The following is a 57,671-nucleotide window of genomic DNA, read 5'->3' as shown; positions in this document are numbered from 1 at the left end:
ATAGTCTATAGCCTTATACAATATTGCCGATACTATTACAGTATATATTGTTTCAGGCAAAATTATCTTCATCATATAATAAGGCAGGTCTAATCTGTTCCTAAGCAAAAAGCCGGTTACAAAAATCAAAAAATTAAGCATAAAGTCTGACACCCCTACTAATCCCATAGGAATGATTATAGACTCACTATTGTAAAGCTTATTGCTAAATCCGACTAAATACCCAATAGTGAGATAAAGCAATGCATAATATCCGATATAGTCTGATTCTGTTAAATCTAAGAACAATCCCATAAAAAAACCCATGATCATTCCTTGAATTTTTCCATATCTATACCCTGTAAATACAACCAGAATCATCAAAATATTAGGCTTAATACCGGCTATTGCTATTTTATTAAATATTGTAGTCTGCAAAAGATACAATATTATCATCATTATAAAAGAACATATAATGCGTTTCATCAATACAATTCTTCCTTTTCACGTGTAATGATAAGCACCATATCAAGTTTTGAAAAGTCAACTGCCGGTGTAAGATAACCTGATTCCGTCATATTTGACGGATCTACCTTTATATTACTAACATAACCGATAAGTATTCCCGGATGAAATTTAGGGCTTACATATGATGTTACAACTTCATATCCATCCTTGACTCCTGAACCTTTTTTTATATCAGTAACTTCAATGTGCCCTTCATCAAGTAGTTTCAAATTACCTTTTACCGTACAAGTATCTGATGTGTCAAGAAACATTCCTCTTACATTACTGCTATCATCAATTATTGATCTCACTATAGAATTGTTATGGTCAGCCTTAATTATTATACCTACAAGTCCATTTCCTGCCATCACATTCATTCCGGGTTTTATACCGTCATTTGTCCCCTTATCTATCTTAAAATTACTGTACCAGTTATTAGTATCCTTCGAAATGACTCTTGCCGCTACCTTTGGATAATCAGCATAAGTCTGATCCAAATTATATAGTTTCCTAAAGTCATCTAATTCATACTTTCCTTGAATTAAAAGCTTATTTTCATAGTTAACTTTATCAAGCTTTTCAGTCAGTTCCTTATTTTTTGCAAGCAAATCATCAACATTTTTCAAATAATCAAGCTTTGCTGTAAAATAACTCCCCACTTCATTTATGCCTACTTGCATTGGTGTAATTAAATCTCCTGCAACCGTCTTAACAGGGCCAAGTTTATCAGAAAAACGATAAGATGCAACCAATAATACCATGCACAACACAGCTAAAATCATAAAGAGATATCTTGGAACAATTTTAATTTTTATTTTACTTTTTCTTTGAGATGCCATTATTTATATTCCTTAAATTAACCGAATATCCCGGCTGCCTATATATATAAGGCAGAGTTCTGTAATTATCGTCATCAATTAACTTTCCAAGACCATTGATAACACTATCTTGAGGATCTTCCAAAATATTGATTTTAAGATTCGTTTCTTTGTTTAAAAGCTTATCAAAATTTCCGATCAATGCAGAGCCACCAGTCACATAAATACCTGCATCTATAATATCAGAAGATACCTCAGGTGGAACATGCTCTAAGGTACTTTTAATATTTTCCGTAATATTCCTAAGATCTTCTTTGATAGCTTCATATACAAGATCGGACTCAATCTCCATTCTCTTAGGAAGACCTGTAACCACATCTCTTCCATTTACCTGCATCGTAAGTGCCTGACCTGCTATAGCTCCTGCAATCCCCATCTTAAGCTGTTCTGCATTGCTCTTTCCTATTACAAGGGCACACTTCTGCCTTATATGATTACATATTGACTCATCAAACTTATTACCTGCTGTAGGTAAGAGCCTGCTTCTTACTATACCTCCAAGAGCTATTATAGCTATTTCTGTAGTATCTGCTCCAACATCTACCGTCATCACTCCCCTAGCCTTCATTATATCAAGCCCTGCAGCCATAGCCACACATATAGGCTTATCTACTAACGACACACTTTTAGGTTTCAGAGCTGATTTATGTATAAGGTCAGCAAATGACCTCTTCTCCACTTCTGTAATGTCAGTTGGAAGTGCAATTACAAAACTGGTTCCTGATGCTTTTTTAGCTTTTCCATAAAGCCTGTCAAATGATGTATTAAAAAGAAACTCCATCGCACTTACATTGGCAATCACTCCACGGTTTACAGGATATATTACCTCTATAGTTTCCGGAGTCCTTCCTACCATTTCAGCTGCTTCATCGCCTATAGCCCTTATCTCATCCCTATTTTCCATAGCTATGCAATTCTCTTGGTCAAAAATAATTCCATCACCTTTTCTATAATATTTAATTCTTTTAGTACCAAGATCTATGCCAATACTCTTTCCAAGCATAATTAAGTCCTTTCCATAATCTATTTTTTTATTTTAAAATCAGCCAATCCTTTTTCCCTAAAACTTATATAACAACAGTCTCCAATAATTATATGGTCAACAAGCGGAATACCTATCAGCTCAGATACTTCAATAATTTTATCTGTAATCCATATATCTGCCTTACTTGGCGTTGGATCTCCACTTGGATGGTTATGAATAAGCACCAGATTAACCGCTTCATGCTTAAGTGCCTGTATAAATACTTCCCTCGGTCGCAAAAAAGACTGATTTATCGTTCCGATGCTAATAGTCAATTCCTTAATCAGCCTGCACTTTATATCTAAAAGAAGTAGTAGCACATGCTCTTCCTTAAAATGCCTCATCTCTTCCATATATCTCTCAGAAATTTTTGCTGCTGTATCTAATTGTTCATCATATGAACGGCGTGATTTTGAAATCCTTCTTGCCAGTTCACAAACAGCAATAATCTCAACTGCCTTTATAGGACCGATACCGGAGATCTTACAAAGTTCAGCCTCAGTTTTTCCATAAAGTCCTGCAAGAGTTCCTCCACTTGATTCCAGTACCTTTCTGCAAAGTTCCATACAGTTAAGATTTTTAGTTCCCGTCCTAAGAATTAGTGCCAAAATTTCAGCATCCGTAAGCAAATTAATCCCCTGTTTACGATACTTTTCAAAAGGCCTTACATCTTCAGGTAAATCTTCAATTCTTATAGTTTTCATAATTTTTTTAGTGTAAAAAGGAATAGTCACCCTATATTTTAACACAATTATACTTAAGAGTAAATATCTTTAAAATACAAAAAGCCACTTCACAATAATAAATGAAGTGGCTTATATTGTTTAATCAATTCTTATGCTTCAACTTTAACGATTTCTTTCTTATTGTAAGAACCGCAAGCCTTGCAAACTCTGTGAGGAACCATAAGCTCTCCGCAGTTGCTGCATTTAACAAGTGCCGGAGCACTCATCTTCCAGTTTGCTCTACGAGCGTCTCTGTGGCCCTTAGAACTCTTATTCTTTGGACAGATTGACATGTGAACACCTCCCTTATCAATACTTTATACATTGTATTCAAAAGGATTTATCACATAGATAATAATCCTCGAATAAACAATAAAATTTCATACCCAAGTATTTTACAAGCATTTAAACGATTTGTCAAGTATTATTTTACCAGTTCAAGAGTATCTTTTGCAATTGCAAGTTCTTCATTTGTAGGAATTACAAATACCTTAACCCTGCTGTCAGGTGTAGATATGAGCATATTTTTACCTCTCACACTGTTCGCTTCATCATCAATTTTTATTCCGAGGTATTCAAGATTTGCACAAATATCTTTTCTTGTATGCGATCCATTTTCACCTACACCTGCTGTAAATGCTATCGCATCCACGCCGTTCATCGCCGCTACATAAGCACCTATATATTTAATTACCCTGTATTTAAAAGCATCATTAGCAAGTTTTGCTCTTTCATTACCTTCAGCCTCAGCCTTATCAATATCCCTAAAATCACTTGATACACCTGAAAGACCTAATACTCCTGATTTTTTATTGAGAAGATTAAGAATTTCATCAATGCTCTTATTCTCATGATTTGCTATAAACTGGATAACAGCAGGATCTATATCTCCTGATCTTGTACCCATAATAAGTCCTTCAAGCGGAGTAAGTCCCATTGAGGTGTCTACACACTTTCCATCTATTGACGCTGAAATTGAAGAGCCATTTCCAAGATGGCAAACTATAACCTTTCTATGCCCCTCAGGAAGTTCTCCAAATCTTATTGTCTCAGCAGAAACAAACTTGTGGCTGGTTCCATGGAAACCATAACGGCGGATGGAATATTTCTCATAATATTCATAAGGAATAGCATACATATGAGCCTTAGGAGGCATAACCATACCGAAACCGGTATCAAATACTGCAACATTAGGTGTGCCCGGCATAGCTTCTTCGCAAGCTTCAATTCCCATAAGGTTAGCAGGATTGTGAAGAGGTCCAAGGTCAAAACAATCCCTGATAACCTTCTTAACATCCTCAGTTACGACAACAGGGTCGCTATAAACCGTTCCTGCATGAAGTACCCTATGTCCTACCGCTGCTATCTCAGAAACATCAGAAATTACTCCATGCTCTTTATCTATAAGAGCATCCATAACAAGTTTAACTGCTACAGTGTGGTTAGGCATATCGTGTTTAAGCACAAAATCTTCCTTACCTACAGCCTTATGTGTAAGCATAGAACCGTCAATACTTATTCTCTCACAAAGTCCCTTTGCTATTACCTCTTCTGTCTCCATATCAATGAACTGATACTTAAGAGAAGAACTTCCACAGTTAAGTACTAAAATTTTCATAAAAAATACCCCTTTATATTTATTTAATCATTCCAGATTTTGTTACATCTGAGCCTGTACAGCTGTTATTGCAACCACTCCTACTATGTCACTTGCTGAGCAACCTCTTGAAAGATCATTTACAGGACCTGCAATTCCCTGTGTAAGAGGTCCGTATGCTTCAGCCTTTGCAAGACGCTGAACTAATTTATATCCAATATTTCCGGCATCAAGATTTGGGAAAATAAGTGTATTCGCATGACCTGCAACCTTACTTCCTGGAGCTTTAAATTCTCCAACTGATGCTACAAGTGCGGCGTCAAGCTGAAGTTCTCCATCCAGAGCAAGTTCAGGATTTTCAGCCTTAGCAATCTTAGTAGCCTCCTGCACTTTAGTAACATCATCATGTTTAGCTGAACCCATAGTAGAATATGAAAGCATAGCTACCTTTGGTTCTGCCTGAACCAAAGCCTTGAATGATTCTGCTGATGACTTCGCAATTGCCGCAAGCTCTTCAGCATTAGGATTTTGGTTAAGTCCACAATCTGAGAATACAAAAGTACCATTCTCTCCCATATCGCAATTAGGGACTTCTACTATAAAAAATGATGAAACTAACTTTGTTCCGGGTTTAGTTTTAAGAATCTGAAGACTTGGCCTTAAAGTATCTGCAGTAGAATGGCATGCTCCTGAAACAAGACCGTCTGCATCCTTCATCTTAATCATCATTACACCGAAATATGTATTACTGGAAGTAAGTATTTTTCTAGCTTCATCTTCTGTCATACCTTTACTTTTTCTAAGTTCCACTAAACCTGCTACATAAGTATCCAATTTCTCACTCTTCTCCGGATCTATTATCTTAGCACCGGTTACATCAAATCCGCCCTTCTTAGCATCCTCTAATATTTTCTCCTCTTTTCCAAGAAGAACAAGTTCTGCAATCCCCTCTTTAAGGACAGCATCAGCAGCCTCTAAGGTTCTCATATCTTCACTTTCAGGAAGAACTATTACCTTTTTTGAAGATTTTGCTTTAGCCTTGATTTGATCAATAAATGACATGACTTTTACTCCTTTCAAACTATATTAAAAATTAAATTTTATAAAATATTTTGGGAAAAACAATTATAGTAAATTTATATAAATCAATTCGTTCTGTCCCACATTCTATTATAAACCTTTTACGAAAAACATACAATGGAATTTAAATATTTTTTTGATTAATAGGCAATTTCGAAGAAGTTTCAAATTTAAATAAAGATTAATCCCATAAACGAACACATATCAAAATGTCCATTTATGGGATTTTAATCATTAAATTAATAAGTATAAACTACATCCTTGTAATCACTAAAATTCTTATACATAGAATATTTCTGTTTTGCTCTATACATCTGTGCATCATAGGTAGTATCCATAACATTCCATTTAGAATTAGCATATACATTATTCCAAGCATGATATACTTCGGCATTAGGTGTATAACCTGTAACAACCTTAGTAGGCACTCCTACACTTCTAAGCATCGCTGCCATAAGTACTGAATAATCATAACAAATACCCTTTTTTGCATTATACACCTTAGTAACATCAGGAATATAAGCTGCTGTTTTAGCTATATCATTTATATTCTTAGCTTTTGCATTGTCATAAGAATAGTTTTTCACTACAAATTCATAAATGTACTTAATTTTATCATTATCACTTCCCTTACCTGCCAATGTCTGTGCTTTTTTAATTGCCACATTAGTTCTATCCCAGTCTATTATATAATTTGATGAAAGGTACGCTGCATTATCATTGGAAAGCGACTGTGTAACACTTACTGTCTGCATAACTGCATACTTCGTACCAGAAACATTTCTGCAAAGAATGAACTTATACTCTCCATTCCCCTGCGTCATAGGAATTTTTATGTCAACACTTCCCTTTGGAATATCGTACTTATATTGTGTTCCACCTGTAAGCTGCACAATTAATTTAACTTTCACATCATATTCATTATTATAAACTAATTTAACTGTACCATCATTTTCATTTTCAATTGTTGCACTATCAGCATAGGCCTTATCATATTGTGTACAACAAATGAAAAATAACATTATTATGACTAACATAAACTTATTTATTTTTTTCATAATAGCCTCCTTGGTTACATTTTCATTTCCTTTATATAATAATAACTCATTTTGAAACCATTTTCAAGCACTTTTCCACTTTATAATTAATTAAGCTAAAAAAAAGCCCAAAATGCCGGTTCCTGACTTTTGACTCCTAGCTTTTACTAGGTGGGCAACCGCACATACCATCTGCCTTCCACTATAAATTGAGGCTTGACATCAGAATATAAATATAGGAATCCCTTTTTCAGTCATGTAGGTTCAAAATGTCAGAAATTATCGAACATTCCAGGCTTTATAAGCTGTTTGTTCTTTCTACTAAAATATTATACTAAAAAAAAAATAATTTTTCAAGTTTTATTAATTACGATATTTTGCAAATATTTGATGATATCACCTTATCTACCCATTTTATCTTATTTAAAATGTGTATTTACTTTTAACTTTGTGCAATCTTCGCAATCACATTCTTTAGTCGGTAAATATTCTTTTCCTGACAGGTCTTTTGAATTATACTTTGCAGAAATTTTGCTCTTATTTAATGTTATCTCAACATATCCCATATGGTCTGTCCTAAGTATCTTTCCACCCTCTTCTACCATTCTTTCAAGTGTATCCTTATGAGGATGCCCGTATCTGTTCATAAGACCACAGCTTATCATATACATCTTAGGATCCACTATACGTAGAAACTCCGGTAAAGAGGAATTTTTACTTCCATGATGACAAACTTTCAAAATATCACAATTAAGTTCTTTTTCATCACTATATTTCATAACCTCTTCTTCAGTCCTGCTAGCAATGTCACCTGTAAATAAAACAGATATATTTTTATATTCCATACGCATAACTATAGATGCTTCATTCTGATCTTCAATAACTTCATCTCCCTTAGGATAAAGACATCTAAATTTTACTCCATTTTCTTTAATCTCATCATCTTTTTTCATATAAAGCAAGCTTATATTCCTATTTTTAGTTAACTTTTTTAATTTGTTAAGTTCTTCACAATTAAGCTTTTTTGATTTATAGCTAACTGATATAACCACTCTCTCTACATCTATTTCAGGACAATTAAGCAGATCGTTTACTCCATTGACATGATCCTTATCCATGTGTGAAACAAAAATAGTATTTACCTTACTCCAACCTTTTGATTTCAAAAACGGAAGTAGCCTCTTTTTCCCCACTTCATCCACTGTTGTACTACCACAATCTGATATATATACATTTTTAGATCCGTCATGTATTACAAAACAGTCTCCCTGACCAATATCTAACATATTAATTGAAAATTCTTCCAACCTATATGTAAGAATAGCAAAACTGAAAGCTAAGCTCACAAACGTAAACAATATATGTCTAAAATGATTGAATTTAATTTTAGAATTGTTTTTTAGTTTTTCTATTTGCTCTGTCCTTCTCCTTAAAGACAAGCTACTAAATAAAATAAATAAGAGTAAATAATAGATAAAAACCTGCCATTTCTCAGGTTTTCCTAAAATCAACCTAAGAAAAACAAAAGTATCACCAACTCTGCAAAGGGAAGTATAAAAATTCAAAATATAATATGATGCTCCTAAGATAAAGCCTCCTACAGTTTCAGAAATTAATGCTATAAAACCACCAAACAGCCCTGTTATTACCAACACCGACATAAGAGGTATAACTATTATATTTAAAAATATTCCCACAAGAGAAATTTCATAAAAATTCAATAAAATCACCGGTAAAGTTGCAATATTAACACTTAAAGAGCAAAAAACCAAGCTTAGAAAAAAATATCCTACCTTTTTAATTCCTTTTTGATTATAATTCTGCAAATTGCATATATACATAAGTTCCGGCATTATATAAAATATCCCTATTACAGCAAGAAAAGAAAGCTGAAATCCACTTTGATAAATAACTTTATGATTAAAAAACATAATGATAATAGCAGCAAGACTTAGAGAACTAGGCAAATCATAACTTTTTCCAATAATAAATGAAAAGAAAAAGATACACATCATAATTATAGCTCTAGCAGCTGAAACAGAAAAACCTGTAAAAATTCCATAAAGAACTAAGGTGGCACTAGCGAAAAATAGTGGAAAATAAAAACTAATCTTGAGTTTTTTTAAGAACAGATAGATGGCTCCTCCAACCAATGAAATATGTAAGCCGGATATTGCAAGAAGATGACTTATTGAATTGTCCTGATAAAGTTTTTTTATTTCTTCATCTAAATTACTCTTATCTCCTAAAATCATTGCAGATAAGCTACCTGCAGCTTGACTTCCTAATATTTTGTGATATTTTTCAGAAATAGATGAATTTATTTTATGAAAATAGCCATTTACAGAAAAACCTTCTCTTAATATAATTATTTCATCAGCCTCTAGATTACCTATAATCCCTAAATTGGCATAGTATGTTTTCGAATCAAACTCACCGGGATTAACTGGGGCATCAAATTTTTCAAATTTACCTTTACATCTTATATTCCTACCATAGATCAGATTGTCAAGTTTCTTATCACCTTCATTACATTCTCTACTGCTAATACCACAAGCTGTAAACAATCTATTCTCTTTTATCTTAACAAAAAATTTAGGAATTTCTTTAGGTCCATCTTCTACCCTAAGTCTAAAAGTTTTTTCTCCAAATTTCCTATCATAACCTTTAATTCCGGTCACCCTACCATATAATTTCATTACTTTTCCAACATATTCTACATTTAAAGATGGCATTATTCTATCATAGATTACAAATATTAATATAAGAATTAATGCCATCACTATCAAAGGTCTTTTAACTTTCAGCAATAATATCAAACTTCCTTTCAACCGGCAAATCTATAGGCACAATTTCCCTATAATATCCTATTGGCTTACCATTTATCCAAAATTGAACTTTAGTAACACTTCCTATATCCGTCAGTGAATTTACAATAGAATATACTACTACCTCATCTGCAACTCCATCACAACCTTCAAGAAACTCTTCACTAAAATCCACATAACAGATTCCATCCTTAAAGCTTACTTTGTTTATTTTAGTTCCAGCAGGCAAAACCGGTGACAATTTGTCATTTTCCAGTGGTCCTGCCAAAAGTTGTCTTATCACAAGTTCTTCTAGAGAAATAGTGCCATCAAATTCCACATTATGTCTTGTATTAAACAGTTTCTTACCTTTTAAATCTGTATAATATAAACTTACTTGCACCGTCTGGTAATATGTAGTCTCACCACCTGTATTATCTATGAAATCCTCTCCTGCCATAGCTCCTACAGGATTTGCTTCTGAGTACATCAAAGGCTGATTTTCAACAGTATACTCTACTTTACTTATACCATCTATCTGGCATAAAGTCTTAACTACACTTGCCCTTCTTAATATCTCTGAAATTCCGGAAAGCTGATTATAATTTTCAGAAAAATTAATGGATAAAACTTCTCCATTTCTCTTTATATCTTTCACTTGTATCTCATCAGGTATTGACTTTTTTAAATTTATACCTTCAGGTACATCAGTAAGTTTACCAACAAGCTCATAGACAAGCCTATCAATATTCGATTCTTTGGCAAAATAATCCTCAGTAACTAATTTATCTTCCAAATTATTGACGTAATAAATTTTATAATAATTTTTATCATCAGTCATTAAGTTATCCTGTGTAGACATCTTACAGCCTACCAGATCTAAAATAATCCACAACAAACATATACTGAAAAAAAACTTTGAAAATTTATAACCTGACAAGCTTTAATCCACCACCCTTCTTTTTGTCTTTGTATTTTTTGGGAGGAATATAACTTAACGGTATTCTTATAGTGAAAGTTGTACCATCATTTTCCTTACTATAAAGACGGATTTCTCCATGGTGCATCATAATTACGCTTTTAGTAATTGAAAGACCAAGACCTGTACCTCCTGTACCTCTACTTCTTGCCTTATCTACCCTATAAAATCTTTCAAATATCTGATCTTGAAATTCTGCCGGTATTCCTATTCCTGAATCAACTATTTTTATAAAGAAAAATTTATGATCTGCATTCAACGAAACCCTTACCCAACCATCTTCTTTATTATATTTTATAGCATTCTCAATAAGATTTGAAATTGCAGATGAAAGTTTTACTTCATCAACCTCTGCACTTACTGATCTAAAACTTTCAAAAACCAGTTCAACATGGTTTTTAACTGCAATCGGTCTCAACCTTTTTAAAATCTGTTCAAGCAATTCATTTAAATCAGTTGTTTTAATATTTATGCTCTCAGCCTTTTTCTCAAATTTTACAAGAGAAAGCAAATCATTTATTATGGTATTTTCACGCTCTATTTCATTATTGATATCCATCATAAATTCTTTATACATTTCAATACTTGCATCCGGTTGACTTAACAGTGCATCTGCTAATACCTTCATCGAAGTCATAGGCGTTTTTAATTCATGAGAAACATTTGATACAAATTCTTGCCTGCTTCCTTCTAATTTTTTAGCCTTGCTTAACATCTTATTAAATGAAACCGAAATATTTTCTAATTCTGTATATCCATATGCATAACTAATTTCATCAAGATTCCCATCAGTAATTTTATCTATTTCTAAAGAAAGTTTATTTAAGGCTTTTGAAATACCAAAAGCATACACAAAAGCTATAATAAGAGCTATAGTAGCAATAATTACAAGAATCGTAATTGCAGTATAAGAAAGTTTCTCTCCTATTGATGATGGTGCTTTTAACGAGAAACTAAATACTAACATTCCAATAACAGATTTATCATTTTGATTGTTTATTGGCAATATAAGCTCCACATAGTTTTTTATCCTATTTCTATATATGCTTTCCTTACCTCCAAGAGTTGCGATAGCATCTTCTGAAATAAGAGTCTTATCTTTTTCAAGTCCAAAAGTGTCAAAAAGTACTCTCAGATTTTTGTCAATGACAAGCGTTCTTCCATCGTACATATTAGAAAAATATTTTATTTCAGATTCAAAGTCAGTAATAGTATCTTTATTAATCACTCCCGGAACACTTAAATTATTAGCTATGGTAACACCATATTCCCTAATTATAGAAAGCCTTGTTTCGTAAGAATTTTTATCATATGATGCCATTAAAATATTTGAATACGCAATTAGAGATAATAATGTTACCAAAAATACAACCATAAATCCTTGGAATTTTAGACTTTTTATAAGCTGGATGAACGGATTAATTTTTAAAATAATAACCCACCCCCCATTTAGTATGGATATATCTTGGTTCTCCCGGAGTTTCTTCTATTTTTTCCCTAAGTCTTCTAATGTGGACATCTACAGTTCTTACATCCCCCGGATAATCAGAACCCCAAATTATGTTTAGGAGTTTTTCCCTTGAATATACTTTATTTTCATCTTTTATAAGCAATTCCAAAAGATCAAATTCTTTCGCAGTAAGATTAATCTCTTCTTCTTTTATATATACCCTGTGCCCCTCAAAATCAATTCCAAGCTCACCGTAAAGTGTCTTTCCTGAAGACTCCTTCACTACTTTATTTTTTTCATTTCTTCTAAGGATTGCTTTTATTCTAGCCTTTACTTCTAGGATATTGAAAGGCTTTGTCATATAGTCATCCGCCCCGTATTCAAGTCCCATTATCTTATCTATATCATCACCTTTTGCAGTCAACATAATTATAGGAACATCAGAAAATTCCCTAATATGCTGACATACCTCAAATCCATTCATTTTAGGGAGCATTAAATCTAAAAGTATAATATCATAACTCCCTGTTTTAACCATTTCAAGGGCTTCCTCTCCATCATAAGCAACGCTTACTTCCATGCCATCCTGCTCAAGTCCAAATCTAATTCCTTTAACAATGAGCTTCTCATCATCTACAACAAGAACTTTTCTTGCCATAATATGTCACCCTTTCTAACTATGTCTCAAATTATTTACTAGACACAGATATTGTCTTTTATCTTATCAAAAAACTTCTGTTTAATTCCCTTAATTTTCATTAAATCTGTTATATTTTTAAAACTTCCATTCGTTTCCCTATAATTGATTATAAGTACAGCTTTTGCCTCTCCTACCCCTTTAATTTTCATTAACTCTTCTTTCGATGCAAAATTTATATTTATAAGATCTCCCTGTACATTTTCAGAAGAACTGCGTTGTGAAGAAGAGATTGGCAAAGCCTGTCCATTCCTAACTGTTTTTTCTATCTCTTTTTTTATCTCTTTTTTTGATGGAACATAAATCTGCATGCCATCTTTTAGCTTTTCAGCTTGATTGATGCCATAGCTTGCAGCTTTATTGGTAAGCCCTCCAGCTGCATTTATTGCATCCACAATTCTTGCATCTGACTCAACTTGATACACACCTTCTTTCTTCACTTCTCCACAGATATGTACAAATATCTTAGATTGCAATTTTTCTACAATTTCTTCTTGTTGAAGTTCAGTTTTTTCATTAACAGATGAGTTTATATCTACTTTTGAAATCTCCTGTTCTTCTTCACTTTCTACAACCTCTAACTCTGATGGGTTTTCAACATTTTTACCTGAAAACACAAAAATTAATCCAGCTATCCCAACAAAAAGCAGAACCACAATTAATTGCAGCCTACTCTTCATCATACCTCCCTATTAGCCAAAAGTAGGCAGAAACAAAGCACTCCCCTGTTTCTGCCCAAAAAAAGTGTTTAAATTGTTCTCCCTAAGAACAATTATATAATCAACTAACAAACATCTATATTTTACCTCAATTATTACTTAAATACAAGTACTTCAGCTGTACTTTTAAAAATTTTCACTTATATTATTCACACTTTGTCTTAAACGCAAAAAATCTCTGTCCAAAGTAATTGCAACCGGTAAAAAATACCATTCCTACCAACATTGCCACATTAGTCTGAAACTTAAGGTCATAGCCTGATAATACTGATATTGTAAGCGGTTTAGCAATGCCGTACGCTATGCCATAGCAGACTGCAATATTAATTGCAAATTTTACAACCTGAATCAATGACTTTTCTTTATTCTTAAATGTAAAATGTTTGTTTAAATAATAGCTTAAGATACTTACCAATACATAGTTGCTTGCTGAGGAAATCCAATAATCAAAGCCGAATATATTGTACATCCCAAACATTATTGCCATTCCGATAATAGTGTTTATAATTCCTACAATTATAAACCTTATCATACTCGCATCAAATAATCCTTTTATTTTATTCATAGTCTAATATCCTCTATATTACTGTCAGAGCAGATAAAAATAGGGCGTTTCTTTACTTCTAAATATATTTTTGACAAATAAATTCCAAGTATTCCCAGACAAACAAGCTGTACACTTCCCATAAATAAAATTATCGCTACCATTGACGGCCAGCCTGCGACAGGATCTCCATAAAGTGCTGCTCTAATCACTACAAAAATTAACCCTATAAACGCAAAAAATGCAAACAACATTCCTAAAAATACCGAAATACTTAACGGTGCTGTTGAAAATGCAACTATTCCCTCTATACTATATAAGAGAAGTTTCCAAAAACTCCATTTAGTTTCGCCGGCTGCCCTCTCAACATTTTCATAAGCAACCCATTTAGTCTTATATCCTACCCATCCAAACAGTCCCTTTGAAAACCTGCTGTATTCACTCATTCTAAGAAGAGAATCTACAAAATCTCTACTCATCAAGCGATAATCCATAGCCCCGTCTACAATATCTGCATTAGATATTTTATTCATCAGCTTATAAAACTGTCTTGCAAAAAATGAACGGATTGGCGGTTCTCCTTTCCTTGTCATCCTCCTTGTAGCAACTGAATCATAGCCTTCTTCGGTCGCAATTCTAAGCATTTCTACCAAAGTTGCAGGTGGATGCTGTAAGTCTGCATCCATGAGTACTACATAATCTCCTTTGGCATTTTTTAAACCGGCATACATAGCCGACTCTTTACCAAAATTTCTTGAAAGTGAGATAAATTTTACTCTTTCATCCTCTTTAGCAAGCTGTTTCAATATGCTTAGAGTGCTGTCTTTTGAGCCGTCATTTACAAAAATCATCTCAAAATCATAGTTTGACAAAATTCCTGTAACCCTGTCCATTTCTTTGTAATAAAGATTAAGTACAGCCTCTTCGTTATAGCATGGTATTATTACTGATACCAACATCTTTTTTCCTCCTCAAATCCATCCCTATCATGGCTATAAGTACCATTAAACTAAGCCCCGATAACATAGCCGATGCTCTGCCTCCCTCAGTCTTGTATATAAGTTCTATTTTATGTTCACCTTTATCTAAGGCAAGGCAACAAAACATATAATTTCCTCTTAGGATAGGTGTTTCTTTTCCATCCACATAAGCCCTCCAGCCATGTTCATACGGTATACTCATTGTCAGTATTTTAGACCTTGTAAGTTTTATAGAACCTGATACCTTATTTGTTTCGAATTTTACATTCTCCAGCCTGTCCTCTTTTAGTTTATTTATCTTTTTTGCAAAATCACCTAAAGGAACTGATAAAATCTTAATATCCGAAATAGGATATAATAAGTTTAAATCAAAGTTTATCTTAGTCCATTTTTTCTTTTTATTTGCATTTCCAAGATTAAATAATAAGCTGTTTCTATCAAAATATGAAACAGATTTCTTACTCCGTACCAAGTCTTTTTTACTTACCTTGCTTGCCTGCAAACTTATTTTAGCAATAGAATAATTATCATCAAGTAATATTGAATCAAGGTATAAATATGCCTCATTTTTCTTATCTACTTCAAACAAAAATTTTAAGTATTTCTTAACCTCATCTTCAGCATTAATATCCTTGTTTTTATCACTTTTTTGTTCTTCATCCTTATTACTGTCAAAATCCAAATATTCTTTAGACCGGTACTGTATTCCTTCATCTGCCTTTATCTTATAAGGAACTTCTGTATAATAATTTTGTAGCCCAACCTTTTCTATATTAGGCACATCCTCCTCTAAATACACCATATCAAGCATATTAGCCTCTTTATCTAGAGAGAACTTATCTTTTACTTCATCATAGGTAGCATATTTATCATAAGTATAGCCAAAAGGAAGAAAATTTTTATTCTCATAAATACTATATTTTTTATCCACATTTTTCAAAAAATATCCATAAGGAACTTCACCCTTATCCTTATCTTTGGCAATAAAATACTTATTTGAAATAAGACTTCCTGTCACTGCTCTTCCATCAGTTCCAAGTAAATAAATCTTAGCCTTATTATTGGCAATCTGAAGTTCATTAAAAAATGTTATAATATACGGATTAATAATGCTAAAATACAGAGTCGAATTTGGAACTCCTGCTATAAATGCCTGATTCACACTAAAATTGTTTCCATCTACCCTAGAAAATTCTTTATTATTTTTGTTCTCAAAATTTTTTAAATAACTTTCCTGACTGTCCTCATATTTAGCATAATTTCCATACTTTTTATAATCTTCTGAATATTCAGCAACAAAATGTGTCATAGCCCCGACAAAACCTGCATTCACAATAATCAGCACTGTAAGGGCAACAACTCTGATTTTCAAATGATAAATCAAAAAATAAGAAATATCTACAAGTACTATTCCCAAAATCTGATATGGACTTAAATTAATAACAAATCTTACTAAATACAAGACATTTGCCACTACTAATATCTTGAATATAATCTTATCATGCTTTCTTTCTAAGATTTCATCTATAGTATCTACAAAAAGATAAGCAAGCAACAGTCCTGTTCCAAACATCCAGCGATTTGACGGATAAGAAAAACCATTCATCAATTTTCCAAAGAGTGGTACTCCCAAGCCTACAATAGAAAGTGCAGTCATACAAAGCAAAGCCTTTTCGGTCTTTCTATACTTAAAAAACACTATAATCAATGTAAAAAATATCAGAGAAGAGATACTGAAATTATAATCACCGCCTCTAGCATAAAACAATGAAAGCATATTTTTAAAATAAGCAAAATCTAAAATGCTGTAAAAACTTTCGATCTTGGCTATACGATTACTTTCTAAAAAGGCTATAAGATTAGGAAAAAATACTACTCCTGCAAGTCCAATTCCTAATAAATACCAAAGAATCGTTCTAAGTACAGCATTCACATATTCTTTTATCTTTTTTTCTGATTCCTTATATAATTTAAAAAATCTTATATTTGCATACAAAAAAAGCATAATTGACATCATATATAAGAAATAAAATCCGCTCAATGCTGAAAATGAAATTCCAAAGATAAATAAATAAGGCTTTTTTTTCTGTAAAATCTTATCTAAACCAACTATTAAAATCGGAAGATATATCATCGGATTTAAAAAGAACGGATGCTTAATTCCTATATAAAGCACATAGGTTGTACTTATATAAATTAATGCTCCTATAATAGAATAGGTTTTCTTTTTTCCAAAATAAATACACATCAATATAAATGTAAGACCTGATAAATATACTCTAAGCATAATCAGAAAGCTGTATAAATATTCTGTATATTTCAGCGGAACTAAAACAGATAAAATATTAATCGGATCAAAAAATCCATAATAAGTTAAAACTGTAAATATATTTCCTCCAAGCCCCAAATTAAAATCGTAACTTGGAAACTCACCTGATGTAAATGCACCCACATAATACTTGTGAATATACATCAGTGTCTTTAAGTGCTGTGTATATCCATCTTCCTGCCATATAAAACTTCTTCCTTTTATGATAAAAGTAATAAACATTATCGAAAAAGTTACAAGAAAAATCAATGTATAAATAAGTAGACAATATCTTTTTTTCGTTTCAATTTTTTCAAAAATTTTCTCAACCATCACACTAACCTTCTATCAAATATATTTTATTATAATAAAGCTACAAACTATTATATGTATTTATTAAGCAAAATACAATCAAAAATTTTTCCCTACCTTGCAAGCCACAGATTATTTTGGTATATTGGGAAACATAATCTAAAAAAAGGAGAGTTTATTTGATAACATATATTTTAATTGGACTGAATGTAGGTATTTACATAATCTTAAATATGTTTTTACTGCAAAATGGTATTGACATAATATCGAATTTTGATAATTCGTGGATGGCTATTAAATTTAATGGTGAATATTATCGCATTTTTACTTCAATGTTTCTTCATGCAGACTTAAATCACCTCTTAAACAATATGCTTATCCTTTTTATAATAGGACAGAGGTATGAAAGCGTTGAGGGACGGATTCGCTTTAATTTTGTTTATTTTCTTGGTGGAATCCTTGCAAGCATAACCTCTTTGTCTTATAATATGATAATTGGCAAGGAAATTGTTTCACTTGGGGCTTCGGGTGCAATTTTTGCTCTGATTGGAGCTTCTGTAGCTTCAGTTGTAAAATGCAAAAATAAACTTAAAACAATTTCTAAAAGACAGATTATATTGTTTGCTATTTTTAGTCTTTATGCAGGATTTATAAACTCAACTACTGATAATGTAGCACATCTTGGCGGACTTATAGCCGGTTTTCTAATCGGTCTTGCTATAACTGAACATTCATATAATCAGGAAGGTATTGGGCATGAATATTAACATTTATTATGGTGGGAGGGGACTAATAGAAGATCCCACAATCTATGTATGTGACAAAATAACGGAGGTTCTCACAGAACTTAGGGTACAGGTCAAACGTTATAACCTCTACGAAGAAAAAAACAGTATTAGTATGCTACCAAAAACGCTTAAGGAGGCTGACGGTATTATACTTGCATCAAGTCTTGAGTGGTACGGAATCGGGGGGTATATGCTCCAATTTTTAGATTCCTGTTGGCTCTATGGCGATAAATCTAAAATTTCAGGACTTTTTATGATGCCTGTTGTCACTTCAACCGCATTTGGTGAAGATGATTCTTATCTTAACCTTGTAAGGGCATGGAAAATTCTTGGCGGAAATATTTGTCAGGGAATAAGTGCCTATGTTGAAGATCATACAGAGTTTGAATTAAACGGACAATATGCAAGGCGAATAGAACGGCTTGCTGAAGATCTTTACAGGGCTATTAATCAAAATATTACCGTTTTTCCTTCAAGCGAATTTACTATCCGAAGTAATACCGTAGTCGGTAGCAATCTTCCGCTAACTCCTCAAGAAAGTGAACAGCTTTCTGTCTATGTTTCTAATGACAATTATGTCAAAAAACAAAAAGAAGACATTGAAGAACTTTCACAGATGTTTAGAGAAATGCTTGGAAATGACGGAAACGACCATAACGATTTGATTAAACAATTCAGAAATCATTTCACGCCACAGGAAGATTTTAAAGCTACCTACTCAATAGAATTGTCGGATCTGGCAAAAAACATCATCATAGAGGTAGACAAAGAAGAACTTAAATGCTACTATGGCACTCTTGCTGAAACGGATGTTGCATCAAGAACTAAGAGTGAAGTGCTTAATGATATAGTTTCCGGCAAAATTACCTTTCAAAAAGCCTTTATGTCCGGAGATTTAGCTGCAAAAGGCAACTTTAAAACTCTTAGGATGTTTGATACCATATTTCAGTTTCACAAGGAATAATTTAACAGAAAGGACGAATTATGAAAGACGAAAATTGCATATTTTGTAAACTGGCAGCCGGAGACATTCCTACCAACACTGTATATGAAGATGAATATTTAAGGGCAATTATGGATGCCGCTCCTGCTAATAAGGGGCATATTATAATCCTCCCTAAATCTCATGCTGCAAATATTTTTGAACTTGAAGACATCTATGTAGAAAAGGCTTTTATACTTGCTAGAAAAATTGCAATCGCTTTAAAAAAATTTCTGAACTGCGATGGTGTAAATATTTTGCAAAATAATGGTGAAGCCGCAGGACAGACTGTATTCCATTTTCATGTACATATAATACCTCGCTATGAGAATGATACCTGTAATATTGCTTGGACCCAGTGTGTTTATGAAGATGGTGAAGCTTGTGAGATAGCCAAAAACATCAATGCTCTTTTATAAAAATGTTAAACTGCTTAAGCTGTACTACAAGCCAAATTTCTCTGTCACAATCTGTACATTACTTAGTAAAATTTATTCTTTAAAATAATATATTAGGCTATTACCTCCATTTTATCTATGGGGTAATAGCCATTTTTATTATTTCTTATTTTCTGTTAATTTTCGAATTAAATCCATAATTATTTTAATTGAGTCCGTCTGGGAACTCATTTCCATATTATGTATATATTCCGACCTATTCTCGTAAGTCCTATAAATTAAATCTAACAATCCCTCTTCTGTTATATCCTCTTCACTAAGTACCTCTGAAAATCCCTGCTTTTTGAAAGAATCTGCATTTAAAATCTGATCACCACGACTTGCCTTAGCAGAAAGAGGTATAAGGATATTAGGAATTCTTAAAGCCAAAAGTTCACAGATTGCATTTGCTCCAGCTCTTGAAAGGGCTAAGTCTGTAATTTTAAATATGTCTTTCATCTCCTCACTTACATATTCAAACTGAACATACCCTTTCACCTCTCTCAAACTTTCATCAGACTTTCCCTTACCGCAAAGATGTACTACATCAAACTTCTCAGTGAGCCTTGCAAGTATTTTTCTTACAGCCTCATTTACAGCTAAAGCACCAAGACTTCCTCCTACTACCAAAAGAACAGGTTTTTCACCTGTAAAACCACAGAAACTAAGTCCCTTCTCTCTGTCCCCCTTAAAAAGCTCCCCTCTTATGGGAGTTCCTGAGAGAACTCCCTTATCTTTAGGCAATTTTGCCAGTGCCTCCGGAAAATTAGCTAAAACATAATCTGCTTTAGGTATACAAAGCCGGTTGGCAAGTCCCGGCGACATATCAGACTCATGAATAATTGCCGGAATTTTACATTTCTTAGCAGCAAATACTACCGGAACCGTCACAAATCCACCCTTAGAAAATACTACATCAGGCTTAATAAGTTTCAATATCTTCACAGCCTCATTAAAACCTTTCAATACCCTAAATGGATCCGTTAAATTCTTAACACTCAAATATCTTCTCAGTTTTCCGGAAGATATTCCCACATAGTTAATACCAAGATTTTCAATCATGGCTCTTTCCATACCATCGTAAGAACCTATATAATGAATCTCATAACCTTCCTTTTTCAATTCCGGAATAAGTGCAATATTGGGAGTAACATGACCTGCTGTTCCCCCACCAGTTAAAACTATCTTTTTCATTTTCAACCTCCAAAGTTCATACATACCTCTCCTAGTATAAAACTTTAGCCTGAAAAATACAATATAAGTTAACCCATATATCTAAGTTCATATCTTTTTCTCGATATAACTACTGAATCCCCTTTGCTAACCCTCACTCTATCATATGGTATCATTCTAATTCCATTTAAAAAAGTACCATTTGTAGAGTTGAGGTCTGTAAGCCAAAGTTCATCCTCTTCCTTATCAATTCTAGCATGAAATCTGCTTACCGTACTGTCTTCTATCCTATGATTAGTATTTTCTTCCGATTTTCCAATAAAAAATGGAAATTCGGTAAGCAGTATATTCTCATCATTTAACTCTTCAGATTTTAAACAATAAATACCATTTCCAATCATAGCTCCTGTAAGCAGGGTTGTAGGATTATACTCGACTTCTCGTTTTTCTACAGTTCTGCTTTTCACCTCTCTTACATTATAAGGCATTTCTTCCTCTACTGCTACCACCATATTTTCTTCCTTTATCGCCTTACTTCCAATATCTGCATTCAAATAATCCCATACTTGTTTAAACTTTGATTTTACATCAAATTTTTTATCTATAATCTTTCCTTTAACTATTTTATCCTTAACTATTTTGTCCTTGACTGCTTTCTCTTTAACTATCTTTTTATGATTAATTTTTTCTTTTTTTAATTCTTGTTTTTCTATATCTAACCTCACCTCTTTATTTTCTTCATGAATATCTTCCTTAGCATCTATTTCATATGCAAACTTTTCCTTCATTGTCTGCCTATTTTCCATCATAATTAGTTCTTTAGCTCTTGCATCAAGATTTTGATATGGTGCAGCTAGTATTTCCTCAGCTTTTTCCTTAATCTTAAAAAGACTGCTCCCACCAATATCTCTATTCATAATCTCTTCACTATCTTTTGCTGCTTGATACATTGAATACATCATCTTAACTGCCCTATCATCCTTATAATCCACTCTATCTAAAAGCCTTTCAAATAAAGTGGTAAAACTTCCTTCAGTAGCATCATTACCATAAATCCAATAAAATTCCTCTTTCTTGCTATAATTTTCATAAATATAAGTTTCATCTATTATAAGTCTGTTAAATGGTAACAGAAATTCTTCCATTCCTTTACATACCATTATTATTGAGCGAAGAAAACTCTCTGCCCTCTTTGATGTTAGCTTACTCATTTCAAAACTTTGTCTTATAGAGATAAGTCCATTCATATCATAACAGATATAATTTTCAGCATTCAAACTTTTAAATCTTGCAGGAGCAAGAGAAGGTATTTCATTTTTTATCAGCATTTCTGTAACATAATCCACTTTACTTATCCTATCTGACTTTAAATAATTTTTACCTCCGTCCTGAATATAATTAAATTTTTCCATATTGCAACCATCCTCCTCACTCCTCTATAGCTCCCATCCTTCTCACAAATTGCCAAGGCCGGTACTCCTTATATTCTTCTTCAAAACTTCCATCTGTTAAATCTTTATCAAGATATTCTGATACAAATGGAAAAATAGTAAATCTGGCATTTGCTGATACAAAATATTTCCCACCTGATTTATAACTTTTCATTTCATCGTATGACAAATAAAATAAATTTTCATTATTTTCTTTTGGAAACTTCCATTCAGTATCAATATTTTCTGCGACATTCTTTATAAGTTCAGTCCTTATATCACTTCTTAAGACAACTATATCATGCTCATAATATGCCAAAAATATAAGTGCAAATATAACTGTAATTATCATGGGAAAAATTATTGCCGCTTCAATTACCATACTACCTTTTAACTTCATAATCCCTCACTAAAAATAACCTTTATCATAATAAATGCTACAAATATAAAAGGAATAAAGGGAAATTCTCTATTCTTCTGCTTAAATCCAAACTTTATTACTGTAAATGAAAGAAATATAATATTAGCAACAAAGAAAATAATCAACATATCTAATACTCCCTCTGTCACAGCAATTAAAGACAAAACTATAGCATCTGCCATACCAAAAGCCTGTTTTACGATCAGACTAAAACCTATCAGTATACCTGCTGCAACTATCGAAGAAATACTTATAGAATCATTCCATATAGGCATTATAAGCCATATAATTGTAACTGGTAATAATACTAAAATATGTATTTCTTTTTTCATATAATCAATTACTGCCAGTAAGGCTAACAGACCTGCACTAATCATGTATTCTTCCACATCTTTCACAGGGACGATATCCACTTGCTTTAGCATCTATTTTTCTTATTTCCACCACAGTCCTTTTTATACCCATACAATTTTTATTTTTGTGTATTCTGTTCCCTTCTTTTGTGATGTAAACCATTCCATTTACCCCCCCTCTGGCACAATATTCACAGGGATAATACTTACCTCCCCCATTATTCCTAAGCTTGTCTACTAAACTAAATTCAACTTCTCTTATTGAAAGATTTATATGGCTGCATATATTACTTGTATGATACACCTCACCATTTTTTGTAACAAAAACTATCCTATTGTCTTCAGCATTGCCACCTTCTTTGCCATAATACAAATTCCCTGTAAATGGTCTTGCTACAGCCCATCTTTCAAAATATGTACCATTTAAAATCTCTCCTTTTGCAATTTCTATAGGTAATGGATTTTTACCTATATCATCTTCTGTAAGATAAGCTAATTTTGCCATCTCTCTTGCCTTATCAGTTGCTGCCAAATTTAACTCTGCCTGAGTTTGTAAAAATTTTGTCCAAAATATTAATAGGCTTATTGCCAATATAAATAATGGAAGGGCAACCGCAGCCTCAATAGTAAGACTTCCCTTTAACCTTTTCACTCTTTACTCCATTTATATAATGTTTATTTATTCAGCTGTTACAGACTGTCCATATACCTGAATGAAATTTGACATTGTTTGCTATTTGATTCTGTCTTTTGTGGGATTCAGACTGTTAATGACATAATATATCAGGGTAACATATTACTTATATAACCTTCTTTCATTTCATAATAGAAAAATTCTTTATTTATAGTAGATTATAAGATGACTATTTCTTTAAATACTAAACTCCTTTCTTTGATCGTATATGGACAGTCTGTAACAGCTGTTATTCCTTACAAAGGCTTTGTGAAACCTGTATTTTTGATTCCCAATGACTAAAGTTCTTCTGCACTATCCCATCTAACATAGCAAGCCTAAATATTCTAGGCTCTACTTGTATCATTACCTCCCCCGTTATACCTGCATATAAATTATCTGCCCTAAAACCATTATAATATCTTACCTTCATATTCTGCTCTATAAGCTTTACCATTCTCCTAGGCAAATTATTAATAGCTAAAACAATAAATGAATCCAGAAAATTTTCATACTTTAACTTCATTCCACCGCTATTTCCTGGAAACATCGGTATTTCTCCACCATTTAACAAGGTTCTTACTTCTTGTCTTGCCTCGTCTATTGCCCATCCCATAATTATACCTAATTTAATTATTTCTACTGCAGCCGGCAAAGCTAATACACCTGCTATGGCAATTGCTATGGCTTCAGCCTCGGCTACCTTATCCTGTCTTGTAAGAAGATAGCCATACCAAACTAATGTTCTTATACCAAATATTCTGTTGGCAACTGAGCTAAGATTGCCCTCATCACTATTTTTACCTGATATCAAATATTCAATCCCATATTTTAACGCATCTCTTTTATTATTTTCTTCACTCTTTGACAAAAAATTCTTAAAATGCTCTTTTGCATACAGTATCAAAAGCCCATCATCTAACAAAGTTTTATTCTCTCTTTCCATTGTTTCTATCTCATTCCAAACAGTATTATCTATATGTAATTTGGAAACCCTTTTCCCAGAAGATAAAAACATTCCTAAAAGACCTCCGGCTGTCCCCTCATTTGTGGCCATATCTAAATTTTTCTGATATTCTTTATATTTTTTCTTTGCTTCTGATTTTTTAATTGGTTTAACATCTACCTTTTCTATATTTGAAACTATATTCAAATTTTCATTAACACCCACTACCTTCCCATCAGATAAGCCTTTTACTTTATTTACATTCTGTTTAATCTTTGATGTCTTTTCTTCTAGTTTCTTTTTCTCTCTTTCAATTTCTATTATCTTTTTTTCAGTCTCGACCTTTGTTTTTAAAGCCTTTCTCATAGCATCAATTTCAGTAGTTTTTAATATATCTTTCTTGCCAAGCATTTTTTCTCCAATACTCGCCGCTGCCCTATACTTCATATAAGCTACTGCCTGCTTAACAAAATAATAACAGTTATTCTCCGTCATATTTTCATTAAAACCAACTTCTGTAAAAACTGCCCTTGCCCCCATATAATCATTATTTTTATTAGGCAACATCCTATCCAGATAAGAATTTCCATACTTTATAGCCCCACCTTCTCCATTTAATTCTGCAGCATCTACAAAAAACACATGATAATCATCCCAAACTTCTCTCTGGTATTCAGCTAAAATATTCTGGACTGCCAAATATGAATCATCTGTAGCAATTTCCCTTGCCACTGTAACTCTTGCAGACTCCAAAAGACTGCCTACAAGAGCTATGACAATAATGAGAGCCAAAGATAAAAATATTGTAACACTTCCTTTCGCTCTCATTTATTTCTCCTTCCTTCTTTAACTTAATGGAGCTACAATCTTTTTCTGATTTCCTTTTATCTTACTGAAAATTTCATCAATCATAGTTTTTAGATTATTCCTAAAAATTAATACCAAACCTAATACAATGACCAAAATCAAAATAATTTCAATTACAGCAATTCCTCTATTATCTTCTTTAATTTCTTTTATCCTGTCTTTTGCAAGCATTTTTTTTACTTCCAGTCCATAACAAAAATCATTTGCTCTTTGCTTAATTTCTCCTAAAACTTTCATAACCGGTCTCCTTTCAAACTGCCATTAGGGCAGGTACCATAATAACTAACATAATCAATACAAGCTGTATCATCATAGGTAGCAAAAGCTTTGTATCCGCTACCTCTCCCATAACTTTCGCATTATTCCTTCTTTCAAACATAGCTGCTTCAGACTCTGCTTCCAGTCTTTTAAGTAACTGCCCAGAGCCTAGTTTTAAACTCTGATTTATTACCGATACAAACTTAGCATACTGTGTTCCCCCTATCCTCCTACCAAAATTCTCATAAGCCTCCCTTTCTGTCTTTCCATTACCTATCTCCCAAAGTGTAAGTCTAATTTCTTCACTTAAACTTTTATTTGATGTAAAGCCTTTTTCAAGTTTTTTCCATACTGCCAAGATACCAAGTCCTGCACCTAAAAGAATCACAAAGCGTCCAACAAATTCTGTATAACCATTTTTCAGTTCCTCCTCTCTTTCTTTTATCCTCTTTTTGTTATTTTCATTAAATACTACAAAAATACAAATTATTAAAACAATCGCAAATCCTGCAATACTTCCTGTAATTTCTTTTTTTGGAAAAAAAGCTCTCACCATATGCCCTTCAACTTCATTAGGGATTTCAACAATCTCATTTTCACCACTTATTAATGCTAAATTTATCTTTTCTGTTACTGCATTTTTAAGTCTTTCTTCCTCTGTCAAAATCTTTGGAAAAACTATAATATCTATATATTTCGTCTTTTCCCTCTCTTCGTAGCTAGTTAATATTTTAACAATTACCTTCCTCTTTTCCTTAACCAGTTCAAAATTAATATCTCCATTTTCAAATAAAACTTCACTTTCATCTGTACTAAAACTTATATCTACAGGATTTTGTGGTAGTTTAGGCTCTATATTTATACCGGTAATAACTTTTTCCTTACTTTCCCCTTCTCTAAACATATTTTTTTCTGTTTCTTCTAAAGCCTTATTCAAATAATTATCAATCTCGTACTCTGAAAGTTTTTTAGATTCTATCTGTCCCATATAATTAAATTTTTTATCTGTGTCTATACCGTCAACTTCCAATTCAAAACTTATGTTCTTAGGATTTTCGTAAGAGTTAGGTCTTATAAATTTTTTTACTTCCTCATTTTTTAGGCGACTGTCATATATTAGCCCTACCACAATTCCTATTACTGTTAGAAATATCAATATTAATATTACTGTTTTCTGTTTTTTATCAAATGCTTTATATACTTCCATCTCACACCTTTATATCAGTTATTTTGTCAAACCACAAACAGCAAAAACCATAACCTACCAGCACTCCACTCATTATAAGTTTCCCTGCAAGCCCCTGATAAAGGCTTTTCATCATATCTGACATTGAAATATTCATATACAAAAGTATAGCCGGTAAAATTGCTGTCATAAACTTACTTTCAAGTTTTTTACCACTGATAAAAGCCTGTATTTCTCTCTCCATCTCATTTTTATCTATAATACATCTTATTGTATGTTCCATAACCTGTATGAGATTTCCTCCTGCCCTTTTTGATACCTTACAAACTTCCGCAAACTGATTTATATCATCTACATCACTTCTCTTTCCAAAATCATATAAAATATCTTCAATCGGGATATTCATTTTAAGACTACTTTCCATAGAAACAAGTTCACACATTATTAAAGAAGTATTATCATATAGACTGTAAAGCCTTTCCCTTGCGGAAAGTATAGCTCTCTCAAGTGAAGTTCCTGCCTTTAGCGATGACAAAATAACTTGTAAAAACTCTACAAATTCAGCTGACAATTCATTTTTTCGTTTTTCGATTAGATTTTTTTTATTTATTTTTTCAAATATTATTCCAAACGGAAGTATTATTAAAATTCCTATAACTGACTTATAAAATAGAATTCCAAGAATTGTAGATATAGCTGACCAGATTCCTATTAATTTAATCCATTCTAACTTAGTTCTCTTATACTTTGAATAATTCATTTTTGCTAAAACCTGCCATTTCAAACTTTGACATTCTCTTAGGATTACCACATCTAATAAGCCCTAAGTTAGGTTCGTATTCAAATATCTGATTTAATACAATGTTTCCGGTATCATCTTCGTATAATTCACTTATTTCCAAAACTTTTCTCCTTCCATCTTTAAGCCGTCCGAGATATATAATATAGTCAATTGCCGATATAATCTGCCTCTTCGCAGCATCTAAAGGTATATTAGCTCCTGTAAGCACAAGAGTTTCAAGCCTTGAAACTGTATCTGCTGCTGAGTTTGAATGAATGGTAGACTCTCCATAATGCCCTGTATTAAACGCATTAAGCAACATTATTGCTGCCTTCCCATCCCTAACTTCTCCCACCAGTATTCTGTCAGGTCTCATTCGTAGTGAAGACTTTATTAAATCCCCTATTCCTATTTCTCCCTTTCCTTCCACATTAGAATTTCTTGTTTCCATCCGAACAAGATTAGGTATACCAAATAACTGCAATTCTGCTGAATCTTCAATTATTATTACTCTTTCTTTTTTAGGTATGTAGTCAGCAAGAGCATTTAGAAATGAAGTTTTACCCGAAGATGTTCCTCCACTCACTATGATATTACAGCCTGTTTCCATAAGTATCTTTATAAAATCTGCTGCTTCCGAAGTTAATGTCTCAAATTCCAGTAGTCTTTTCATCGTCATTGGAATTTTAGGAAATTTTCTTATCGTAACTACTGCACCTCCAAGTGCAATAGGCGGAAGTACCACATTGACTCTTGAACCATCAGTAAGTCTAGCATCTACTATAGGTTCTGCCTCATTTACCGTACGATTTACCTTTGCTACTATCTGTTGAATTATGTCTTCAAGTTCTTCCTCAGAATTTATCCTGCCCTCAAACTTCTGTATTTTACCATTTCTTTCAATAAAAATATTTTCAGGTCCATTTACCATAATTTCAGAAATACTCTCATCATCTATAAGTTGCTGTAAAATCCCAAGCCTTCTTACAGAGTTAAATATCTCAATACAGAGATTTTTCTTTTCTGTAATACTTATGTATTCATCACTATTTAGACTTAAAACCCTTTCTTCGATTTCATTCATTACTTCTTCATCAGTAAGTTCTCTTGAAAAATCAAGTCTATCTAATAATTCCTCTTTTATTTTATATCCAAGTGTCTGTTCCAAATTCTATTATTTCCACCCTTCTTTCCACATCTGCCATACCTAACCTTTTAAAGTGAGATATTAAATTTTCGGCACTTTCCCTGTCGCCCTTCTTCCTTGTTACAACAATCTCAATATGACTTCCTGCTTTAATAAGCTCAAAGGTTGCAAGATTTAAAACCCCAAGATTAACTAAAATAAAGTCATACTCGCTAAGTCCCTTAAATAAATTCAATAAAGTTTTCACATCTTCTTTTGTAAGCTCATCCAAATCAAGTGGACAATTAACCGGCATTATCCTGCCTGATACATCTTCTCTTTCTATTAATGACTTAAATTTCCATTTAAGTTTCTCACCTCCCTGCTTTAGGTAGTAAATAAGTTCAGACATTCCTTTTCCTTCTTTATACCTATATTCAGATTGTCCCTGAAATTGTTCCATATTTATATAAAGTACAGAACCTTTATTCTTTAAATCTGACAATAATAATTCTGTATACTCTCCTCTTTCAAGGCTACTCTTTGTTGAAAATATAATGTTGAGATTATTTTCTGATATTAGTTCTTCTTCATCTTGAATAATAATAGATTTCAGTTCTTTAGTTATAGCTTTTGCCGATTGATACTTATAGATCCAAGGTCCGTTAGTTTCTATCTCTTTAGTATTTACAAGGCTTATAATCTTATCTTCACTGATTTTACCTTTAATACTGTCTTTATCAAACCCTTCACCTAAAATGACATAACTACTTTTACCTTCTTCCAGATAACTTACAAGCTTATAAGAATCAGAAAATGCAACTGTTACAATTCCTAATTCCATATTTTTATTAAGATAATCTGATAAAGCCTCCACATAAGCCTCTTCTTTATCATAAATTGCCAGAGTATCCCCTTGCAAAACTGCACCACCTCCTTGTAATATTTCGAGTACACAAAAAAGACTATTATAAAATAGACCTCTTATACATATTAATTTTTATTTTTGAAAATAAATGATAATTTTAATAAACTTCACATAATTATTTTAAATATTACTCTAGAACAGCTAATTATTTATATTAATCTTTAGGGAGACCGGATTACCGGTCACCCTTATGCTTTTTAATTATTTCCTGATACCTTCTTGCAGCTGCATCCATCTCAGGATCATCTTCTTCATTTTTTACTGCTGAATGTTCCATTTCCTCAAGCTCTTCATTTAATAATGCTAAATCTTCTGCACTGAAAAAATTATCCATATGAACCTCTTTTCTTTTTATCTATGTAAACAGTATATACATATATTTAATTTTTTTCAATATGTAACTTTGTTGAAATTTACTTCAGATTTTTGTGAAAGTCTTACAAAGTTTTTGGTAAAAAACTGCGATTTTTACCAGTTTAAATCTCACTCTTCCTTCTTACCAAGCATCTGTCCTAAAGTTCTCCAACCAAGTACAGCACACTTAACCCTCGCAGGCATATGTGCTATATCCCTTAAAGCAATAGCTTCATCAAGTTCAAGAAGAACCTCATCCTCCTTAACTTCACCCCTAATCATTCCCATAAAAAGCTCCGAAAGCCTCAATGCTTCCTCTTTTTCCTTACCTATTACCAGGTCTAACATCATATCTGCAGATGCCTGTGAGATTGCACAGCCTGTACCTGTATAACCGCCATCAACAACTACATTATCTTCAATCTGTAATTTAAGTGTAATATCATCCCCACAACTTGGGTTAACCCCTCTAAGCTCTATTGTAGGATGTTCTATTTCCTGCTTGTTATTAGGATGCATATTATGCTCTGTAAGTATTTCATTGTAAATGCTTCTAAGCTCCATAACCAAGCCACCCCCTTACCTTTGTTAAACTATCTAAAAATCTGTCAACTTCTTCTTCTGTATTGTAAAAATATAAACTTGCCCTAAGTGTAGAGTTAAGACCTAAAAACTTCATTAGAGGCTGTGCACAATGATGTCCTGCCCTCACACAAATTTTTGCTTCATTAAGAATAGAGGCACTGTCATGTGGATGTACATCATCTATTGTAAATGTTATTATTCCATTATGCTCCTCAAATCTGTCAGAACCCACAATATTAATATAAGGAAGTGACTTCATTCCTTCAAACATCATTTTGGTAAGCCTAAGTTCTGTCTCTTCTATATAGTCAAAACCAAGATTTTCAATGTAATCCATTGCCGCATGAAGTCCTACAGCTCCTCCCACATTTACTGTTCCGGCTTCAAACTTATGAGGAACTTCTGCATAGGTAGCAGAACTAAGTTCTACATACTCTATCATTTCTCCACCTGTTAAAAACGGAGGCATATTGTTAAGCAGATTTTTCTTGCCATAAACCACACCTATTCCCATAGGTGCAAGCATCTTATGCCCTGAAAATACATAAAAGTCTGCATCAAGTTCTCTCACATTTACCTTGGTATGAGGTACAGCCTGCGCTCCGTCTATAACAGCTACCGCTCCCACATTATGGGCTGCCTTTATTATCTTTTCTACCTGATTTCTTCTCCCAAGCACATTGGAAATATGGGCTATACTTACTATTTTGGTTTTCTCAGTAATCTTCTTCTCTATTTCTTCATCTGAAATAGCCCCTGTCATATCAGGTGTAAGAAAAACAAGCTTTGCTCCCGTTTTTCCAGCCGCCTCCTGCCAAGGAAGAAGATTGCTATGATGCTCCATTACCGTAAGCACCACCTCATCTCCTTCTTTTAGAAAAGTTTCTCCATAACTTCGTGCAATCAGGTTAAGACTTTCCGTAGCATTCCTTGTAAATATAATTTCAGATGCAGATTCTGCTCCAATAAATTTAGCTGTTCTTTCTCTAGCATTTTCATAAGCATCGGTAGCCTTAACGGAAAGATCATATACCCCTCTAAGAGGATTAGCATTTTCACTTTCATAATACTTTACCATTCTTTCAAGCACTATATCAGGCTTTTGGGTTGTAGCAGCATTGTCAAAATAAATCAAATCAGGATACTCATTAAAAAACTTAAAATCCTTTCTAAAATTACTGCACATTGTTAAAAACCTCACTTACATACTTTATAACTCTGACTTCAGTTTCATCATCACCTATTTTTTCAGTAACAGCATTTATATAAGCCTCTGTCATCAGCTGTTTTGCCGCCTTTTCATCTATACCTCTACTCTTAATATAGAACATAAGTTTTTCGTCGATTCTTCCTATTGTAGCACCATGGTCACCTTCTACATCTTCTTCATGACAGAGGATTAGCGGAACTGATTTATTAATTATTTTAGGAGAAAATAATAGGGTATCTTCCTTTTCAAAGCCCCTTGCTCCCTTAGCACCCTCTTTAAAATCAATGGTTCCCCTGTATACTTTAGTGGAGTTATCTAAAAGGACACCGCTTGCATCCATATTACAAGATACCTTTTTTCCCCATTCATTAGTAATAAAATTCATATCAAGTAGGCTTTCCCCTCTGCACAGGTAGCCGGTATCACTGTTATATTCGCTTTTTCTTCCAACAAGTTCTGTCCTTACTCCTACATAAGAACGCTTACCTCCAAGCTCAAGCTGTACAAGCTCGGCTTTAGCATTATTTTCAAGATGAAAACCTAAGTCATCGAAATGTTCTGTACTTTCTGAAAGCATATTTATCCGTACCAGTTTTACTCTGGCGTTTTCACAGACATAAACTCTGGTCTGAAGTCCTACGAGATTTTCTCTGTTTTCAGATTCAAAGACCTCAATAAGTGTGAGTTCAGAGCCTTCACTTACATATATTATATTATTGTTAAGTGAATTATTGCTATCTGCCTTATACGCTATTTTTACAGGATTACTGACTGAATTTCCATTTTTGGTAGCGATTACTTTGACAGGTATTTCTGCTGCTTTTAGTGCATTTCTTACTATATCTGTCGAGGGTGCATCCTTTACTTCTCTATCTCTTCTGTTTTCATCTTCAAGGCTGTCTCCTCCAGCCTTAGAATCAAGGTACATAGCCTCCATTCCTGTCTTTATAAAATCAGCCTTGGCTACTATTTCCTCATACACATTACCTTTAGTAAGAAGTTCTACTCCATCTTGAAGAGAGATGTCAAAACCATTCTCAGCATTTATTTCATAAGAAAAATCTATTTCTGCATAGCTGTTCTTCATTCTTCCGTAAGTAAGAGTTGGGAGATAATTTACAGCTCCTTTTAATTCAAAATTCATTACATACCTCCCTTCATCTCAAGCTGAATGAGGTTATTCATTTCAACTGCGTACTCAAGAGGAAGTTCTTTCGATACAGGATTTGCAAAACCGCTTACTATCATAGCCCTTGCCTCATCCTCACTTATTCCCCTTGACATAAGATAAAACACTGCATCATCACTTATTCTTCCTATCTTTGCCTCATGTCCTATATCCGTATCATCCGTTCTTATATCCATAGCAGGAATTGTATCGGAACGGCTGTCGCTATCAAGCATAAGAGACTGACAGGAAACAAAGGCTTTACTGCGTTTCGCCCCTTCTCTTACTGTCACCATACTTCTGTAAGTATTCGTTCCGCCTCCCTTTGATACTGATTTTGTATTGATAATAGAAGATGTATCCTCTCCTATATGTACCATCTTAGCACCTGTATCAAGGTTCTGCCCTTTTCCTGCAAAAGTAATGCCTGTAAATTCACTTCTTGAACCATTTCCTTTAAGAATACTCATAGGATAGAGATAAGACACATGAGAGCCAAATGAACCTGATACCCATTCAATTACACCATTTTCTTCAACTATTGCCCTTTTGGTATTCAGGTTGTACATATTTTTTGACCAGTTTTCTATGGTAGAATATCTAAGCCTTGCATTTTTCTTCACAAAAAGCTCTACACAACCTGCATGGAGGTTTGCAACATTGTACTTAGGTGCGGAACATCCTTCTATAAAATGCAGGTCTGCCCCCTCATCTACTATAATCAATGTATGTTCAAACTGCCCTGCTCCTGCTGCATTAAGCCTAAAATAAGACTGCAAAGGTATGTCCACTTTAACTCCCTTTGGCACATATACAAAAGAGCCACCTGACCATACTGCACCATGCAGAGCTGCAAACTTGTGGTCTGAAGGTGGAACAAGTTTCATAAAATACTCACGAATCATATCTGCATACTCACCATGCAAAGCAGATTCTAAGTCGGTATAAATAACTCCAAGTGCAGCAACTTCTTCTCTCACACTATGATATACAAGCTCTGAATCATACTGTGCACCTACTCCTGCAAGCGAAAGTCTCTCTGCCTCAGGAATACCAAGTTTTTCAAATGTATTTTTTATATCATCGGGAACTTCTTCCCAGTTTCCCTTCATGTCTCCCTTATGGCGTACATAGGTCATTATGGTATTCATGTCAAGTCCCTCAATGGACGGTCCCCATGCAGGAGTTTTCATATTATTATAGATATCTAAAGACTTAAGACGAAATTCCCTCATCCATTCAGGGTCATTCTTTTCCTTTGAAATCTGCAATACTATTTCTGTACTAAGTCCCTTATCAAGTTTAAGAAAGTCCTCATCATTTTCATCATATCTAAAGTCATAGAAAGAGCTGTCTATATCGTCTATGACCATTTTTTCATTCTTATCTAAATCAGCCATTTTACTCTCCTACATTCTCAAATCTTGCAAATCCGTTGTTATTAATCTCTTCAACAAGGTCCGGACCGGCTGTTTCTACAAGTTTACCCTTGACCATAATATGTGTATAATCTACCTTAAGTGCCTCCAAAATTCTTGTACTGTGCGTTATAATTAAAAGTGCTCCATCTCTATTTTTTTGATACGCCTCTATTCCATGGCTTACCGTCCTAACTGCATCCACATCAAGCCCTGAATCGGTCTCATCTAAAATTGCCAGCTTAGGACGTAGCATAAGCATCTGTAAAATTTCAGATTTTTTCTTCTCACCACCTGAAAATCCTACATTTAAATCTCTTGTAAGGTAGGATTCATCCATCTGCAAGATTTCCATAGCCTCTTTTAAGTCTTTCTTAAACTGCATAATTTTAAGTGGTTTACCTGTAATCTGCCTTATTGCATTCCTCAAAAAACTTTCCAGCGAAATACCTGCTATTTCATAAGGACTTTGGAACGAAAGAAACATTCCCTTCTTCGCTCTAACATCTGCTCCATCCTCTACAATACTTTCACCCTCAAGTAAGATATCTCCCGATTTTATCTCATACTCAGGATTTCCCATTAATGTAAATCCCAGTGTAGACTTGCCTGCACCGTTTGGTCCCATAAGGACATGAGTCTCCCCTGTACCTATTGAAAAATCAATATTTTTAAGTATTTCTGTATCATCTATTGCTACTGATAAATTTTTAACTTTTAATAATTCTGACATAACTTCCTCCCGATTCATAATTTGCACTTTTAATTCCTACTAATTTAGTACGAATTCAATTTCTATATTATAACCGTTGTGAAAGAAAGTTTCAATAAGTTAGAAATAACTAATATAGCCATTTTTTAATTTTTTTATTTTGTTTCAGAATTTATACAATTTTTTATATTTAAAATATAAAAATCGCCCTCCAATATTATTAGAGAGCGAATGAAATATTATTTGCTAACTGCCATAGTTGATATTGTATCAATTAAAACCTTAGAAAAATCAATTCCCAATCTTATCCCCAAGTCATTAGCCCACTTAGGAATATTTAGAGTTTTTATAACCAATGTTTTATCCCGAATATATTTTTCTACATCAACGACAATCATAGTTACAAAACCATCTTCACATTCAAGATTATTTATTGGACTAGGTTTTGGAATAATTTCGCCTTTTTCAATCATATCAGCAAGTGTCATACCAAGAACCTCTTCTGCCATCTTCATTCCACAAACAATGTCATCTTCATCTATGCAAGTATAAACTCCATCTATATCCTTGCACTCTATAAAATATCCTCCATCTTCCTCATGATGAAACAAGAATGGAAAAGCCATATTAAGATTTTTTTCATACATATCATAACCTCCCATATAATCCTGCATCTTTTAATATCCTTTGTTCCAATCCCTTTTTTAAATCTTTATTACTATGCACCGGAACTGTAATCCTTTTTCCATTTTTAAATAGCTGGCAATGTGAACCTTCCTGCCTTTCTATTTTCCATCCATTTTGTTTTAATAGTTTAAGCATTTCTTTACCTGTAATCGGTATTTATCAGCCTCCCCATATTTTACTTTTTCTCTATCTATGTGTCAACAACATCTTATATACCTCTCTTTTAGGTATGCCCCTGTCAAGTGCCACCGCTTTCATAGCCTCCTTTTTATCCATTCCCTTATCAAGATATATCTTCATATGCTCATTTATATCCATTTCCTTAAATGATTCTTCTTTTTCCTTTTTTATGTCTTCCATCTTCTTACCTTCTATTACAAGTACAAACTCACCACGAGGCTCATTTTCCCCATAATATGCGAGAGCATCTTCTAAGGTAGTTAAAAAAACATTTTCATGAAGTTTTGTTAATTCTTTAACAACTGTAAGCCTTCTATTGCCAAGTGCCGATAAAAGCTCTGAAATAGTCTTTTTCAGCCTGTGCGGAGCTTCATATATAATTAGAGTTCTTGTTTCCGTTTTAAGCTCTTCTAAAATAGCAGATTTTTCCTTTTTATCTGTCGGCAAAAAAGCCTCAAAGGCAAAGCGCCTTGTAGATAGTCCTGATAATGTAAGCGCTGTAACACAGGCAACTGCTCCCGGAAGAGAAGTCACCTCAATTCCTGCCTCATAACACTGTCTTACAAGCTCCTCTCCGGGGTCTGATATTCCCGGAGTACCTGCATCCGTTATAAGGGCAATATTTTCTCCATTTAGCATCCTAGCTACCAAAACTTTGGCCTTATCATATTTATTAAATTCATGATAACTGGTAAGTGGAGTTTTAATTTCAAAATGATTGAGAAGTTTAATAGAATTTCTGGTATCTTCAGCTGCTATCACATCTACTTCTTTAAGAGTTCTCACTACCCTAAAAGTAATATCTTCCAGATTACCAATGGGGGTAGCACATAAATACAACTTTCCGACCATAAGTCTCCTTTCTAATATCTATAATCTCTCATCATTTCTTCGGTATATTTACCGGAGTCATCATATACAATCAGTGGTTTTTCAACTTTTAATCTTGGCTTTCCATATTTTACAGCCTCAATAAGAACCATATTAGGCTCTTTATCTTTACTTGGATATACAAGTCTCATTCTTTTTGGCTCAAGACTATATTTTTTAAGGCTTTCAAAAATCTCCGGCAGCCTAAATGGTCTATGTACCATAAAAAACTTTCCATTTGCCTTTAATAAATATCCTGCTGCCTTAACTACATCCTCCAAATTACAAAGTATCTCATGCCTTGCTATCTGTTTGGGAGCATCGGGATTTACAATGCCATGCTCATTTATCATATAAGGTGGATTAGAAGTTACAATATCAAAACTCTGTTTATCAAATAGCCTACTTACATCTTTTATGTCACCATTAATTATATCAATATTAGTGATTTTATTACCCTCTATACTTCTTCTTGCCATATCGGCACTTTCTTCTTGAATTTCAAGACCTGTGAAATGCTCTCCATCTGTCTTAGCCCATAAAAGTAAAGGCAAAATACCTGTACCTGTACCTAAGTCTATAACCTTATTCCCTTTTTTAGCATAAGCAAAGCCTGATAAAAGCACTGCATCCATTCCAAAGCAGAACTTATCAGGCGATTGTATAATATGGAGTCCGCTTATTTCAAGATCATCAAGCCTTTCTTTCTCTTTAAGCTCAAATTCCATTTTGCATCCTTTAATCTAAATGTGACTTCCTTTCAGCTCTTTCAAGTGCCTCTAAAGCCTTAATTTCATAAGATTCATGTTCTCTATCATTTTTTCTTTTCTTAGGTTTAAACTTTAATTCTTCAGCCTTATACTCTTTTATTTCCTTAACACCACTTTCATTTTCAACAATCACCTTTACAAGCTGTTTTAATGCACTTATAGAACTAACTTCTCCCTTAAATCCCTCTGCAGTTTCTACGATATCTCCAATATCAGGAAGAGTTGAGTTAAGGTATTCATAAGCTGCCTCTTCATTTTTAAGACAGCACATAAGCCTTCCACATGCACCTGAGATTTTACTTGGATTAAGCGAAAAATTCTGATCCTTAGCCATTTTTATTGAAACCGGTATAAACTCAGATAAAAATGTATGACAACATATTGGCCTTCCACAGATGCCTACTCCACCCTTCATCTTAGCCTCATCTCTTACCCCAATCTGTCTAAGTTCTATCCTTGTTTTAAATATAAAGGCAAGGTCTTTTACAAGTTCTCTAAAATCTATCCTTCCTTCAGCTGTAAAATAAAACATTATCTTGTTATTATCAAAGGTATATTCACAGGCTATCAGTTTCATAGCTAACTCATGCTGCTTTATTTTTTCAAGACAGGTTACGTAAGCATCAGCCTCTTTTTCCTTATTCTTCCTATCTATTTCATCATCTTCAGGAGTTGCTATTCTTATAACCTCTTTTAACGGCTGAATAATCTTATCTTCTTCTATTTCTTTTCTGCCTATTACTACAAGTCCGTATTCGACCCCTCTTGCAGTTTCCACTATTACATGCATTCCTACACTTATATCAAGATCTTCAGGATCAAAAAAATAAATTTTTCCTGCCCTCTTAAATCTTACACCAATTACTGTTACCATATTTCTCCAATCTATCTAAATTCATTTATCCTTCATGTACATAAACATAAGTTCTATTGCTGTATCAAATTTTACATTTGCATCCAAACGCTTTTTAGTCTTTTCCATACTTTCAATAGCCCTCTCTATAGAACCATAACTTCTCGTAGCTATCTGTTCATGCAAATACTTGTCTTCCTCCTTAAAAAGAAGTCTATTAACATCTTTGGTTGCCTTCAATACTAATAAATCTCTAAACCAAAGTATCATAAGTTCAATACAGTCCTTTATTTCCTTCTTATAGCCTTCCAAGTGAATGATGTTGGTTACTTCTTCAGTTACACTTTCTTTATCCAAATTTTTTAAAATATTTACAACTACATTTTTCATTTCAAGAAAATCTTCATCACAAGCATACCTTACTGCCCTTCCTACATTACCTGCTGAAAACTTTGCAGCCATATCTGCCACATAATCGACAATTTGATAATTTTCTATAAGATAATCCTTTATCTTATTTACTTCAATAGGCTTTATATCAAGAGTAATACACCTTGATTTTATAGTAGGTAAAAGCCTGTCTTTATTTGAAGAAAGCAAGATTATTATAACATATTCAGGTGGCTCTTCAATAGTCTTAAGCAAGGCATTTTGAGCCTGCTCATTCATCCTCTCTGCCTCTTTTACTATATAAATTTTATACTTGCCATAAGGAAAAATATCACTTGTTCCAACTATTTTAGAGCGTATCTCATCCACACTTATGCCTGTAGACTTATCCGGCTCAACATATATTATATCAGGACTGTTACCATTATCAACCTGTTTACATACAAGCTGCTTTTCTTCCTCAGAAGTCTTACCACAACATAATATCATTTTTGCAAACTCCTTAGCTAAAAAGAGCTTTCCCATCCCTTTTTCACCTTCAAATATGTAAGCATGAGAAAATTCTTCCTTATCGGCAGCAGTCCTCATATATTCTACAAGGTCTTCCCGTCCTAAAATATCAGTATTCATTTCCATCTCCTGTATTAAGTTAAAATATCCAGCAAAAGTCCCTGAATCTCATCAATTTTTCCAAGTATGCCTATAGCATCCTTTTCATCTTTTACAAGTTCTCCTGCCAGTTCATCAAGTTCTTTATCTATCACCCTTATTATACCATAAACCCTGTGTCTTCCTCTCCTGTCCAGATAATTCTCCCTTGAAAACTCATGGCTGCGAGTCAGCACCTCATTCAAAAATTCTTTTATAAGACCACGATAATGTTTCATATCCCTTATGTCCATGTGTTTTTTCAGTTTCTTACCTTCCATAGTTATAGAATTCATCATTGCCGTAAGTCTTTCAGCTAAAGAATTATCTTCTATATTTTTTATAAGAGTAAACTTAAACTGCCCATCATCTGCCTTATCAGTCTTTTCTACTATTGTAGTCTTAGGCACTATAAGAGGATTTATCTTTATATCCATATCAATTTTCCTTTATAAAATCACTTATTCTGTCAGTGCAAAAATCTAATTCTTCATTTTGAAACCTATGCTCTTCATTTACTCCCAGTTCATTAAGATTTTTCTCGCTAAAGTCTTCATTGTCAGCTAAAAATCTCCTACATACTTCAGCAATATTGGGCTTTGCCTGCTTTTCTTCTCGCCTTATAGCCCTTTTTAATAATTCCACATCTGAAACTTCTATATAAATAGGTTTGACCCTATCTTTTCCAAAATACCTCCTAAGATTATCAAAACCTGCCAATGTATTGATACAAATATAATCTCCACTTGTCAAATCCATTGTACCATCATCTACTGTAAAATAATACCAAAGTCCATCAATAGTCTGAAAACATCTCTCTTCTATTACCTTATCCAATTCTCTTAATTTCTTAAGTTCATCCTCAGTTACAAAATGATATTCAATACCTTCAGTTTCATTCTTTCTCATAGGACGGGTTGTATAAGGAATAAGTTTTTTTAAATCTAACCTCTCCAACAATTTTCTATATATACTATCCTTCCCAGTGGCACTCTTGCCCATTAACACAAACAAAAATCCCATTACCGTCACATCCTCCATAAATCTCTATACCGGTGGATACTGCTATTTTTATTTTTGCTACAGTATCCTTATCAATAACTTCCCCCGGCACTAATATCGGAATGCCCGGTGGATAAAAATATACATAATCTGCTGCGATTAATCCTACTGACTCATCTAATTTAACCTTTAACTTACCATATCTTAATGAACTTTGTACTGCTACAGAGGGTAACAGTTTCATTTTTGGCAAAAAACTAAAAGCCTCATCCCTTAAAGTATAATCAAATTTTGCCTCATTATCAAGTTTAAAGAATGTTTCATCTCTATCTAAATCAAAAAGTGCCTTAGACAATCTTTCAAAAGCCTCATCCGTATCAAAAATGCTTGTCATTGCAACTACATAGTCTTTTGACTTCATTTCCATAACAAGATGATATTTTTCATATAAATAATAATAAAGTCTTGCACCCAAATTCATACCTGCACTTATAACTAACTTACCATTATCATAGTCAAAAGAATTAGGTGGAATATAAAGTCTTATATTTTTTAATAGAACCATATCAACCCTAAATTTAATAAGTCTCTTCTTATATGATGAAAACAACTCCTCTTTATGCTCTCTAATAAGCATAAGGCTATTTTCCATTCCTGCAAGGAAGATATATGAAGGGCTTGAAGTTTCAAGAATATTGAACTGCCTCCGTATTCTCTTTATTAATTCTTCATCATCTATACAAATATGTAAAATAGCTGTTTGAGTAAATGAAGGCAGGGTTTTATGCAGGCTCTGTACCACAAAGTCTGCATAAAACCTAACTGCAGTTTCAGGAAAATATTTGTCAAATCCAAAATGTGCTCCATGTGCCTCATCTACCATAAAATAAACACCGTACTTATGACAGATTTCTGCAATTTGCTTAATATCAGAAACAACTCCCTCATAAGTAGGAGAAGTAATAACTACCATTTTAATAGATGTATGAGATTTCAATGCATCTTCTATCTCTTGTGGCTGAAGACTTAAATACATACCATATTCATCTATCTTCCCCTCAAGATAATGAGGCACAAGTTCATATAGTTCCACTCCATGATAAACTGACTTATGACAGTTCCTTGCCATAAGAACCTCATCTCTCCTGTCTAAAAGTCCCAGTACAGCTAAGATTGCCCCTGTACTTCCATTTACAGAAAATACACTTTCCTTTGCTCCATAAAGACCGGCAGCAAGAGCCTCAGCTTTTTTAATAATCCCGTCCGGATTATGGAGATTGTCAAAATTATCAATTTCTGTTATGTCTATATCAAACGGATAAAGTCCTTCCTGCCAAAGTCCATATTTTTTTATCATTTCATAATTCCGTTTATGTCCGGGCATATGAAATGGATAATAGTCACTATTTTTGTGTTTTATAAGGTTGTTATATATATTATTCATTCTTCTTTCCCATATGCAAAAGACCGAAAGTTTTGCCTTTCGGTCTTTTATTCTACATAGCCTTTCCTACCTTCCTCCTCTCTACGTCCTTCCTCGCAAGGTAAAGAGCATCTGAGGCAGCAAAATCATCAAAAATTCCCCAGCCATAGGAAGAGGTATTTTCTGTAACTGTAGTATTTTCTTTTTTATTTACATTAACATATTCTATAGTTGTATCCTTCATGTCTTTTTTTACATCTAATTGCTTTTCAGTAAATTTTGAAACCTTCTTTTTTTCAACTTGCTCGTTATATCCTGTAAAGGCAGGTTTAAGCATTTCATCTCTTGTAGGCCTTTTATTTGCCGTCTGACCTGCCTCCCCAAATGCCTTCACCGACTTTCCCTGATTATTACTCTGCAAAACTGTATTATAATCATTATTTGTCTTTGGAACCACATTTTGAGCCACTTGTTTGCCTATATTCGTTGTACTTTTTCTCCCCTTACCCCTCTGCCCTGCAATCATCATAATAATAAACACAACTACTGCTATAATCTCCATACTATCCTCCTTAATAAGCCAGCTTATTTAGCCAAATTCCTTTTTTTACCATAAAATAACCAATCACACATTTTATAAGACTTACAAGCTGTACAAATAGAAATACCTTTACTATATTCAATGTCGTAAAATGAACTAAAATATATGCTGTAGGCACTGATACAATACACATAAACACACTGTCAAACAAAAATGTAATAAATGTTTTTCCACCTGAACGGATTGTAAAATAACAGCAGGTTTCAAAGGCATATATCGGCATACAGGCTGCCACCACCCTAATAAATGAAGTAGCCAATCCTTTTATCTCATCCGTTGTATTGTATATCATAGGGAAAAATGGTGCAAGTATTATAAGTAGTAGACCTGTAATTAAACATAAAATTTCAGTAAAAAATATAAGTTTTACCGAATACTCTTTTGCCTCTTCCATCTCTCCTGCACCAAGCCTTCTACCTAGGATTATTGAAATCGCACTTCCCATAGCTATTATGCCTACATTAAAAAGATTAGCTATAATCTGTGAAATATTCAACGCTCCGACAACAGCAAGACCTCTTACAGAATAATTTTGAAGAAGTGCTGCCACTCCCATCGACCAAAGAGTTTCATTTAATATAAGTGGCGTTCCCTTAGTAGCCATGTCCTTTGCAAGAGAGATAGGTATTCTAAAGTTCTTAAATGCACCTTTTATAAAAGGCTGTCTATTGCTATGTGTATGTGTCCATATTACCACCACTGCCATTTCTACATATCGTGCTATTACCGTGGCTATGGCTGCACCGGCAACTCCAAGAGCAGGCACTCCAAATTTACCATAAATAAGTACATAGTTTAGGGAAAGATTGACACAGACTGAAACTATCCCTGCTTTCATCGGTATTATAGTTTCTTCCACACACCTTAGAGTATCTCCATAAGCCTGCGATATAGCAAACGGAGGAAGACCGATAAGCATATACGAAAGATAAATTTTAGCCTGCCTATGAGTCTCTTCTATTGCCTCTTCTGCTCCTGATTCTCCTTGAAGATAGAGTCTTATAAGTTCATCCCCAAAACAATAAAACACTGCTATACTTAGCGTAGCTATAATAGAAATTACTATCAACTTATATCTGAAAGTATAACGGATTCCTTCTATATTTCTTGCTCCATGAAACTGTGCTGTAAATATACCTGCTCCGGCAACTCCTCCGAATATGCAGAGTGCAAAAACCATAATTAACTGGTTCACTATAGCTACTCCACTCATTTCATTAGTTCCTACCCTGCCTACCATTATATTGTCAATCATACTTACAAAATTGGTTATACCATTCTGTACCATAATCGGCATGGCAATTGCCAATATCATTGTATAAAAGCTGCGTTTCCCTATAAGTTTTTGTTTTATATTATTAAAGTTCATTATTCTCCTTAGCCTGCCCCATAAATTCTTCCATTGTGGCAGACGTTTCACTACTTATTCCATCACGTTTTATTACTTTTAGAGCTGTTTTACATATAATTTTAAAATCCATTAAAAAGCTTAAATTATCTACATATTCTACATCGTAGCAAAACTTCTCTTCCCAACTTATAGCATTTCTTCCGTTTACCTGAGCAAGCCCTGTAAGTCCCGGACGAACTTCATGCCTTCTTGCCTGAGTTTTATTATATCTGGTTAAATATTTCACAAGCAAAGGTCTTGGACCTACTATCGCCATATCACCTTTAAAAATATTGATAAGCTCCGGCAGTTCATCAAGCGAGGTATTTCTGATAAATTTTCCATAAGAAGTCAGTCTTACTTCGTCAGGCAGTAAATTTCCCTCAGCATCTCGCTTATTATTCATACTCTTAAACTTTATCAGCTTAAATATCTTGCCATTCTTACCCGGTCTTTCTTGAGTAAAAAACGGATTTCCTCTCATCTTGATCATGCCTGTTAATATGAGAATAATAAGTAAAGGAGACAATAGTAGTATAGCAATAATGGATAGGGCAAAATCAAATATCCTCTTAAAACAATTCCTATACATACTATTTACCTCCAAATTTTATTTACATCTGTATGCAATAATAAGCACTGTACCCTTGCCTTGATATTTCTTAATCTCATATCTGTCAGGAAAAGCCTCAATCAGTTTAGGCAGTTTAAGATAGCCGAAAGTACGCACATCAAAGTCAGGACGCACACGCTTAATAAACTGTCCTGCCGAACTTACATTTACAAAACCCTCATCGTCTTGGTATTTATCCGATGCTATTTTTAAAAGATTATGTATTTTTTCTATATCATAGTCTTCTAAAGGTACTGCCTCTTCTTCATCCTCTTCACCAACAGGCAGTTTGAACTCGTTAGCTCTTCCAAGATTCTCAAGAAAGATGAATTCATCACAACTATTCCTAAAAGCCTCAGGAGTTTTCTTTTCTCCCACTCCAATTACATAAACACCTGATTCATGTAAGTTAATTGCAAGCGGAGTATAGTCACTATCACTTGCAACTATCACAAAACAGTCATATATCCCCTTGTGCAACAGATTCATCGTATCTATAACAAGCGCCATATCTGTAGCATTTTTACCATTTACATAGTCAAACTGTTGTTCAGCCTTAATAGCAAGCCTCTTTAACTCCTTTTCCCAGTTCTTTAATACCTCCTTACGCCAGTTGCCATAGGCTCTTTTCACTACTATTCTTCCATGAGTAGAAATCTCACCTATAACATCCTCCAGCTTTCCTATTTGGGTATTATCTGCATCAATAAGCATAACTATTCTCTGTAAATTTTCCATAAATAGTCTCCTCTATAATTCCTTCAGTATCCCCTCAAAGTAAAGTTCCTCATAATCTCCTGCCATACTTAATAGTACCGCCCTGCTTGTAAGTTCCATTGCGTCTTTGACGGAATCCTCAAAGCCCCTCCCTTTAAGAAGACCGTCAAGTAGAACTGCCGCATACACATCACCTGTACCACTATAATTCCTGTTTATCCTTCCAGTCTCATACTGGTAAATATCTCCCTTATTATCTATCGCCATTACCATCATTTTATTATCTACCACTTCAATTCCTGTAATAATAACGTGCTTTCGATATTTTCCATAAAGAATGATTAAAAGTTCTATAATTTCTGTACGCACATAAGGTCCCTTATGATAAGGCTTTTCAGCTAACATAAAGGCCTCTGTAATATTAGGTGTAAGATAGTCACAATATTTTATAAATTCCCTCATAGCTTTGGGATAATCCTCTGGCAGCTTACTGTAAAGTCTTCCATTTTCTGCCATAGCAGGGTCTAAAACAACTAACTTCTGCTCCTTTTTCTCCAAAAAAGTCTTAAGAACTTCAATCTGTTTTTTCCCAAAAGCATACCCTATGAGAATTCCATCATAATCTATATTAAGTGACTCCCAAGAATTTAGTATTCCTTTCATCCCACCTGCAAAATCTAAGAAAGCTATATCCTTACTTATTCCTGTGTGTGCAGAAAATATTGCAGTTGGAAGTATAGATACCTCATAGCCTGCAACTGATAATATAGGAAATGCTACAGTTGTAGAACACTTTCCAAAGCAAGAAATATCTTCTGCCAATAAAACTCTCTTTTGTCTCATATCAATCCCCCAAAAATGTAATAACGATTTAATCAATCCTACCACAAATAAAACAGTTTTACAATTACATCTGATGCCTGACTATCTTATACTCATCTCCTGACCTGTAATATGGACATTCCCTATATTTGTTTGACATTACCCTATAAAAATCATCCTCGTCCATGTCCTGTACACAGACATAGCCCTCCTCATCTTCATCATATACATAATTATTACACTCCTCACATACATAACCTGTCTGCATAATACCTCCAATTTTTAAAAGTGGTGCAAGTCTTAACCTGCACCACTATAACAATAATTATTTTACTTTTTACTTCTCAACCTTCTTTTTCACCAAAAAATACCAAAGAGTACCTGTAATACAGATTGAAGAATAAGCACCACAGATAAGACCTACTATAATAGGAAGAGAAAATTCTCTTACTGAACTTACACCCATAACGAAGAGCACTGTTACCATTATAAGTGTAGTAACTGTAGTATTGATACTTCTTGAAAATGTCTGAGTAATTGATTTATCTACTATCTCAGCTACAGTTTCACCTCTTCTTTGTTCTGCCATATTCTCTCTAATACGGTCAAAGATGATGATGGTTGCATTTATAGAATAACCAACTATGGTAAGCATACAAGCTATGAAAGTATTTCCCACATTAAGCCTTACAAGTGCATAGAGAGTAGCTACTACAAGCACATCATGGATAAGAGCTAAAACTGCACTGGTACCAAAAGCAAGATTTCTAAATCTGATTATTATGTAAATAAGCATACATATTGTAGCCGCTATAACAGACATAAGGGCAGAACGTTTCATCTCGCCACTTACCGCACCTGAAATATTATCATTTTTTATATTATCTTTAGAAACCTTATATTCAGTTACAAATCCCTCACGTAACTTTGTTCTCTCATCATCATTAAGTGACTTTGTCTTGATTACAACTGCATCTTCTCCAACAATCTGGGTAACATCAACATTTGATGATGGAACTATTTTATTAACAAAATTTCTAATCTCATCATTGCCCGGAACCTTACCGCTATCAAAAACTACTTCCGTAGAAGTACCACCTGAAAACTCAAGAGCATAATCAAATGCACCCTTTCCACTTGCAGCATTAAATATCATACTACCAATACCAATGCCAATAACCACAAGAGAAATTATATATGCCTTTGGTGCAAATTTAAGGAAAGGCTTATTCGCTTTATCTACCTTAGTACCATAGTATTTCTCAGAATCAAATCCTAAGTCATATAAAGAATACAGCAAAAACTTAGTTATAAATAATGCCGTAAACATTGAAATAATTATACCAAGTGCCAATGTATAAGCAAATCCTTTGATTGTACCTGTTCCAAAGATACCAAGTACTATTGCCGCAATAATAGTAGTTACATTACCGTCAACAATGGCTGAAAGAGCCTTTTTGAAACCATTTCCTATTGAAGAACGAACTGATTTGCCAAGTCCGATTTCCTCTTTAATACGAGTAAAAATAATTACATTTGCATCTACTGCCATACCTATAGAAAGTACAATACCTGCAATACCCGGCAAAGTAAGTGTAATCTGTAAGAGTTGCAAGAGTACAAGCTCAATAGTGATGTAGGCAATAAGTGCCAAACTTGATGCAAGACCAGGTACTTTATACATAATTATCATAAATAAAAATACTATGATAAAACCTATAAGTCCTGCCAAGAGTGAAGTTTCAAGAGCTGTATCTCCAAGCTTTGCTCCCACAACACTGGAACGAACTTCTTTAAGCTCAAGTGGAAGTGCTCCAACTCTTATTATAGAGGCAAGCCTCTCAGCCTCTTCCATAGAATCCTGTCCTGAAATTTGTGCCTTACCATCTGAAATAACACTCTGTACTACAGGGGCAGAAATAATATTACCATCATATACAATTGCTATCTGTTTCTTAAGGTTTTCCTCTGTTGCCTTAGCAAACTTATTAGCACCCTTTGCATTAAGCTCAAGCTCAACTATATACTGGATTCCAACTCCTGCCTCGCCCTTTATGCTCTGTGCTCTTGCTGTAGCTATATCCGCACCATCTACTGCTATTTTCTTCTCTTTAGCAAGTTCTTCGATGCTCTTATTAAACTTGTACTTCCCATCTTTAAAACTAATATTACCCTCAACAGGAATGAATTGAAGTGCACCTGCTGAACCAAGCTGCTTAAGCACTGCATCTGCATCCTTAACATCAGGAATATCTACAACAACTCTGTTTAAACCTTCCTGATACACTTCAGACTCTGTACTGAAAATCTCTGCACGAAGTCTCATTTTCTCAATAGTATCAGCCATCTCAGTAGCTGTAGGTTTTGCTTTTACAGTCTCATAAGTAATACTTACTCCACCTGCCAAGTCAAGTCCCCTCTTAATACTCCCAGCACTTCCTGCCTTATTGCCAAATGCTCCTAAGGCAACGGCTGCTAAAAGTGCTATAACTATAACATAGCTAAATATCTTAGCCATGCCTCGCTTTTTACTGTTCATTGTAAAATTCACCTTTCTTTAGCTCTTTATTTTTCAGGAGAAAATCTCCACGAAATCTTGTTATAAGTTCGGACAGACCTCTTCATTATATGTTTCTTCTGCAACCTTAATCATAATCGCACATTCTATACGCTTTCTTTGAAGTTCACATCCTATCTCGTATACATCATCTATATTACCACTGAACTTAAATGAGTTAGCAGCACATCCTCCACTACAGTAATACCTTGCAAAGCAGTCTCTACATTTTGGCTTTTCATAGACATTCTGATGTTTAAATCCTTCCTGCAAGTCTGTCTTTGTAATACCCTCATATACATTCCCTATAACAAAGCCTTCTTCTCCAACAAACTGATGACAAGGATAAATATCTCCCCAAGGAGTGATAGCTACATACTCTGTACCCGAGCCACACCCTGAAAGTCTTTTGGCTACACAAGGTCCTCCTGCAAGGTCTATCATAAAGTGAAAGAAAGTAAATCCTCTTCCATCTCTCCTACGCTTGATATATTCTTTTGCAAGAAGGTCGTATTGCTCCTTAAGCAACGGAATATCCTCTTCTCTTATTGCATAAGGCTCCGAAGGCAGGGAAACTACAGGCTCTAAAGATATTTCCTTAAATCCCTCATCCACAAGGTGAAGTACATCTTGTGCAAAATCAAGATTATTTCTGGTATAAGTACCTCTTACATAGTATTCTTTATTTCCACGCTTGGCAGCAAAGTCTTTAAGCTTTGGAATAATGATATCGTAACTGCTCTTATTGCCACCTCTTGTAGGACGCATATAATCATGTACACATTTACGCCCATCTATACTAAGCACAACATTTGTCATTTCTCTGTTACAGAAATCAATTATTTCATCATTTAATAACATTCCATTGGTTGTAAGGGTAAAACGAAAATTTTTATCATGAATTTTCTCAAGTTCCCGTCCATAAGCAACCAGCTTTTTAACCGTATTCCAATTCATGAGAGGCTCACCACCAAAAAAATCCACCTCAAGATTTTTTCTATGACCTGAATTTTTAATGAGGAAGTCAAAGGCAGCCTTACCTACCTCATAACTCATCATTCCTCTGTCGCCCTGATACTCACCTTCTCCTGCAAAGCAGTAACGACAGGCAAGGTTACAGTCATGCGCTATGTTAAGGCAAAGTGCCTTAACTACCGTATTTCTATGTTTAAAATCTTTCACATATTTTTCATAAATATCTTCTGTAAAAAGCTGTCCATCTTCCTGTAACTCTTTGATTTCTGAAATTATATCATTAAAATCTTCTTCTGTCACAGAAATATTTTTATATTTTGCAAGTATTTCTTCTTTTATGATAGCAAGTGCCTCTGTTTCATTTTCCTTTTTTTCAATAATCTTCTCATTGAATAAAGCTATACAGTCATAAGCCGCCTCATCAACTACATGCACTGAGCCACTATTTACATCTAATATTATATTATATCCGTTACTCTGAAACTGATGAATCAAATTATTGGTTCCTTTCTACGAAAGATAAGCAGCGACTAAAGCCGCTGCTTAAACTCTGACTTTTTAGTAAAGGCAGGAATTAGTTTACCTAGCCTCACAGCTCTGGTTACCTACTGTACAAGATGTCTTACAAGCTGACTGACATGATGTCTTACATTCTCCACAGCCACCCTTTTTCATAGACTCTTTAAGATTTCTTGTAGTTAAGCTCTTAATATGCTTCATACACTATTCTCCTTACCTTTATATTTCTTTATTTCACAAGATTTAATAATTATATCACATTTTTATTAATATTTAAAGACTGTAAAATTATTTTTTATTTGATGTTAATCCTAAGTATTTTTGTAAATACTTAGGATTATCGCAGACTTGTAATAATTGGTATAAAGTCTTATAATTATAGATAACATAAACCATCTAATACAATACAGAAAGGAACATATGAAAAATATAGACTTACATGTACATTCAAGTTTCTCTGACGGTTCAGAAACTACCGAAACTCTTGTTCAGCTCGCTATAGCGGCAAATCTTTCTGCCTTTGCCCTTACTGACCATGATACTACTGATGGTTATAAATCTTTGTATGAGGCTGCAAAGAGGCATAATATCGGACTTCCAAGTAGTGAGCAATTAGAAGTACTACCCGGAGTAGAGATTTCAGCAGCCTACAAAAATAAAGACATCCATATTTTAGGGCTCCTTATCGACCCTAACAATACAGATTTTAACGCCCTATTAAAATCTGCAGAAAAAGAAAGAATATCTAGAAATATCAAAATGATTGATAATTTAAAACAAAAGGCAGGCCTTGACATATCCTATGATGAAATAGTTGCCTTATCTCCTAATTCAATCATAACAAGGGCACATTTTGGAAAATACCTTGTAGACAAAAAAATAGTAAATGATTACCCTTCAGCTTTTGAGAAATACTTAGGAGATGACACCCCTTACTATGTAGCAAGAAATTTTACAAGTCCAAAAGAGGCAATTGAGGGCATAATAAGAGCCGGCGGAGTACCTGTTCTTGCCCATCCTATAATATACAGACTTCCGGTTCCTGAACTTGAACGCCTTGTTGATACCCTCATAAGTTATGGACTTAGAGGCATAGAAACCATTTATTCAAGCCACTCTAAGCAAGATGAAAATTATGTAAGAGAACTTGCTAAACGAAAAGGACTTATAATTACTGGTGGCTCTGATTTCCATGGAAGACCAAAGCCAGCTATCAACATAGGTATCGGAAGAGGAAATTTAAATATTCCTTATGAAATCCTTGAAGATTTAAGAGCAGAGCAGCGTAAACTTTCTGCCTCATAAGCCATAATTACCTGTTTTGCAAGCACCGAGGTCGTAACAGCTCCTACCCCTCCCGGAACAGGGGTGCAGGCTGCTGCTACGGCTTCTATATCATTTATATCTACATCACCACAAAGCTTTCCATCTTCATCTAAATTAATTCCCACATCCACTACAACCGTTCCATCAGCAACATAAGCTCTGTCGATAAGTTTAGCCTTACCACAGGATGCAACAAGAATTTCTGCATTTTTAGCCGTATTTTTCACATCTTCCGTCAAACTGTGGCAAACAGTTACAGTAGCATCATGGCTTATAAAAAGCAATGCAAGTGGTCTGCCGACCACATTACTTCTTCCGATTATAGTAACCCTTTTTCCACTAATTTCAATTCCTGAAAATTTCAACATCTCTACAACTCCAGCCGCAGTACAGGGTGCAAAAGAGTTTTTCTCTCCTATCATTATTCTTCCTAAATTTGTAGGACTGATAGCATCAACATCCTTAGCAGGATTTATTGTATGGATTAACATATCTTCATCAAGATGCTTGGGAAGTGGTCTTAGTATAAGTATACCATCTACATTATCGTCATTATTTATTCTATTGAATTCTGTGTAGAATACTTCTTTGGATACATCTTCATTAAAATGCATCTCTTCATGCAATATCCCTATCATTTCCATTCGCTTTACCGCACCTCTTTGATACGATAGGTCATCAGGTTTTTCACCGACTCTTATTATTACAAGTTTTGGCAGCCTTTTACCACTTATCCTAAATTCTTCTACTTTATTTTTAAGTCCTTCAGTAATATGCCCTGCCACTTCTTTTCCACTTATTATCTTCATTATTTTCCCTCAAAAAAACCCACAGTGAAATTCACTGCAGGTCATAATATATTTATATTTTAAAAATCTGATGAATAGTTAGGAGCTTCTTTAGTTATATGAATATCATGTGGATGACTCTCTTTGAGAGAGGCTGCTGAAATCTTAACAAATCTTCCTGTTTCCTGTAAGGTTTTAATACTGTCTGCTCCGCAATATCCCATACCTGAACGAATACCGCCTACAAGCTGGAATATTGTATCTTCAACCATTCCCTTGTAAGCAACTCTTCCTTCTACACCCTCAGGAACCAACTTCTTAGCATCTGACTGAAAATATCTATCTTTGCTACCGTTTTCCATAGCAGCTATTGAGCCCATTCCACGATAAACCTTATATTTTCTTCCCTGATAAAGTTCAAACTCTCCCGGACTTTCATCACAGCCTGCAAAGATTGAACCCATCATACATACATCTCCACCTGCCGCAAGAGCCTTAACCATATCTCCTGAATACTGAATACCTCCATCAGCAATTACAGGTATACCATATTTTTTAGCAACATCATATACATTCATTATAGCTGTAATCTGAGGCACTCCAATACCTGCTACTACTCTGGTAGTGCAGATTGAACCTGGTCCTATTCCTACCTTAAGAGAGTCTGCACCTGCTTCAATAAGATCTTTTGCCGCCTCTCCTGTTGCTATATTTCCTGCTATTATATCAAGTTCAGGGAAAGCATCTTTAACCATCCTTACACATTTAATTACATTTGCAGAATGTCCATGTGCAGAGTCAATTACAATAGCATCTACCTTAGCTTTCACAAGTGCTTCAACTCTCTCTAAAATATTAGCTGTAACACCAACTCCTGCTGCACATAAAAGCCTATCTTTAGAATCTTTTGCAGAATCTGGATATTTAATCTGCTTTTCTATATCCTTGATGGTTATAAGCCCCTTAAGATTACCCTCAGCATCTACAATAGGAAGTTTTTCTTTTCTAGCTGATGCAAGAATATTTTTAGCCTCAGCTAAAGTAATTCCCTCTCTTGCTGTAACAAGCCCCTCGCTTGTCATTGACTCTTTTATCTTCTTTGAAAAATCGGTTTCAAACTTAAGATCTCTGTTTGTAATTATACCTACCAACTTTTTATCTTCAGTAATAGGCACTCCTGAAATCCTATATTTTGCCATTACATTATTGGCATCTTCTAAAGTATGCTCAGGCGAAAGAAAAAACGGATCTGTAATAACACCATTTTCTGATCTCTTAACCTTATCAACTTCCTCCGCTTGACGCTCTATGGACATATTTTTATGTATGACTCCAATACCTCCATGTCTTGCCATAGCAATAGCCATCCTGCTCTCTGTAACTGTATCCATTCCTGCACTCATCATAGGAATTTTCAACTTTATTTTTTTTGTAAGCATAGTTTCAAGGTTAACCTGATTTGGAATAACCTCTGAGTAAGATGGTACTAAGAGTACATCATCAAAAGTAATTCCATCGCCAATAATCTGTCCCATTTTTTCCTCGCTTTCCTTTATTTATTAGTTTTTTCTATAAATATTCATACTTTCACAAAAGTATTTCCGATTAGTATAATATCTGTAAAAACTACTGTCAAGAAGATTAAAAAATAATTTATTTTAATTGTAACTATTCAGCCATTTCCCTGATAATGACTAGTGAGTTTGCGAGTTTATTCGCAAAACGAGCTAGTTATTATCAGGGGAAATGAGCCACATAGTGGCTCGCCCCTCCCATACGAGCGTGACACGAAGTGTCTGCGAGTATGGGAGGGAAGGCTGAATAGTTACTTTTAATTACTCTGAGATAATGATAGCACCTTATTCTTAAGCTCTGCCTCTATCCTTGCCATCTCAACCTCTGCAGCAGCCCTCTTTTCTCTACCGTCTTTCTGTATTTGCATAACCTCATCAAAAGTCTTTATAAGAGTCTCATTAGTCTTTGTAAGAGTCTCTATATCCACTATTCCTCTTTCAGACTCTTTAGCAACTTCTACTGATGCCTGATGCAACATTTCTGAATTCTTTGCAAGAAGTTTATTGGTCATATCGTTCACTGCCCTCTCAGCCTTTGCAGCCTGCCCTGCGTGTTCTATTCCAAGAGCTAAAGCCATCTGAGTCTTCCAAAGAGGTATGGTATTTACGAGAGTAGACTGTATCTTCTCGCTCATTACTATATCATTTTCCTGTACTATCCTTATCTGAGGAGCAGTCTGCATCGCTACTGTCCTTGTAAGTTCAAGGTCGTAGAGTTTCTTTTCAAATCTTGTACACTGAGCATCAAGATCTCTTGCAGCCTGTGCATCTTCCGGCTTTCCACTTGCCTCAGCTTTTGCAACAAGCTCCTTTAGCTCCACATTTCTTACCTCATAAAGCCTCTTTTTACCTGCAATTATATACATTGTCAGCTCTTTAAAATGTGCAAGATTTAATTCATACATTTTATCAAGCATAGCTGTATCTTTCATCAAAGTCACCTGATGAGTTTCAAGAGCATCCATAATTTTTCCTATATTTACTTCAGCCTTATCATACTTCGTCTTAAGCATCTGCAGCTTATTCCCCTGTTTCTTAAAGAAACCAAAGAATCCCTTATCCTCTTCCTCATCAAAACCTTTAAGTTCTATAACAACATCAGACAAAAGCTTTCCAACTTCTCCCATATCTTTAGTTTTCACATTCTCAATAGCTTTTTCTGAAAAGGCAGCCATCTTTTTCTGTGCTCCTGAACCATACTGCAAAACTATATTTGAATCTCTAATATCTATCTGCTTAACAAAGGCATCTACCTGTTTCTTTTCTGATTCTGAAAGCATACTGTCATCCACCCCAATAGGATTTTCAGTCTTTTCTACCACTATCTCATTCTTTACCGTAGCAGGCTCTAAATTAAGAATCGGCTCCGGTTCTGCCTCCAAAGTAAGTGTAGGTGCAACTACTTCCTTTGCAGAAAGAGTAAGTTCCGGCATTAAATTTTCATTTTCGTTCATAATCTTCTCCTTATATTGTTAATATGTTCAGAGTCATGAAATCTCTTAAACTACAAAGTCAGCTTGATTCCATCCTCATTATTTCCGGAACCACCTCCTGAGTTTTCATTGTTAAAATCATTACCTCTAAGTCCTTCTCTTTTAAGCATCGCATTTAAAACAGATACATCACTTGATATATCCCAAGCTGTATCTTTATATAAATCGTCAAGGAGTTTATTAAATGCATCATTTAGGCTGTCGAGTACATTTTCAATTTCTCTCTTAGATTTATCTATATTATCAGCCCTAACCTGCTGCTCATCCATTTCTGCGTATGCTGTAAGAAGTTTTATTGTCATAGGGAGATAATACTTCATAAGCTGTTTTATATCGTCTGCACTGCTTGGATGTTCTTCAACCCTCCTAAGTATCCTGCCGGCGAGGTCTTCTATCTTAAATATTTTGTCTGACACCTCAACTCCGGGTATCCTGTCATTTAAATGACTAATCTGTGCAAGATATTTTTTCCCTTGATTAAGGACTTCCTTAACTTCTGCCTCTATTTCAACCTTTTTTGTATTCTCTTCTTTAAACTTGCCAAGCTCTTCTGCTATTCTCTGCCTTTCTTCAAACTCCAACTGAGTCTTTTGATATAAAGCATAGGTTTCATTGGTAGAAATAAATGTTGTTTCATTTTTATCTATATGTCCCTCCTTAAACCATCTCTTCCTGATCATTTTCTTCAAGCGTTTAAGTGTTGTTTTCTTAGATTCTCCGGTTTCATGCATAAATTCTTCTATCTTTGCAAAAGATTTACTGTCTGAAACAGCAAGTACTTTTTGATAATTCTTAAATATAAGTCTTTCTTTCAAAGTCTTAACGCCATTTAAGAATAGCAGTAACGAAGGTATAAAAAGTGGCGAAACGACTACACCTCCCAAAAAATCACCTTCAGCTACCAGAGCTAAAATACCTATTCCTAAGGAAAAAGTAAAAAATCCACCAACAATAGCATATGCCATACCCTTTCCAAAAAGTTGATTATCTGAAATATATAATTTTTTATCAGAAGACACAATTTCACTTTTATCGACAGGTCTTCTTATCCTGTCCTGATAATTTTTATTTATTTCAACTGTATTTCCACCAAGATTTGTTTTAACTGTCTTATTTTTAGCCTCCTTTAACCCCTTATTAATAGCATCTTCAAAAGTATAGACAGCCTTTCTTATAATATCGTTTACATCATTGCCAAGTGAATTATAATTTCCTGAATCAATAGCCTTCTGAATAACATCATCAATTCCTCCACCAAATTCATCCCATTTATTACTACTCATATCTCTCTCCTGACATAATCTTATCGTTTCTCTTTAGGGTAAAACTCCTGTTATCATTATAAAGATTTTTCATCTTTACTTCAAGAGGTTTTTGTGTTATTCTTCCTACTAGCGATGTATCCCTCTAAGTAAATACTTAAATTCATAGGGAATATCAGCAGGAGGAAAAATGAATACGATGAACACCAAAACTGGACGCTTAGTCGGAATGGGCATACTCATTGCCCTTGTAATTGTCTTACAGACCTTTGCAAGTGGTTTTAAAATTGCTAATTTCGCACCACCACTCTCTCTAATTCCTATTATTATAGGTGCTATTCTCTTTGGAGAACTCTGTGGAGCAATGCTTGGACTTATATTTGGAATAGTGGTTGTAGTGGCAGTTCTCTCAGGGGCAGAGCCTTTCAGTACGCTTATGCTTAACCATAACCCTGTGATGACTGTACTTATTTGTTTATTTAAAGGGGCAGCAGCCGGATATTTATCAGGAGTGGCTTATAAGCTGCTTTCAAGCAAAAACAATTTATGTGCTTTAATTATCTCATCAATAATTACACCTATTGTAAATACCGGAATCTTCACAATAGGAATGCTCACTGTATTTTATAAACTTGTCAACGATACGGCAGTTTCTGCAGGAGCAAATAATACTATAACATTTTTCTTTACAGTGTTTATAGGAATCAACTTTCTTATCGAAGTAATATTTGTAGCAGTACTTGTACCTGCTATTTCTAATATTATATCTATAATTAAAAAGAAAAATAAGTA

At 34.1% G+C, this 57,671-nt stretch carries 60 protein-coding genes and 1 other RNA gene (1 of these 61 running past the window's edge); 5 read left to right on the top strand and 56 right to left on the bottom strand.

The window, feature by feature from the left end:
* The 17 genes from mreD to ACTTG8_RS02150 form a co-directional block, all read right to left on the bottom strand.
* A protein-coding gene (mreD, locus tag ACTTG8_RS02230; protein ID WP_442560491.1) for a rod shape-determining protein MreD crosses the window boundary here: on the bottom strand, positions 1-465 show its 5' portion. Its footprint begins 45 nt before the window's first position; 465 of the gene's 510 nt are visible here — the first part of the coding sequence; its start codon is at positions 463-465; the stop codon falls past the left edge of the window.
* The gene (gene mreC / locus ACTTG8_RS02225; protein ID WP_442560490.1) at positions 465-1,247 is read right to left on the bottom strand and encodes a rod shape-determining protein MreC; all 783 of its coding nucleotides are present in this window, start codon (positions 1,245-1,247) and stop codon (positions 465-467) included. Before mreC ends, mreD begins: the two co-directional genes overlap by 1 nt.
* A gap of 55 nt (positions 1,248-1,302) precedes the next feature.
* Positions 1,303-2,367, bottom strand: coding sequence for a rod shape-determining protein (locus ACTTG8_RS02220; RefSeq protein ID WP_442560489.1), 1,065 nt, complete (start codon positions 2,365-2,367; stop codon positions 1,303-1,305).
* Between the two features lie 20 nt (positions 2,368-2,387).
* Entirely contained in the window at positions 2,388-3,092 is a 705-nt protein-coding gene (radC, locus tag ACTTG8_RS02215; protein ID WP_442560488.1) for a RadC family protein, read from the bottom strand.
* A 131-nt stretch (positions 3,093-3,223) separates the two neighbouring features.
* Positions 3,224-3,406: a 50S ribosomal protein L32 gene (rpmF, locus tag ACTTG8_RS02210; protein WP_023353071.1), complete on the bottom strand. Its 183-nt coding sequence runs from the start codon at positions 3,404-3,406 to the stop codon at positions 3,224-3,226.
* 131 nt (positions 3,407-3,537) lie between these two features.
* Positions 3,538-4,731, bottom strand: coding sequence for an acetate/propionate family kinase (locus ACTTG8_RS02205; RefSeq protein WP_442560487.1), 1,194 nt, complete (start codon positions 4,729-4,731; stop codon positions 3,538-3,540).
* A 42-nt stretch (positions 4,732-4,773) separates the two neighbouring features.
* The gene (pta, locus tag ACTTG8_RS02200; RefSeq protein ID WP_442560486.1) at positions 4,774-5,772 is read right to left on the bottom strand and encodes a phosphate acetyltransferase; all 999 of its coding nucleotides are present in this window, start codon (positions 5,770-5,772) and stop codon (positions 4,774-4,776) included.
* 257 nt (positions 5,773-6,029) lie between these two features.
* Positions 6,030-6,848 (bottom strand): transglutaminase-like domain-containing protein, encoded by an 819-nt coding sequence (locus ACTTG8_RS02195; RefSeq protein WP_442560485.1) that lies wholly within the window; start codon positions 6,846-6,848, stop codon positions 6,030-6,032.
* A gap of 100 nt (positions 6,849-6,948) precedes the next feature.
* Positions 6,949-7,128: non-coding RNA, 6S RNA (ssrS, locus tag ACTTG8_RS02190), on the bottom strand.
* A 118-nt stretch (positions 7,129-7,246) separates the two neighbouring features.
* Entirely contained in the window at positions 7,247-9,607 is a 2,361-nt protein-coding gene (locus ACTTG8_RS02185) for a DNA internalization-related competence protein ComEC/Rec2 (protein ID WP_442560484.1), read from the bottom strand.
* 16 nt (positions 9,608-9,623) lie between these two features.
* Entirely contained in the window at positions 9,624-10,496 is an 873-nt protein-coding gene (locus ACTTG8_RS02180; RefSeq protein WP_442560483.1) for a GerMN domain-containing protein, read from the bottom strand.
* A gap of 64 nt (positions 10,497-10,560) precedes the next feature.
* Entirely contained in the window at positions 10,561-11,934 is a 1,374-nt protein-coding gene (locus ACTTG8_RS02175; RefSeq protein WP_442560482.1) for a sensor histidine kinase, read from the bottom strand.
* A 97-nt stretch (positions 11,935-12,031) separates the two neighbouring features.
* Positions 12,032-12,721, bottom strand: coding sequence for a response regulator transcription factor (locus ACTTG8_RS02170; protein WP_442560481.1), 690 nt, complete (start codon positions 12,719-12,721; stop codon positions 12,032-12,034).
* Between the two features lie 38 nt (positions 12,722-12,759).
* The gene (locus tag ACTTG8_RS02165; protein ID WP_442560480.1) at positions 12,760-13,443 is read right to left on the bottom strand and encodes a helix-hairpin-helix domain-containing protein; all 684 of its coding nucleotides are present in this window, start codon (positions 13,441-13,443) and stop codon (positions 12,760-12,762) included.
* Between the two features lie 181 nt (positions 13,444-13,624).
* Complete coding sequence (locus ACTTG8_RS02160) at positions 13,625-14,044, bottom strand: GtrA family protein (protein ID WP_442560479.1); 420 nt, start codon at positions 14,042-14,044, stop codon at positions 13,625-13,627.
* Positions 14,041-14,982, bottom strand: a complete 942-nt coding sequence (locus ACTTG8_RS02155; protein WP_442560478.1) for a glycosyltransferase family 2 protein — start codon at positions 14,980-14,982, stop codon at positions 14,041-14,043. The genes ACTTG8_RS02160 and ACTTG8_RS02155 overlap by 4 nt, the downstream gene beginning before the upstream one ends.
* The gene (locus ACTTG8_RS02150; protein WP_442560477.1) at positions 14,951-17,644 is read right to left on the bottom strand and encodes a YfhO family protein; all 2,694 of its coding nucleotides are present in this window, start codon (positions 17,642-17,644) and stop codon (positions 14,951-14,953) included. The genes ACTTG8_RS02155 and ACTTG8_RS02150 overlap by 32 nt, the downstream gene beginning before the upstream one ends.
* A gap of 158 nt (positions 17,645-17,802) precedes the next feature.
* Here ACTTG8_RS02150 and ACTTG8_RS02145 point away from each other — a divergent pair, with 158 nt between their 5' ends.
* Genes ACTTG8_RS02145 through ACTTG8_RS02135 form a run of 3 tightly spaced genes read left to right on the top strand, consistent with a single transcriptional unit; the run spans position 17,803 to position 19,812 of the window.
* Positions 17,803-18,390, top strand: coding sequence for a rhomboid family intramembrane serine protease (locus tag ACTTG8_RS02145; RefSeq protein ID WP_442560476.1), 588 nt, complete (start codon positions 17,803-17,805; stop codon positions 18,388-18,390).
* Positions 18,380-19,375 (top strand): SCP2 sterol-binding domain-containing protein, encoded by a 996-nt coding sequence (locus tag ACTTG8_RS02140; protein WP_442560475.1) that lies wholly within the window; start codon positions 18,380-18,382, stop codon positions 19,373-19,375. The genes ACTTG8_RS02145 and ACTTG8_RS02140 overlap by 11 nt, the downstream gene beginning before the upstream one ends.
* A gap of 20 nt (positions 19,376-19,395) precedes the next feature.
* Positions 19,396-19,812 (top strand): HIT family protein, encoded by a 417-nt coding sequence (locus ACTTG8_RS02135; RefSeq protein WP_442560474.1) that lies wholly within the window; start codon positions 19,396-19,398, stop codon positions 19,810-19,812.
* Positions 19,813-19,950: 138 nt separating this feature from the next.
* Here ACTTG8_RS02135 and ACTTG8_RS02130 read toward each other — a convergent pair whose 3' ends face one another.
* The 35 genes from ACTTG8_RS02130 to scfA form a co-directional block, all read right to left on the bottom strand.
* Positions 19,951-21,024 carry an undecaprenyldiphospho-muramoylpentapeptide beta-N-acetylglucosaminyltransferase gene (locus ACTTG8_RS02130; protein WP_442560473.1) on the bottom strand — a complete coding sequence of 358 codons (1,074 nt, stop codon included), beginning with the start codon at positions 21,022-21,024 and terminating at the stop codon, positions 19,951-19,953.
* Positions 21,025-21,092: 68 nt separating this feature from the next.
* Complete coding sequence (locus tag ACTTG8_RS02125; protein WP_442560472.1) at positions 21,093-22,415, bottom strand: DUF6382 domain-containing protein; 1,323 nt, start codon at positions 22,413-22,415, stop codon at positions 21,093-21,095.
* 16 nt (positions 22,416-22,431) lie between these two features.
* Positions 22,432-22,833: a TadE family protein gene (locus ACTTG8_RS02120; RefSeq protein WP_442560471.1), complete on the bottom strand. Its 402-nt coding sequence runs from the start codon at positions 22,831-22,833 to the stop codon at positions 22,432-22,434.
* On the bottom strand, positions 22,830-23,231 hold the full coding sequence (locus tag ACTTG8_RS02115) for a hypothetical protein (protein WP_442560470.1): 402 nt from the start codon (positions 23,229-23,231) through the stop codon (positions 22,830-22,832). Before ACTTG8_RS02115 ends, ACTTG8_RS02120 begins: the two co-directional genes overlap by 4 nt.
* A complete protein-coding gene (locus ACTTG8_RS02110; protein WP_442560469.1) occupies positions 23,224-23,859 on the bottom strand; it encodes a TadE family protein in 636 nt (211 codons plus the stop codon). Before ACTTG8_RS02110 ends, ACTTG8_RS02115 begins: the two co-directional genes overlap by 8 nt.
* A 271-nt stretch (positions 23,860-24,130) precedes the next feature.
* Positions 24,131-25,654, bottom strand: coding sequence for a DUF5702 domain-containing protein (locus ACTTG8_RS02105; protein ID WP_442560468.1), 1,524 nt, complete (start codon positions 25,652-25,654; stop codon positions 24,131-24,133).
* A gap of 18 nt (positions 25,655-25,672) precedes the next feature.
* Positions 25,673-25,930: a Flp1 family type IVb pilin gene (locus tag ACTTG8_RS02100; protein ID WP_442560467.1), complete on the bottom strand. Its 258-nt coding sequence runs from the start codon at positions 25,928-25,930 to the stop codon at positions 25,673-25,675.
* A 13-nt stretch (positions 25,931-25,943) separates the two neighbouring features.
* Positions 25,944-27,158 (bottom strand): type II secretion system F family protein, encoded by a 1,215-nt coding sequence (locus ACTTG8_RS02095; protein WP_442560466.1) that lies wholly within the window; start codon positions 27,156-27,158, stop codon positions 25,944-25,946.
* A 1-nt stretch (position 27,159) separates the two neighbouring features.
* Positions 27,160-27,897, bottom strand: coding sequence for a type II secretion system F family protein (locus ACTTG8_RS02090; RefSeq protein WP_442560465.1), 738 nt, complete (start codon positions 27,895-27,897; stop codon positions 27,160-27,162).
* A complete protein-coding gene (locus tag ACTTG8_RS02085; RefSeq protein ID WP_442560464.1) occupies positions 27,878-29,086 on the bottom strand; it encodes a CpaF family protein in 1,209 nt (402 codons plus the stop codon). Before ACTTG8_RS02085 ends, ACTTG8_RS02090 begins: the two co-directional genes overlap by 20 nt.
* Positions 29,064-29,966: a hypothetical protein gene (locus tag ACTTG8_RS02080; RefSeq protein WP_442560463.1), complete on the bottom strand. Its 903-nt coding sequence runs from the start codon at positions 29,964-29,966 to the stop codon at positions 29,064-29,066. The genes ACTTG8_RS02085 and ACTTG8_RS02080 overlap by 23 nt, the downstream gene beginning before the upstream one ends.
* 181 nt (positions 29,967-30,147) lie before the next feature.
* Complete coding sequence (locus tag ACTTG8_RS02075) at positions 30,148-30,306, bottom strand: hypothetical protein (protein ID WP_442560462.1); 159 nt, start codon at positions 30,304-30,306, stop codon at positions 30,148-30,150.
* 149 nt (positions 30,307-30,455) lie between these two features.
* On the bottom strand, positions 30,456-30,890 hold the full coding sequence (sufU, locus tag ACTTG8_RS02070; protein WP_442560461.1) for a Fe-S cluster assembly sulfur transfer protein SufU: 435 nt from the start codon (positions 30,888-30,890) through the stop codon (positions 30,456-30,458).
* Positions 30,880-32,097 carry an aminotransferase class V-fold PLP-dependent enzyme gene (locus ACTTG8_RS02065; protein ID WP_442560509.1) on the bottom strand — a complete coding sequence of 406 codons (1,218 nt, stop codon included), beginning with the start codon at positions 32,095-32,097 and terminating at the stop codon, positions 30,880-30,882. The genes sufU and ACTTG8_RS02065 overlap by 11 nt, the downstream gene beginning before the upstream one ends.
* A complete protein-coding gene (locus tag ACTTG8_RS02060; RefSeq protein ID WP_442560460.1) occupies positions 32,087-33,265 on the bottom strand; it encodes a SufB/SufD family protein in 1,179 nt (392 codons plus the stop codon). Before ACTTG8_RS02060 ends, ACTTG8_RS02065 begins: the two co-directional genes overlap by 11 nt.
* Positions 33,265-34,689 carry a Fe-S cluster assembly protein SufB gene (sufB, locus tag ACTTG8_RS02055; protein WP_442560459.1) on the bottom strand — a complete coding sequence of 475 codons (1,425 nt, stop codon included), beginning with the start codon at positions 34,687-34,689 and terminating at the stop codon, positions 33,265-33,267. Before sufB ends, ACTTG8_RS02060 begins: the two co-directional genes overlap by 1 nt.
* 1 nt (position 34,690) lies before the next feature.
* Positions 34,691-35,440 (bottom strand): Fe-S cluster assembly ATPase SufC, encoded by a 750-nt coding sequence (sufC, locus tag ACTTG8_RS02050; RefSeq protein ID WP_442560458.1) that lies wholly within the window; start codon positions 35,438-35,440, stop codon positions 34,691-34,693.
* A gap of 218 nt (positions 35,441-35,658) precedes the next feature.
* Complete coding sequence (locus tag ACTTG8_RS02045) at positions 35,659-36,066, bottom strand: type II toxin-antitoxin system HicB family antitoxin (RefSeq protein WP_442560457.1); 408 nt, start codon at positions 36,064-36,066, stop codon at positions 35,659-35,661.
* A gap of 1 nt (position 36,067) precedes the next feature.
* Complete coding sequence (locus tag ACTTG8_RS02040; protein ID WP_442560456.1) at positions 36,068-36,241, bottom strand: type II toxin-antitoxin system HicA family toxin; 174 nt, start codon at positions 36,239-36,241, stop codon at positions 36,068-36,070.
* A 51-nt stretch (positions 36,242-36,292) separates the two neighbouring features.
* Positions 36,293-37,138, bottom strand: a complete 846-nt coding sequence (rsmI, locus tag ACTTG8_RS02035) for a 16S rRNA (cytidine(1402)-2'-O)-methyltransferase (protein ID WP_442560455.1) — start codon at positions 37,136-37,138, stop codon at positions 36,293-36,295.
* A gap of 11 nt (positions 37,139-37,149) precedes the next feature.
* The gene (locus ACTTG8_RS02030; RefSeq protein ID WP_442560454.1) at positions 37,150-37,884 is read right to left on the bottom strand and encodes a tRNA1(Val) (adenine(37)-N6)-methyltransferase; all 735 of its coding nucleotides are present in this window, start codon (positions 37,882-37,884) and stop codon (positions 37,150-37,152) included.
* A gap of 10 nt (positions 37,885-37,894) precedes the next feature.
* Positions 37,895-38,800 (bottom strand): PSP1 domain-containing protein, encoded by a 906-nt coding sequence (locus ACTTG8_RS02025; protein WP_442560453.1) that lies wholly within the window; start codon positions 38,798-38,800, stop codon positions 37,895-37,897.
* Positions 38,801-38,821: 21 nt separating this feature from the next.
* Positions 38,822-39,799 carry a DNA polymerase III subunit gene (locus tag ACTTG8_RS02020; RefSeq protein WP_442560452.1) on the bottom strand — a complete coding sequence of 326 codons (978 nt, stop codon included), beginning with the start codon at positions 39,797-39,799 and terminating at the stop codon, positions 38,822-38,824.
* Between the two features lie 14 nt (positions 39,800-39,813).
* A complete protein-coding gene (locus ACTTG8_RS02015; RefSeq protein WP_442560451.1) occupies positions 39,814-40,254 on the bottom strand; it encodes a YaaR family protein in 441 nt (146 codons plus the stop codon).
* Position 40,255: 1 nt separating this feature from the next.
* Positions 40,256-40,819, bottom strand: a complete 564-nt coding sequence (locus tag ACTTG8_RS02010) for a guanylate kinase (RefSeq protein WP_442560450.1) — start codon at positions 40,817-40,819, stop codon at positions 40,256-40,258.
* On the bottom strand, positions 40,791-42,263 hold the full coding sequence (locus ACTTG8_RS02005) for an aminotransferase class I/II-fold pyridoxal phosphate-dependent enzyme (RefSeq protein WP_442560449.1): 1,473 nt from the start codon (positions 42,261-42,263) through the stop codon (positions 40,791-40,793). The genes ACTTG8_RS02010 and ACTTG8_RS02005 overlap by 29 nt, the downstream gene beginning before the upstream one ends.
* A 52-nt stretch (positions 42,264-42,315) precedes the next feature.
* Positions 42,316-42,804, bottom strand: a complete 489-nt coding sequence (locus tag ACTTG8_RS02000) for a hypothetical protein (RefSeq protein ID WP_442560448.1) — start codon at positions 42,802-42,804, stop codon at positions 42,316-42,318.
* Between the two features lie 10 nt (positions 42,805-42,814).
* The gene (locus ACTTG8_RS01995; RefSeq protein WP_442560447.1) at positions 42,815-44,212 is read right to left on the bottom strand and encodes an MATE family efflux transporter; all 1,398 of its coding nucleotides are present in this window, start codon (positions 44,210-44,212) and stop codon (positions 42,815-42,817) included.
* Positions 44,202-44,825 (bottom strand): sugar transferase, encoded by a 624-nt coding sequence (locus ACTTG8_RS01990; RefSeq protein ID WP_442560446.1) that lies wholly within the window; start codon positions 44,823-44,825, stop codon positions 44,202-44,204. Before ACTTG8_RS01990 ends, ACTTG8_RS01995 begins: the two co-directional genes overlap by 11 nt.
* A gap of 18 nt (positions 44,826-44,843) precedes the next feature.
* Positions 44,844-45,584 (bottom strand): NYN domain-containing protein, encoded by a 741-nt coding sequence (locus ACTTG8_RS01985; protein ID WP_442560445.1) that lies wholly within the window; start codon positions 45,582-45,584, stop codon positions 44,844-44,846.
* Positions 45,585-45,596: 12 nt separating this feature from the next.
* Entirely contained in the window at positions 45,597-46,406 is an 810-nt protein-coding gene (locus ACTTG8_RS01980; RefSeq protein ID WP_442560444.1) for a PfkB family carbohydrate kinase, read from the bottom strand.
* Between the two features lie 64 nt (positions 46,407-46,470).
* Complete coding sequence (locus ACTTG8_RS01975) at positions 46,471-46,653, bottom strand: DUF6472 family protein (RefSeq protein WP_442560443.1); 183 nt, start codon at positions 46,651-46,653, stop codon at positions 46,471-46,473.
* Positions 46,654-46,722: 69 nt separating this feature from the next.
* Positions 46,723-48,924 (bottom strand): protein translocase subunit SecD, encoded by a 2,202-nt coding sequence (gene secD / locus ACTTG8_RS01970; RefSeq protein ID WP_442560442.1) that lies wholly within the window; start codon positions 48,922-48,924, stop codon positions 46,723-46,725.
* A 60-nt stretch (positions 48,925-48,984) separates the two neighbouring features.
* Positions 48,985-50,412 (bottom strand): thioether cross-link-forming SCIFF peptide maturase, encoded by a 1,428-nt coding sequence (scfB, locus tag ACTTG8_RS01965; protein ID WP_442560441.1) that lies wholly within the window; start codon positions 50,410-50,412, stop codon positions 48,985-48,987.
* 84 nt (positions 50,413-50,496) lie between these two features.
* Positions 50,497-50,637, bottom strand: a complete 141-nt coding sequence (gene scfA, locus ACTTG8_RS01960; RefSeq protein ID WP_023353408.1) for a six-cysteine ranthipeptide SCIFF — start codon at positions 50,635-50,637, stop codon at positions 50,497-50,499.
* Positions 50,638-50,856: 219 nt separating this feature from the next.
* Between scfA and ACTTG8_RS01955 the strand changes: the two genes are divergently transcribed.
* Entirely contained in the window at positions 50,857-51,741 is an 885-nt protein-coding gene (locus tag ACTTG8_RS01955) for a PHP domain-containing protein (RefSeq protein WP_442560440.1), read from the top strand.
* Here ACTTG8_RS01955 and ACTTG8_RS01950 read toward each other — a convergent pair.
* The 4 genes from ACTTG8_RS01950 to ACTTG8_RS01935 form a co-directional block, all read right to left on the bottom strand.
* On the bottom strand, positions 51,687-52,571 hold the full coding sequence (locus tag ACTTG8_RS01950; protein WP_442560439.1) for a bifunctional 5,10-methylenetetrahydrofolate dehydrogenase/5,10-methenyltetrahydrofolate cyclohydrolase: 885 nt from the start codon (positions 52,569-52,571) through the stop codon (positions 51,687-51,689). The two genes, ACTTG8_RS01955 and ACTTG8_RS01950, sit on opposite strands and share 55 nt — an antisense overlap.
* Positions 52,572-52,630: 59 nt before the next feature.
* The gene (gene guaB, locus ACTTG8_RS01945) at positions 52,631-54,085 is read right to left on the bottom strand and encodes an IMP dehydrogenase (RefSeq protein WP_442560438.1); all 1,455 of its coding nucleotides are present in this window, start codon (positions 54,083-54,085) and stop codon (positions 52,631-52,633) included.
* Positions 54,086-54,381: 296 nt separating this feature from the next.
* The gene (locus ACTTG8_RS01940) at positions 54,382-55,578 is read right to left on the bottom strand and encodes a toxic anion resistance protein (RefSeq protein ID WP_442560437.1); all 1,197 of its coding nucleotides are present in this window, start codon (positions 55,576-55,578) and stop codon (positions 54,382-54,384) included.
* Positions 55,579-55,628: 50 nt separating this feature from the next.
* On the bottom strand, positions 55,629-56,900 hold the full coding sequence (locus tag ACTTG8_RS01935) for a 5-bromo-4-chloroindolyl phosphate hydrolysis family protein (protein WP_442560436.1): 1,272 nt from the start codon (positions 56,898-56,900) through the stop codon (positions 55,629-55,631).
* 169 nt (positions 56,901-57,069) lie between these two features.
* Between ACTTG8_RS01935 and ACTTG8_RS01930 the strand changes: the two genes are divergently transcribed.
* Positions 57,070-57,671, top strand: a 602-nt coding sequence (locus ACTTG8_RS01930; RefSeq protein WP_442560435.1) for an ECF transporter S component, incomplete at its 3' end; no start/stop codon positions are given.

Origin of the sequence: Catonella sp. (genome assembly GCF_052173895.1) — a bacterium.
In the GTDB taxonomy this organism is placed as follows: Bacteria; Bacillota; Clostridia; order Lachnospirales; family Lachnospiraceae; genus Catonella.
Note: the sequence above shows the minus strand (reverse complement) of the source record. Positions and strands in the feature narration are given on the sequence as shown.

Excerpts from the sequence above, each read along its gene's own strand:
- mreC (WP_442560490.1), bottom strand. The coding sequence starts at position 1,247 with ATGGTATTATTGGTTGCATCTTATCGTTTTTCTGATAAACTTGGCCCT.
- ACTTG8_RS02220 (WP_442560489.1), bottom strand. The coding sequence starts at position 2,367 with ATGCTTGGAAAGAGTATTGGCATAGATCTTGGTACTAAAAGAATTAAA.
- radC (WP_442560488.1), bottom strand. The coding sequence starts at position 3,092 with ATGAAAACTATAAGAATTGAAGATTTACCTGAAGATGTAAGGCCTTTT.
- rpmF (WP_023353071.1), bottom strand. The coding sequence starts at position 3,406 with ATGTCAATCTGTCCAAAGAATAAGAGTTCTAAGGGCCACAGAGACGCT.
- ACTTG8_RS02205 (WP_442560487.1), bottom strand. The coding sequence starts at position 4,731 with ATGAAAATTTTAGTACTTAACTGTGGAAGTTCTTCTCTTAAGTATCAG.
- pta (WP_442560486.1), bottom strand. The coding sequence starts at position 5,772 with ATGTCATTTATTGATCAAATCAAGGCTAAAGCAAAATCTTCAAAAAAG.
- ACTTG8_RS02195 (WP_442560485.1), bottom strand. The coding sequence starts at position 6,848 with ATGAAAAAAATAAATAAGTTTATGTTAGTCATAATAATGTTATTTTTC.
- ACTTG8_RS02185 (WP_442560484.1), bottom strand. The coding sequence starts at position 9,607 with ATGGCATTAATTCTTATATTAATATTTGTAATCTATGATAGAATAATG.
- ACTTG8_RS02180 (WP_442560483.1), bottom strand. The coding sequence starts at position 10,496 with ATGTCTACACAGGATAACTTAATGACTGATGATAAAAATTATTATAAA.
- ACTTG8_RS02175 (WP_442560482.1), bottom strand. The coding sequence starts at position 11,934 with ATGGCATCATATGATAAAAATTCTTACGAAACAAGGCTTTCTATAATT.
- ACTTG8_RS02170 (WP_442560481.1), bottom strand. The coding sequence starts at position 12,721 with ATGGCAAGAAAAGTTCTTGTTGTAGATGATGAGAAGCTCATTGTTAAA.
- ACTTG8_RS02165 (WP_442560480.1), bottom strand. The coding sequence starts at position 13,443 with ATGATGAAGAGTAGGCTGCAATTAATTGTGGTTCTGCTTTTTGTTGGG.
- ACTTG8_RS02160 (WP_442560479.1), bottom strand. The coding sequence starts at position 14,044 with ATGAATAAAATAAAAGGATTATTTGATGCGAGTATGATAAGGTTTATA.
- ACTTG8_RS02155 (WP_442560478.1), bottom strand. The coding sequence starts at position 14,982 with ATGTTGGTATCAGTAATAATACCATGCTATAACGAAGAGGCTGTACTT.
- ACTTG8_RS02150 (WP_442560477.1), bottom strand. The coding sequence starts at position 17,644 with ATGGTTGAGAAAATTTTTGAAAAAATTGAAACGAAAAAAAGATATTGT.
- ACTTG8_RS02140 (WP_442560475.1), top strand. The coding sequence starts at position 18,380 with ATGAATATTAACATTTATTATGGTGGGAGGGGACTAATAGAAGATCCC.
- ACTTG8_RS02135 (WP_442560474.1), top strand. The coding sequence starts at position 19,396 with ATGAAAGACGAAAATTGCATATTTTGTAAACTGGCAGCCGGAGACATT.
- ACTTG8_RS02130 (WP_442560473.1), bottom strand. The coding sequence starts at position 21,024 with ATGAAAAAGATAGTTTTAACTGGTGGGGGAACAGCAGGTCATGTTACT.
- ACTTG8_RS02125 (WP_442560472.1), bottom strand. The coding sequence starts at position 22,415 with ATGGAAAAATTTAATTATATTCAGGACGGAGGTAAAAATTATTTAAAG.
- ACTTG8_RS02120 (WP_442560471.1), bottom strand. The coding sequence starts at position 22,833 with ATGAAGTTAAAAGGTAGTATGGTAATTGAAGCGGCAATAATTTTTCCC.
- ACTTG8_RS02115 (WP_442560470.1), bottom strand. The coding sequence starts at position 23,231 with ATGATTAGTGCAGGTCTGTTAGCCTTACTGGCAGTAATTGATTATATG.
- ACTTG8_RS02105 (WP_442560468.1), bottom strand. The coding sequence starts at position 25,654 with ATGAGAGCGAAAGGAAGTGTTACAATATTTTTATCTTTGGCTCTCATT.
- ACTTG8_RS02100 (WP_442560467.1), bottom strand. The coding sequence starts at position 25,930 with ATGAAAGTTTTAGGAGAAATTAAGCAAAGAGCAAATGATTTTTGTTAT.
- ACTTG8_RS02095 (WP_442560466.1), bottom strand. The coding sequence starts at position 27,158 with ATGGAAGTATATAAAGCATTTGATAAAAAACAGAAAACAGTAATATTA.
- ACTTG8_RS02090 (WP_442560465.1), bottom strand. The coding sequence starts at position 27,897 with ATGAATTATTCAAAGTATAAGAGAACTAAGTTAGAATGGATTAAATTA.
- ACTTG8_RS02075 (WP_442560462.1), bottom strand. The coding sequence starts at position 30,306 with ATGGATAATTTTTTCAGTGCAGAAGATTTAGCATTATTAAATGAAGAG.
- sufU (WP_442560461.1), bottom strand. The coding sequence starts at position 30,890 with ATGGAGCTTAGAAGCATTTACAATGAAATACTTACAGAGCATAATATG.
- ACTTG8_RS02065 (WP_442560509.1), bottom strand. The coding sequence starts at position 32,097 with ATGTGCAGTAATTTTAGAAAGGATTTTAAGTTTTTTAATGAGTATCCT.
- ACTTG8_RS02060 (WP_442560460.1), bottom strand. The coding sequence starts at position 33,265 with ATGAATTTTGAATTAAAAGGAGCTGTAAATTATCTCCCAACTCTTACT.
- sufB (WP_442560459.1), bottom strand. The coding sequence starts at position 34,689 with ATGGCTGATTTAGATAAGAATGAAAAAATGGTCATAGACGATATAGAC.
- sufC (WP_442560458.1), bottom strand. The coding sequence starts at position 35,440 with ATGTCAGAATTATTAAAAGTTAAAAATTTATCAGTAGCAATAGATGAT.
- ACTTG8_RS02045 (WP_442560457.1), bottom strand. The coding sequence starts at position 36,066 with ATGTATGAAAAAAATCTTAATATGGCTTTTCCATTCTTGTTTCATCAT.
- ACTTG8_RS02040 (WP_442560456.1), bottom strand. The coding sequence starts at position 36,241 with ATGCTTAAACTATTAAAACAAAATGGATGGAAAATAGAAAGGCAGGAA.
- rsmI (WP_442560455.1), bottom strand. The coding sequence starts at position 37,138 with ATGGTCGGAAAGTTGTATTTATGTGCTACCCCCATTGGTAATCTGGAA.
- ACTTG8_RS02030 (WP_442560454.1), bottom strand. The coding sequence starts at position 37,884 with ATGGAATTTGAGCTTAAAGAGAAAGAAAGGCTTGATGATCTTGAAATA.
- ACTTG8_RS02025 (WP_442560453.1), bottom strand. The coding sequence starts at position 38,800 with ATGGTAACAGTAATTGGTGTAAGATTTAAGAGGGCAGGAAAAATTTAT.
- ACTTG8_RS02020 (WP_442560452.1), bottom strand. The coding sequence starts at position 39,799 with ATGAATACTGATATTTTAGGACGGGAAGACCTTGTAGAATATATGAGG.
- ACTTG8_RS02015 (WP_442560451.1), bottom strand. The coding sequence starts at position 40,254 with ATGGATATAAAGATAAATCCTCTTATAGTGCCTAAGACTACAATAGTA.
- ACTTG8_RS02010 (WP_442560450.1), bottom strand. The coding sequence starts at position 40,819 with ATGGGCAAGAGTGCCACTGGGAAGGATAGTATATATAGAAAATTGTTG.
- ACTTG8_RS02005 (WP_442560449.1), bottom strand. The coding sequence starts at position 42,263 with ATGAATAATATATATAACAACCTTATAAAACACAAAAATAGTGACTAT.
- ACTTG8_RS02000 (WP_442560448.1), bottom strand. The coding sequence starts at position 42,804 with ATGGAGATTATAGCAGTAGTTGTGTTTATTATTATGATGATTGCAGGG.
- ACTTG8_RS01995 (WP_442560447.1), bottom strand. The coding sequence starts at position 44,212 with ATGAACTTTAATAATATAAAACAAAAACTTATAGGGAAACGCAGCTTT.
- ACTTG8_RS01990 (WP_442560446.1), bottom strand. The coding sequence starts at position 44,825 with ATGTATAGGAATTGTTTTAAGAGGATATTTGATTTTGCCCTATCCATT.
- ACTTG8_RS01985 (WP_442560445.1), bottom strand. The coding sequence starts at position 45,584 with ATGGAAAATTTACAGAGAATAGTTATGCTTATTGATGCAGATAATACC.
- ACTTG8_RS01980 (WP_442560444.1), bottom strand. The coding sequence starts at position 46,406 with ATGAGACAAAAGAGAGTTTTATTGGCAGAAGATATTTCTTGCTTTGGA.
- ACTTG8_RS01975 (WP_442560443.1), bottom strand. The coding sequence starts at position 46,653 with ATGCAGACAGGTTATGTATGTGAGGAGTGTAATAATTATGTATATGAT.
- secD (WP_442560442.1), bottom strand. The coding sequence starts at position 48,924 with ATGAACAGTAAAAAGCGAGGCATGGCTAAGATATTTAGCTATGTTATA.
- scfA (WP_023353408.1), bottom strand. The coding sequence starts at position 50,637 with ATGAAGCATATTAAGAGCTTAACTACAAGAAATCTTAAAGAGTCTATG.
- ACTTG8_RS01955 (WP_442560440.1), top strand. The coding sequence starts at position 50,857 with ATGAAAAATATAGACTTACATGTACATTCAAGTTTCTCTGACGGTTCA.
- ACTTG8_RS01950 (WP_442560439.1), bottom strand. The coding sequence starts at position 52,571 with ATGAAGATAATAAGTGGAAAAGAAGTGGCAGGGCATATTACTGAAGGA.
- guaB (WP_442560438.1), bottom strand. The coding sequence starts at position 54,085 with ATGGGACAGATTATTGGCGATGGAATTACTTTTGATGATGTACTCTTA.
- ACTTG8_RS01940 (WP_442560437.1), bottom strand. The coding sequence starts at position 55,578 with ATGAACGAAAATGAAAATTTAATGCCGGAACTTACTCTTTCTGCAAAG.
- ACTTG8_RS01935 (WP_442560436.1), bottom strand. The coding sequence starts at position 56,900 with ATGAGTAGTAATAAATGGGATGAATTTGGTGGAGGAATTGATGATGTT.